Annotated in this window: 46 protein-coding genes and 1 tRNA gene (1 of these 47 running past the window's edge); 17 read left to right on the top strand and 30 right to left on the bottom strand. The window is 35.2% G+C overall.

Going from position 1 to position 57,671, the window contains the following annotated elements; all coding sequences use genetic code 11:
- The 6 genes from carB to D1003_RS08715 form a co-directional block, all read right to left on the bottom strand.
- On the bottom strand, positions 1 to 1,178 hold the start of the coding sequence (gene carB / locus D1003_RS08740; protein WP_004920019.1) for a carbamoyl-phosphate synthase large subunit. It extends 2,005 nt beyond the left edge of the window; the window shows 1,178 of its 3,183 coding nt (coding positions 1-1,178); it begins with the start codon at positions 1,176 to 1,178; its stop codon lies beyond the left edge, outside the window.
- Positions 1,179 to 1,197: 19 nt separating this feature from the next.
- On the bottom strand, positions 1,198 to 1,875 hold the full coding sequence (locus D1003_RS08735) for a DUF6261 family protein (protein WP_153936491.1): 678 nt from the start codon (positions 1,873 to 1,875) through the stop codon (positions 1,198 to 1,200).
- 371 nt (positions 1,876 to 2,246) lie between these two features.
- The gene (yiaA, locus tag D1003_RS08730; protein ID WP_052910711.1) at positions 2,247 to 2,639 is read right to left on the bottom strand and encodes an inner membrane protein YiaA; all 393 of its coding nucleotides are present in this window, start codon (positions 2,637 to 2,639) and stop codon (positions 2,247 to 2,249) included.
- A 53-nt stretch (positions 2,640 to 2,692) separates the two neighbouring features.
- Entirely contained in the window at positions 2,693 to 3,121 is a 429-nt protein-coding gene (locus D1003_RS08725; protein WP_153936490.1) for a hypothetical protein, read from the bottom strand.
- Positions 3,122 to 3,137: 16 nt separating this feature from the next.
- Complete coding sequence (gene carA, locus D1003_RS08720) at positions 3,138 to 4,214, bottom strand: glutamine-hydrolyzing carbamoyl-phosphate synthase small subunit (RefSeq protein ID WP_153936489.1); 1,077 nt, start codon at positions 4,212 to 4,214, stop codon at positions 3,138 to 3,140.
- 57 nt (positions 4,215 to 4,271) lie between these two features.
- Positions 4,272 to 5,168 carry an aspartate carbamoyltransferase catalytic subunit gene (locus tag D1003_RS08715; RefSeq protein ID WP_153936488.1) on the bottom strand — a complete coding sequence of 299 codons (897 nt, stop codon included), beginning with the start codon at positions 5,166 to 5,168 and terminating at the stop codon, positions 4,272 to 4,274.
- Between the two features lie 274 nt (positions 5,169 to 5,442).
- Between D1003_RS08715 and D1003_RS08710 the strand changes: the two genes are divergently transcribed.
- Together D1003_RS08710 and D1003_RS08705 are read left to right on the top strand one after the other, a co-directional pair.
- On the top strand, positions 5,443 to 6,459 hold the full coding sequence (locus D1003_RS08710) for an asparaginase (protein ID WP_052910700.1): 1,017 nt from the start codon (positions 5,443 to 5,445) through the stop codon (positions 6,457 to 6,459).
- A 31-nt stretch (positions 6,460 to 6,490) separates the two neighbouring features.
- Positions 6,491 to 6,577, top strand: a tRNA-Ser gene (locus tag D1003_RS08705).
- A 1,309-nt stretch (positions 6,578 to 7,886) separates the two neighbouring features.
- Here D1003_RS08705 and D1003_RS08700 read toward each other — a convergent pair.
- From D1003_RS08700 to queA, 5 genes are all read right to left on the bottom strand, one after another.
- Positions 7,887 to 8,078, bottom strand: coding sequence for a cold-shock protein (locus tag D1003_RS08700; protein WP_004920047.1), 192 nt, complete (start codon positions 8,076 to 8,078; stop codon positions 7,887 to 7,889).
- Positions 8,079 to 8,111: 33 nt separating this feature from the next.
- Complete coding sequence (locus tag D1003_RS08695; RefSeq protein ID WP_014938464.1) at positions 8,112 to 8,549, bottom strand: cold-shock protein; 438 nt, start codon at positions 8,547 to 8,549, stop codon at positions 8,112 to 8,114.
- A 15-nt stretch (positions 8,550 to 8,564) separates the two neighbouring features.
- Positions 8,565 to 9,680: a DEAD/DEAH box helicase gene (locus D1003_RS08690; RefSeq protein ID WP_153936487.1), complete on the bottom strand. Its 1,116-nt coding sequence runs from the start codon at positions 9,678 to 9,680 to the stop codon at positions 8,565 to 8,567.
- Positions 9,681 to 10,028: 348 nt separating this feature from the next.
- Complete coding sequence (rlmN, locus tag D1003_RS08685; protein WP_004920056.1) at positions 10,029 to 11,066, bottom strand: 23S rRNA (adenine(2503)-C(2))-methyltransferase RlmN; 1,038 nt, start codon at positions 11,064 to 11,066, stop codon at positions 10,029 to 10,031.
- Positions 11,067 to 11,153: 87 nt separating this feature from the next.
- A complete protein-coding gene (gene queA, locus D1003_RS08680) occupies positions 11,154 to 12,203 on the bottom strand; it encodes a tRNA preQ1(34) S-adenosylmethionine ribosyltransferase-isomerase QueA (protein WP_014938461.1) in 1,050 nt (349 codons plus the stop codon).
- Between the two features lie 243 nt (positions 12,204 to 12,446).
- Between queA and D1003_RS08675 the strand changes: the two genes are divergently transcribed.
- The 4 genes from D1003_RS08675 (at position 12,447) to D1003_RS08660 (ending at position 16,110) form a co-directional block, all read left to right on the top strand.
- Positions 12,447 to 13,409 carry a Gfo/Idh/MocA family protein gene (locus D1003_RS08675; RefSeq protein WP_153936486.1) on the top strand — a complete coding sequence of 321 codons (963 nt, stop codon included), beginning with the start codon at positions 12,447 to 12,449 and terminating at the stop codon, positions 13,407 to 13,409.
- 43 nt (positions 13,410 to 13,452) lie between these two features.
- Complete coding sequence (locus D1003_RS08670; protein ID WP_153936485.1) at positions 13,453 to 13,803, top strand: hypothetical protein; 351 nt, start codon at positions 13,453 to 13,455, stop codon at positions 13,801 to 13,803.
- A 978-nt stretch (positions 13,804 to 14,781) separates the two neighbouring features.
- The gene (locus D1003_RS08665; RefSeq protein WP_153936484.1) at positions 14,782 to 15,276 is read left to right on the top strand and encodes a hypothetical protein; all 495 of its coding nucleotides are present in this window, start codon (positions 14,782 to 14,784) and stop codon (positions 15,274 to 15,276) included.
- Positions 15,277 to 15,507: 231 nt separating this feature from the next.
- The gene (locus D1003_RS08660; protein ID WP_153936483.1) at positions 15,508 to 16,110 is read left to right on the top strand and encodes a hypothetical protein; all 603 of its coding nucleotides are present in this window, start codon (positions 15,508 to 15,510) and stop codon (positions 16,108 to 16,110) included.
- A gap of 199 nt (positions 16,111 to 16,309) precedes the next feature.
- Here D1003_RS08660 and rplI read toward each other — a convergent pair whose 3' ends face one another.
- The 8 genes from rplI to dnaK all read right to left on the bottom strand — a co-directional run bounded on the left by rplI (position 16,310) and on the right by dnaK (position 24,644).
- Positions 16,310 to 16,807 (bottom strand): 50S ribosomal protein L9, encoded by a 498-nt coding sequence (rplI, locus tag D1003_RS08655; protein WP_014938456.1) that lies wholly within the window; start codon positions 16,805 to 16,807, stop codon positions 16,310 to 16,312.
- A gap of 118 nt (positions 16,808 to 16,925) precedes the next feature.
- The gene (gene rpsR, locus D1003_RS08650; protein WP_004920080.1) at positions 16,926 to 17,228 is read right to left on the bottom strand and encodes a 30S ribosomal protein S18; all 303 of its coding nucleotides are present in this window, start codon (positions 17,226 to 17,228) and stop codon (positions 16,926 to 16,928) included.
- A gap of 25 nt (positions 17,229 to 17,253) precedes the next feature.
- Positions 17,254 to 17,595, bottom strand: a complete 342-nt coding sequence (rpsF, locus tag D1003_RS08645; protein ID WP_004920082.1) for a 30S ribosomal protein S6 — start codon at positions 17,593 to 17,595, stop codon at positions 17,254 to 17,256.
- Between the two features lie 75 nt (positions 17,596 to 17,670).
- The gene (locus D1003_RS08640; RefSeq protein WP_153936482.1) at positions 17,671 to 19,092 is read right to left on the bottom strand and encodes a chloride channel protein; all 1,422 of its coding nucleotides are present in this window, start codon (positions 19,090 to 19,092) and stop codon (positions 17,671 to 17,673) included.
- 506 nt (positions 19,093 to 19,598) lie between these two features.
- Positions 19,599 to 21,215, bottom strand: a complete 1,617-nt coding sequence (locus D1003_RS08635; RefSeq protein WP_153936481.1) for an HNH endonuclease — start codon at positions 21,213 to 21,215, stop codon at positions 19,599 to 19,601.
- The gene (locus D1003_RS08630; RefSeq protein WP_153936480.1) at positions 21,196 to 22,017 is read right to left on the bottom strand and encodes a hypothetical protein; all 822 of its coding nucleotides are present in this window, start codon (positions 22,015 to 22,017) and stop codon (positions 21,196 to 21,198) included. The genes D1003_RS08635 and D1003_RS08630 overlap by 20 nt, the downstream gene beginning before the upstream one ends.
- Before the next feature lie 2 nt (positions 22,018 to 22,019).
- The gene (locus tag D1003_RS08625; RefSeq protein ID WP_153936479.1) at positions 22,020 to 22,595 is read right to left on the bottom strand and encodes a hypothetical protein; all 576 of its coding nucleotides are present in this window, start codon (positions 22,593 to 22,595) and stop codon (positions 22,020 to 22,022) included.
- Between the two features lie 141 nt (positions 22,596 to 22,736).
- Positions 22,737 to 24,644: a molecular chaperone DnaK gene (dnaK, locus tag D1003_RS08620; protein ID WP_153936478.1), complete on the bottom strand. Its 1,908-nt coding sequence runs from the start codon at positions 24,642 to 24,644 to the stop codon at positions 22,737 to 22,739.
- 227 nt (positions 24,645 to 24,871) lie between these two features.
- On the opposite strand from dnaK, the gene priA reads away from it, so the two are divergent.
- The 4 genes from priA to D1003_RS08600 all read left to right on the top strand — a co-directional run bounded on the left by priA (position 24,872) and on the right by D1003_RS08600 (position 30,601).
- Complete coding sequence (gene priA, locus D1003_RS08615; protein WP_153936530.1) at positions 24,872 to 27,319, top strand: primosomal protein N'; 2,448 nt, start codon at positions 24,872 to 24,874, stop codon at positions 27,317 to 27,319.
- Positions 27,320 to 27,439: 120 nt separating this feature from the next.
- Positions 27,440 to 28,861 (top strand): D-alanyl-D-alanine carboxypeptidase/D-alanyl-D-alanine-endopeptidase, encoded by a 1,422-nt coding sequence (gene dacB, locus D1003_RS08610; protein WP_260393379.1) that lies wholly within the window; start codon positions 27,440 to 27,442, stop codon positions 28,859 to 28,861.
- Positions 28,862 to 28,950: 89 nt separating this feature from the next.
- Entirely contained in the window at positions 28,951 to 30,144 is a 1,194-nt protein-coding gene (gene kbl, locus D1003_RS08605) for a glycine C-acetyltransferase (protein WP_153936476.1), read from the top strand.
- Between the two features lie 43 nt (positions 30,145 to 30,187).
- Entirely contained in the window at positions 30,188 to 30,601 is a 414-nt protein-coding gene (locus D1003_RS08600; protein ID WP_153936475.1) for a hypothetical protein, read from the top strand.
- A gap of 119 nt (positions 30,602 to 30,720) precedes the next feature.
- Here the strand turns inward: D1003_RS08600 and D1003_RS08595 are convergent, their stop codons facing one another.
- A complete protein-coding gene (locus tag D1003_RS08595; RefSeq protein ID WP_153936474.1) occupies positions 30,721 to 31,413 on the bottom strand; it encodes a ZIP family metal transporter in 693 nt (230 codons plus the stop codon).
- Positions 31,414 to 31,605: 192 nt separating this feature from the next.
- Between D1003_RS08595 and D1003_RS08590 the strand changes: the two genes are divergently transcribed.
- The 3 genes from D1003_RS08590 to D1003_RS08580 all read left to right on the top strand — a co-directional run bounded on the left by D1003_RS08590 (position 31,606) and on the right by D1003_RS08580 (position 35,598).
- A complete protein-coding gene (locus D1003_RS08590; protein WP_153936473.1) occupies positions 31,606 to 32,643 on the top strand; it encodes a PLP-dependent cysteine synthase family protein in 1,038 nt (345 codons plus the stop codon).
- 387 nt (positions 32,644 to 33,030) lie between these two features.
- Entirely contained in the window at positions 33,031 to 33,906 is an 876-nt protein-coding gene (locus D1003_RS08585; RefSeq protein ID WP_153936472.1) for a pirin family protein, read from the top strand.
- Between the two features lie 147 nt (positions 33,907 to 34,053).
- A complete protein-coding gene (locus D1003_RS08580) occupies positions 34,054 to 35,598 on the top strand; it encodes a PglZ domain-containing protein (protein ID WP_079207695.1) in 1,545 nt (514 codons plus the stop codon).
- Between the two features lie 19 nt (positions 35,599 to 35,617).
- Here D1003_RS08580 and D1003_RS08575 read toward each other — a convergent pair whose 3' ends face one another.
- The 7 genes from D1003_RS08575 to D1003_RS08545 form a co-directional block, all read right to left on the bottom strand.
- Positions 35,618 to 37,255, bottom strand: a complete 1,638-nt coding sequence (locus tag D1003_RS08575) for an LIC_10190 family membrane protein (protein WP_153936471.1) — start codon at positions 37,253 to 37,255, stop codon at positions 35,618 to 35,620.
- Positions 37,256 to 37,260: 5 nt separating this feature from the next.
- A complete protein-coding gene (ribD, locus tag D1003_RS08570) occupies positions 37,261 to 38,280 on the bottom strand; it encodes a bifunctional diaminohydroxyphosphoribosylaminopyrimidine deaminase/5-amino-6-(5-phosphoribosylamino)uracil reductase RibD (RefSeq protein WP_153936470.1) in 1,020 nt (339 codons plus the stop codon).
- 94 nt (positions 38,281 to 38,374) lie between these two features.
- Complete coding sequence (locus D1003_RS08565) at positions 38,375 to 40,189, bottom strand: DUF349 domain-containing protein (protein ID WP_153936469.1); 1,815 nt, start codon at positions 40,187 to 40,189, stop codon at positions 38,375 to 38,377.
- Positions 40,190 to 40,268: 79 nt separating this feature from the next.
- Entirely contained in the window at positions 40,269 to 40,994 is a 726-nt protein-coding gene (locus D1003_RS08560) for a shikimate dehydrogenase (RefSeq protein ID WP_153936468.1), read from the bottom strand.
- A 51-nt stretch (positions 40,995 to 41,045) separates the two neighbouring features.
- Complete coding sequence (mazG, locus tag D1003_RS08555; protein ID WP_153936467.1) at positions 41,046 to 41,819, bottom strand: nucleoside triphosphate pyrophosphohydrolase; 774 nt, start codon at positions 41,817 to 41,819, stop codon at positions 41,046 to 41,048.
- A 690-nt stretch (positions 41,820 to 42,509) separates the two neighbouring features.
- Positions 42,510 to 42,947 carry a hypothetical protein gene (locus D1003_RS08550; protein WP_153936466.1) on the bottom strand — a complete coding sequence of 146 codons (438 nt, stop codon included), beginning with the start codon at positions 42,945 to 42,947 and terminating at the stop codon, positions 42,510 to 42,512.
- A 139-nt stretch (positions 42,948 to 43,086) separates the two neighbouring features.
- The gene (locus tag D1003_RS08545) at positions 43,087 to 43,914 is read right to left on the bottom strand and encodes a TerC family protein (protein WP_052910200.1); all 828 of its coding nucleotides are present in this window, start codon (positions 43,912 to 43,914) and stop codon (positions 43,087 to 43,089) included.
- A gap of 125 nt (positions 43,915 to 44,039) precedes the next feature.
- On the opposite strand from D1003_RS08545, the gene D1003_RS08540 reads away from it, so the two are divergent.
- From D1003_RS08540 to D1003_RS08525, 4 genes are all read left to right on the top strand, one after another.
- On the top strand, positions 44,040 to 47,174 hold the full coding sequence (locus D1003_RS08540) for an exodeoxyribonuclease V subunit beta (RefSeq protein ID WP_153936465.1): 3,135 nt from the start codon (positions 44,040 to 44,042) through the stop codon (positions 47,172 to 47,174).
- Between the two features lie 108 nt (positions 47,175 to 47,282).
- On the top strand, positions 47,283 to 48,317 hold the full coding sequence (locus D1003_RS08535) for a PASTA domain-containing protein (RefSeq protein WP_153936464.1): 1,035 nt from the start codon (positions 47,283 to 47,285) through the stop codon (positions 48,315 to 48,317).
- Between the two features lie 62 nt (positions 48,318 to 48,379).
- Complete coding sequence (locus D1003_RS08530) at positions 48,380 to 49,438, top strand: RluA family pseudouridine synthase (RefSeq protein ID WP_004919730.1); 1,059 nt, start codon at positions 48,380 to 48,382, stop codon at positions 49,436 to 49,438.
- A 39-nt stretch (positions 49,439 to 49,477) separates the two neighbouring features.
- Positions 49,478 to 50,206, top strand: coding sequence for an energy transducer TonB (locus D1003_RS08525; RefSeq protein ID WP_153936463.1), 729 nt, complete (start codon positions 49,478 to 49,480; stop codon positions 50,204 to 50,206).
- Between the two features lie 65 nt (positions 50,207 to 50,271).
- Here D1003_RS08525 and D1003_RS08520 read toward each other — a convergent pair whose 3' ends face one another.
- The 3 genes from D1003_RS08520 to D1003_RS08510 are packed head-to-tail and all read right to left on the bottom strand — an operon-like array spanning position 50,272 to position 57,275.
- Entirely contained in the window at positions 50,272 to 51,588 is a 1,317-nt protein-coding gene (locus tag D1003_RS08520; RefSeq protein ID WP_153936462.1) for a RagB/SusD family nutrient uptake outer membrane protein, read from the bottom strand.
- A 24-nt stretch (positions 51,589 to 51,612) separates the two neighbouring features.
- Complete coding sequence (locus D1003_RS08515; RefSeq protein WP_153936461.1) at positions 51,613 to 54,684, bottom strand: SusC/RagA family TonB-linked outer membrane protein; 3,072 nt, start codon at positions 54,682 to 54,684, stop codon at positions 51,613 to 51,615.
- Between the two features lie 20 nt (positions 54,685 to 54,704).
- Entirely contained in the window at positions 54,705 to 57,275 is a 2,571-nt protein-coding gene (locus D1003_RS08510) for a zinc-dependent metalloprotease (RefSeq protein ID WP_153936460.1), read from the bottom strand.
- Positions 57,276 to 57,671: the final 396 nt, after the last annotated feature.

Genomic DNA, 57,671 nt, shown 5'->3' with positions numbered 1-57,671 from the left:
TGTAAAGACTCCTCGAAGTTTCGCCCAATCGCCATTACTTCGCCAGTGGCTTTCATTTGAGTGGAAAGGCGGCGGTCGGCCGTTTCAAATTTATCAAATGGAAATCTTGGGATTTTGGTAACCACATAGTCTAACGCTGGTTCAAAACACGCATAAGTTTTGCCCGTAACGGGGTTCATAATTTCGTCTAAGGTAAGCCCCACCGCTATTTTAGCCGCTATCTTGGCAATTGGATAGCCCGTTGCCTTACTCGCCAACGCCGAAGAACGGGATACTCTCGGATTAACCTCAATGATATAATAATTGAACGAATGTGGGTCTAAAGCCAACTGGACATTACAGCCGCCCTCAATCCCCAAAGCTCTAATAATCTTCAGCGAGGCGTTTCTTAACAGTTGATACTCTCTATCCGAAAGCGTCTGCGAAGGGGCTACCACAATAGAATCGCCTGTATGTACTCCCACAGGGTCTATGTTTTCCATATTACATACTACAATGGCGTTATCGTTGGCATCACGCATCACTTCGTACTCTATCTCTTTAAATCCTGCAATGGATTTCTCAATCAAACATTGGGTTACGGGGCTGTATTTAAGCCCATTCGCTACAATTTCTTTAAGCTCTGTTTCATCGGAAGCGATACCGCCCCCCGTTCCGCCCATCGTGAAGGCAGGGCGAACAATCACTGGATAGCCAATCGTATTAGCAAAGTTAAGGGCTTGTTCTACCGTATTCACAATATCCGATTCTGGGACTGGCTCTCCGAGTTCTCGCATCAGTTCACGGAATAAGTCTCGGTCTTCGGCTTGGTTAATCGCTGAAAGTTTAGTTCCTAAAACTTCTACTTTGCATTCTTCTAATATCCCTGATTTTTCTAATTCTACCGCCATATTAAGCCCTGTTTGTCCACCCAGCGTTGGCAACAAGGCATCTGGTCTTTCTTTGCGAATAATCTGGCTGACAAACTCCAAGGAAATAGGCTCTATATAGACTTTATCGGCTATTTCTACATCGGTCATTATGGTGGCAGGATTGGAGTTGATGAGTATCACGCGATAGCCTTCCTCCTTTAGGGAAAGACACGCCTGTGTCCCCGAATAATCAAACTCGGCAGCTTGTCCGATGATGATTGGTCCTGAGCCTATTACCAAAATCGTTTTTAGGTCTGTTCTTTTCATTTTTTTTGCTTTCTTGGGATTATAGTCTGGCTTTTTTTATGGTTTCGTTAAGGTTGTTTGCAAGGTTGGTGTACGGGGTTTCGCCGTGGATAAGCGCAAGGGCATTAATGGTCTTAATAAGGCGGGAAAAGACCTCCTGCATCGCTTGTCTGGTCTGTTTGGATTTACCGATTTCTATCGCTCCACGCTCTTGGTTTCGGCTGTTGTAAAGGGTGGCAAATTTTTGGTTAGACGCCACAAGGGCCGTCGTCCACTCGGTAGCGCCTATGGTTTGCAAAGCCTCTTTGTGAGGGCTTTGGGCAAAGTCGTCCAAAAGATTAGTAATAATCCCCGTCTCCTCTTGCAGTGGTTTGTTGGGTAGGTTTTTGCCGTATTTTTCTATCACGAGCAGAAGGCTTTTTGCGGCTTTGCTCTTCGCCTCGTTAGGAAAATTAAGGAAAGCCCGGCAGTGCATCTGCAATCCTACCAAAAGGGTATCTCGGGTTTCGTCTTCCTTTTGCAGTTCTTCGGTAAAGTTGCTTTTAGCAAGGGGTTTCAGGGCTTCGTCCAAAGCGGAGAGTTTTTCATCAAATTCGGTTTTGAGGGCTTGCAATTGCAGGGTCTGCAAGTTTTCTTGCTCAAGTAAGCTCTTTATATTGCTCATTACTTGGTAGAACGCCATCAGTCTTACTTTGCTTAAACTTAATTCTTTTATCATTTTTACTTTTTTTATAGATTAAAATTATATTTTTTCTATCTTCTACCCCTGCGAGAGGCTGTTTTATTCATTTTTCACCCCGTCGCATTACGAATGGGTTACTTTCGGTTGTTTTTTGAGGCTTTCGCCATCTGCGAAAGGGCTTTTTTTCTTTTTTTGCTCCTACCGCCTTTTGCGAAAGAGGCTAAAACTAAATTCTTAGCACCGCCGCAATGGGCTACAAGGCGATGCAAAAGTGGGGGAAATTGTAAACCGTTTGCGACTTGCTCCTTACACCTTTTAGTATGCCACCGAAGAGTGCCTCCTCCTCGCTTGCCTCTTTCCCCATTCTAAACTCCAGATACCCCCACCTTCTTAAGGTGATTTTTGATTTATTTCGTTGCATTTAAGTTATCCCGTGTATTCTTTTGTACGGCTATCGCTCCAAAGAGAGCCAACAAAAAAGCAAACGCATAAAAGCCTTTTTCGCTTGGCAGCAGAGTGGCATTCCAAAGCCCAACCACCAAAAGTACAATAGACAAAATGGTGCTGAACCAGCAAATGCCGTAGTAAATATCGGTAATTTTGATGCCCTCTAATTTGTCCCTTACACTTTTTTGAAGGGAAACTACCGAGAAAAGACCAAACATTAAAACCGTAAAGTAGTAGCCTTTTTCGTTTAGTTCCATTTCGGCCCTCCATAGACCTATTAAATAACCTAAGATGCCTGCCCCTAAAGCCACCCAAGAAGCGCCGACAAATGCTGCTGATGTTTTCTGTACCATAATTGATTGTTTTATTTTTATCAGAATTTAAAGATAGTTAAAATTTACAGACACTAACAATCATGATTTTCGTAATTCAAGTTTTCTAACTTTTGTTCATAAACTTCCTTTTCTTTAGGCTGAAGTTTCTCTTGAACCAACTCCACTTTTAATTGCTTTTTGGTATCTGGGCTTATCCACAAACCACTAAAACCTTTTTTTGTTTTTTGTAACATCAGTACCCCAGTGAGCCCTTCCTCCACCAAAACAAACTGATTTCTATCATTGTTGTTTATATCCAGTTGTATCCATCTATCACTACCATAGCTGTACATTCCCATATAATAAAGGTCTCCTGTACATCCGTTATCTTCTGATTGCAGATACATAGTTATTGGAGTTTTACGGTCCATCATTCCCTTATACAAATAGGAATGCTTTTTTTGCCCAAAAACTTGAAAAGAAGTTCCTAAAAGGAATACTAATGCTATTATTATTCTCATTTTTGTTTATTTATAACTATTGTTTTTTCCATTCTTTCATCATCTCCACAAACTCATCAAACAGATAGTTGGCATCTTCTGGTCCCGGACTGGCTTCGGGGTGATACTGCACCGAGAAACAAGGGTATTTTTTATGACGCACGCCTTCGTTGGTTCTATCATTAAGAGCGATATGGGTTTCTTCTAAATCGGTATTTTTAAGGCTTTCTTGGTCAATAGCGTAGCCGTGATTTTGGGAAGTTATCGCCACCTTATTGGTTCTCAAGTCTAAAACAGGGTGGTTGCCTCCCCTATGCCCAAATTTCAGTTTGAACGTTTTAGCCCCACAAGCCAAACCTACCACCTGATGCCCCATACATATCCCGAAAATAGGCACTTTACCCAAAAGTTTTCGCACCGTTTCGTGAGCGTGAGGCACATCTTGCGGGTCGCCCGGACCATTGGAAAGCATAATGCCATCTGGTGCCATTAGTAGGATTTCTTCCGCCGTAGTATCGTGAGAAACCACCGTAATATCGCAGTTTCTTTGGGACAGTTCTCTAATAATTCCCAACTTGGCTCCGAAGTCGATTAGTACTACTTTAAACCCTCGCCCCGGTGCAGAAAAAGGTGTTTTGGTGGATACCGTTTCGATTTGGTTGGTCGGAAGCGATTGGGCTTTTAATTCGGCTATTATTTGGTTTTCGTCGGCCTCCATATCAACAATTCTGCCTTTGAGCACCCCGTGATTGCGGATAATTCGGGTCAGTTTTCGGGTATCAATCCCCGAAATACCTGCAATGCCTTTTTTACTGAAAAACTCCTCTAAAGCCATTTGAGAACGAAAGTTGGAAGGCAAATCACACACCTCCTTCACAATAAGCCCTTTAATGGAAGGCTCTATGCACTCGTAGTCATCACGATTGATGCCGTAATTCCCAATAAGCGGATAGGTCATACACACTATTTGTCCGCAATAAGACGGGTCGGAAATTAGCTCCTGATAGCCCGTCATTCCTGTATTGAAAACCACTTCGCCCTCGGTGTTAAGGTTTGCACCAAATCCCCAGCCGTGAAGCACTTCCCCTGATTCTAAAATTAGTTTCTTTTTCATTTTCAACTTTTAGATTTATATAGTTTCAAAAACCAATTCCATTAGTTTTTAGATTGATTATATTGTTTTAAACATCACTCCTTTGTCTTCCAAAGCCTGTTTTAGGATCGCCATTCGGGCGTAAACGCCGTTTTCCATTTGCTTAAATATTCTGGACTGAGGGCTTTCCACCAAATCCGTCTCTATTTCCACCCCTCTATTGATAGGAGCCGGATGCATAATGATAGTAGTTGGTTTCATTTGAGCGGCTCTTTCTTTGGTAAGACCGTATTTTTGATGGTATTTGTCTAAAGACAATTTCATTTTCTCTCCGTGTCTTTCGTGCTGAATGCGAAGAAGCATCACCACATCAACCTCTTTTACAAGCGTATCTATAGGCAGATAAGTCCCATTGATAAATTCGGCTTCATCAAACCAATCTTCCGGCCCAGAAAAATAGACTTTAGCTCCAAGTCGTCTTAGTGCCTCCGCATTAGAATTAGCCACTCTACTGTGCTTAACATCGCCTACAATCCCCACTTTTAATCCTTCGAACTTTTTAAATTCTTGATAAATCGTCATCAAATCCAACAAAGATTGCGAAGGGTGGTTACCTGTGCCATCTCCTCCGTTAATTATAGGAATGTTAATAGTCTCCAACTCCCTAAAATAAAAGTCTTGACTATGGCGAATGACCACTAAATCAACTCCAATACTTTCCAAAGTTTTTACCGTATCGTAAAGCGTTTCGCCTTTGTTTACCGAACTGGTAGAGACATCAAAAGGCACCACATTGAGTCCTAATTTCCTTTCGGCTACATCAAAACTTGTTTTGGTTCTCGTACTGTTTTCAAAGAAAAGATTAGACACATAAACTTCTTGTTGGCATTTAACTATTCTACCATTGGCAAACCCTTGCGCCTCTTCTAAAAGAGATCTAATTTTCTCTGTGGATAAATCTGAAATTGTAAGCATAACTTAAAAAAATTATAAAAAAAAACGAAGCCAATGGCTTCGTTCTAATAATAACAATATCTTTGTGAAGGACCTTGCCCTTCGGTTTTTAAATTAAATATGTTCTCTAAGTGACACATTAAACGCAAATATATAATATTTTTTCTATTCTCCAAATAGAGGAAAAGAAGAAAAACTTTATATATCTGATAAACAAAACTATAATAATTATCCACATCTAAGATATTGGTTTAAAATTTATCTAATTATATTTGCACGAGCGTTTTAATTAGTTATGAGAAGAAAAATATCACTCATCTATACTGGAGGGACAATAGGTATGGAAAAAAATTATACCACTGGTAGCCTCCATCCCTTTAATTTTAATCATATTTTTGACAAAATTCCTGAAATTAATTTATTGGAATGTGAGGTGTTTGTAACTTCTTTCGATACTCCAGTAGATTCTTCTGATATGGGTATAAAAGAATGGAAAACTATCGCTAAATATATAGAAAAACAGTATTCTGAATTTGATGGTTTTTTGATTCTACACGGTACAGATACTATGTCTTACACAGCGTCTGCCCTTAGTTTTATGCTTAAAAATCTTGACAAACCTGTTATTTTAACTGGTTCACAACTGCCCATAGGAGACCTTAGAACAGATGCCAAAGAAAACTTACTAACTAGCCTCTACTACGCTAGTTTGTACGAAAATGACAAAGCGGTAATACAAGAAGTAGCTATCTATTTTGAATACAAACTCCTACGAGGCAATAGAACCCTTAAATATTCCGCCGAATACTTTGATGCTTACCATAGCCCTAATTATCCAATACTTGGACAGTCTGGCGTACATCTTAATGTGGATAAAGAAGTGCTTTTAAGACCGAAATCTGAAATTTTTAGTGTAGATTATCATCTATCAGAAGAGGTGTTTTTCCTTAGGATTTTCCCTGGTATGAACTGGAACTATCTGCCCAATTTAGATAATGTTAAAGTGCTTATTCTCCAAGTTTTTGGCTCTGGAACTATCTTCAATAATAAACAAACGATAGAGACTCTCAAAAGAATTAGAAATAATAATACCGAAATCGTGATTATTAGCCAGTGTATTTCGGGTGAAATCTCCTTTGGTAAGTACGAAAATAGTAATATCTTTAGTGAAATAGGGGCCATTAGTGGTAAGGATATGACCGCTGAAGCTGCAATTACTAAAGCAATGCATATTGTAGGTAATCCTATGTATTCTAATGAAAGTTTTAGCAATGTTTTTTCTAAAAATATTTGTGGAGAAATGGCGGAATAGATTATTTTTTCTATATTTGCAACTCAATTTTAGAGAGGTGTCCGAGTGGTTGAAGGAGCTACCCTGGAAAGGTAGTATACGGGTAACTGTATCGAGGGTTCGAATCCCTTCCTCTCTGCAGAGTGATTTATTTGTAGTCTAAGAAAGGGAGTTCTGAACAGCTCCCTTTTTTTGTATTTATAAGGATAGTAGCTCTACTCGGTAAGACTAATACATTGCTATTTCTATAACAAAGGCGACTTTATATTACCCCAATAGTCTGTGTAATGATATGCATAATGCTTATCTCAATAAGCATTATGCTCTTCGGCTATTGGAAGAATTTGCCACTTTGGCAGTCTTTTTTTATTGCGTATCGCTCCGTCATCGCTCCGTCGTGTCTCCGTCGTAGGTTCGACAAAACTCCGAAACTTATTTTTACTTTTTATGACAGTTTGACAGTATATTTTTAATTCGTTTTAGTATCATTATTTGATACACAATTTTTCTATTAGTTTCTTAAAATATGGTATCTGTCCCAAAACTAAGGGACTTATGAAAGTTGCTATACATGTTACATAAAACATTGTTCCCTCTGGTAGCAACGGAATATTTTTACCCCAAATAACTCTTGTTAAAATTGATAAATCAACATAAACAAATAGGTTAAATAGAGAGAATGATAATGGTTTGTATATGTTAATATTCCTAATATGCTTAAATAATAGAAAATACAGTATTATAAATGGAACCCCATAAAATAATACTCTCCAAACATTCCATAAAATAGTAACACTAAAACTTCCTTTCAAATTAAATTCTTCAAAACTGCAATAAAAAAAAACTAAAAAAAAACTACTCGTTATCTCAACTATAAAAAGACTTATATATAAAATCAGAACTTTATTCATTGTAAACATATTTGTATTACTATAATTGTAAAGGCTTCTATAAAAATGTTCTTTGCAACAACACAGAAGATATAAAATAATGGATAACATTTTTTTTCATAATTCATTTTTTCAATTTCATTTAAAATTTTAGGGATTTTTTTATCCAAATACTAAACTAAATTCTTCTGTTACATTTTGGCTAGCTACGACTGCCAATTTATCTAGTTTTTCTCTTGATAAAGTGTCTGTAATAATTCAAACGCAACTAAAAAACACTTTTAATTTTAGCTGTTCTCTATTTTTTTAACTATTTTCTAATAGTTCTATAAATTTGATATATAACTGGAACAAGGCTAATAGCTACTAAAAATAAAATAACGTAACCTAAACACGAGATATTTATATCAATAGATACTTCTCCAAAGGAATTCATAATCTACTATTTTTTGTACTAAAATAAAAAAACCATCTCAAAAAATGAAACGGTTCTCACTAGCTATATTTTATTTAATCCTGTTTGTGTTGCTATTTTTTCAGGATAAAAAGAAGATGGTACTATGCTAATTTTACATTAACAGCGTTAATCCCTTTTTTACCTTGTTGTAATTCGTAAACTACTTTATCATTTTCATGAACTTTAGTTTTTAAACCACTTGTGTGTACAAACACATCTTCTCCTCCGTTAGATGGAGTAATAAATCCGAAACCTTTTGTTTCGTTGAAAAATTTTACGGTACCTTCTTGCATTGTAATTGAATTTAAGTTAATTATATTATTTTTTTATTTTATCTTGATAACATTGATGGCAATGTAGCCTTTTGGTCCTTTTTCTTTTTCGTAGCTTACTTTATCGTCTTTCTTTAAGACTTCGGATAGTTGGTTAGCGTGTACGAAAATACTTTCTTTGGAGCGGTGGTCGTTGATAAATCCATAGCCTTTTTCTTCGTTATAGAAAGTTACCGTACCTTTGTTGAAGGTTTCATCTACATCGTGAGGGGCTGCTCCTAGCTGAATATCTTCTAACGAAATTTCTACTTTTTCTGATAAATCTGGTGGTGTATTTGTAATTTGCCCGTTGGCATCTACATATACTAGCATATCATCTAGGCTTTTACCTTTATTGTTATTATGTTTTCTTTCTTCTCTTCTAAGTGCTTTCTCTTTAAGCTTCTGAAGTTTTTTCTTATCGTTCTCTTTTTTAGAATAAGTATCTCCCATAGTTTTATTTTTTTATTAGATTGCAGGTGCGGTGGTCATAGTGAAACCTATTAGCCTTTGTATATTTTTCAAATCTTTTCTTTCTTCTGCTCCACAAAACGAAATGGCGTTTCCTGAAGTTCCTGCTCTACCTGTTCTACCTATTCTATGCACATAAGTTTCTGTCACATTGGGAAGCTCGTAGTTAATTACCTGTGGTAGCTCATCTATATCTATCCCTCTGGCAGCGATGTCTGTAGCGATTAAGACACTGATACGGTTATCTTTAAAATCTTTAAGTGCTTTTTGACGGGCGTTTTGAGATTTGTTGCCGTGTATTGCTGCTGCAAAAATTCCTGTTCTACCTAATTGTTTTACTAATCTATCTGCCCCGTGTTTGGTTCTTGTAAAAATAAGCGACCTTAGCTCTGATGTATCTTTTAAAATATTTATCAGTAAGTTGGTTTTATCATTTTTTTCTACAAAATAAACGGATTGTTCTATTGTTTTAGCCGTAGAAGATACTGGAGTTACTGTAACTTCAGCAGGGTTATCTAAGATAGTTTCTGCAAATTGTCTTATAGAATTAGGCATCGTAGCCGAGAAAAATAAGGTTTGTCTTTTCTTAGGCACTTTGGTAAGGATTTTTTTAACATCGTTTACAAATCCCATATCTAGCATACGGTCGGCTTCGTCTAAAACTAAAATTTCTATTTGAGATAGGCTAAGCAATCCTTGTTGCATTAGGTCTAATAACCGCCCTGGAGTTGCTATTAAAATATCTACGCCTTGGTTCAAGGCTCTTTCTTGTTTCCCTTGAGGTACCCCTCCAAAAATTGACAGATGTTTTATATTCAAAAACTTGCTATACTGTTCTATATTTTCTTGAATTTGAATAGCCAGTTCTCTTGTTGGTGTTAAAATCAACGCTCTAATAGATTTGCCTTTTTTAGGTGTTTCTGACAATATTTGCAATAATGGAATTGAGAAAGCAGCTGTTTTACCAGTTCCCGTTTGAGCACACCCTATAAGGTCTCTACCTTCTAAAATGGTTGGAATTGCTTTTTCTTGAATTGCAGTAGGGGTTGTATAACCAGCGTCAGATATCGCCTTTAAAATAGGGCTTGATAATGATAATTGTGTAAAATTCATAAATAATTTTGCCAAAGAACTATTGGCGTAAAGTAAACACTACCTTCGCATAATAATAAGGTTGTGTTAAATGTTTTTTTAGATTGTTATTTGTTTTAATATGCTATTATTTATTACTGATAATGGCAACTAAAAACACAAAAACTGAGGGAGTATTAAGAATAATTCTTCTAAAAAACTTTAATCAGAAAGTGGCATAAGGAGCCGTTTTCATTAAATGATGGTACAAAGGTAAAGCAAATAATATAGAATATACCATAATTTGGCAAATAAAAAAAATAATCACCTTAAACTACTGGTTATTAAGGTGATTATTTTTATTAAATATTTTTATTAAATATTTTTCTACTACTCCTGTGTGGACTTATTAGCTAATTGCCCACAAGCGGCATCTATATCTCCTCCTCTGCTTCTTCTAATCATAACCGTGATGCCGTGTCGTTCTAATTGTTCTACATAGTTTTGAGTGGCTTTAGGATTACTCCTATCATATTTGCCATCGCCTATTGAGTTGTATTCTATCAGATTAACCTTGGTAGGTACTTTTTTACAGAATTTTATAAGTGCTTTTATATCTTCATCGGTATCGTTAATCCCTTTCCAAATACAGTATTCTAAGGTAATGATAGAGCCTGTTTTTTCGTACCAATACTGTAAAGATTCCATAATATCCGTCAGTGGAAATTTGGTGGAAAAAGGCATTATTTCGTTTCGTTTAGATTCTATTGCTGAATGTAGAGAAAGGGCTAGTTTAACCTTAAGATTCTCATCTGCCAACATTTTTATCATCTTGGGTATCCCAGAGGTAGATACCGTAATTCTTCGTGGCGACATACCCAAACCTTCAGGCTCTGTAATTTTTCTGATGGCTTCCACTACATTTTTATAGTTCATCATAGGCTCTCCCATCCCCATAAACACAATGTTAGACAGCGGTCTATCAAAATACGCCTTACTCTGCTGGTCTATAAGTGCCACCTGATCTACAATCTCTGCAACTTCTAAATTTCGCATTCGTTTTAGCCTTGCTGTGGCACAAAACTCACAATTAAGCGAACACCCTACTTGGGACGAAACACAAGCTGTGGTACGTGTATCGGTAGGGATAAGCACACTCTCTACCATAAGCCCATCGTGTAATTTAACGCCGTTTTTTATGGTTCCGTCTTTACTTTTCTGGAGCAAATCTACTTTTACGGGTTTAATTACAAAGTCTTGAGCTATCCTTTCTCTAAGGTTTTTGGAAAGGTTTGTCATTTCCTCAATAGAATGCCCGTTTTTACTCCACAACCAATCATAAACCTGTTTGGCACGAAACGGCTTCTCACCAATGGAAATAAAATAATCTTTAAGCTCGTCTAAGCTAAGGGTACGAATGTCTTTCATCAATCAGAAATGAATGGTAATAAAAAAGTAACAAGCCTCTATAAAAGGCTCATTACCTTATTTTAAGTTAATTATATTTATATATTTTTAAAGGATTAGCATCGCATCTCCATAGGAGTAGAACTTATACTTTTCTTTAACTGCTTCTTCGTAGGCGTGCATTACAAAATCTTTACCTGCAAATGCAGCAATCATCATAATAAGGGTAGATTTGGGTGTGTGGAAATTGGTAATCATAGAATCTGCTACCGCAAAATCGTACGGAGGATAAATAAACTTGTTCGTCCAACCGTGATAAGCACTTAGCTTTCTATTAGATGAAACCGAAGTTTCTATAGTTCTCATCGTAGTAGTTCCGACTGCACAGATGCGTCTATCTTCATCTATAGCTTTGTTGATAATATCGGCATTCTTTTGGTCGATAAACGCTTCTTCACACTCCATCTTATGCTTTGACAAATCTTCTACCTCTATTGGGTTAAAAGTCCCTAAGCCCACATGCAGTGTTACTTCAGCAAAGTTAATCCCTTTTATTTCTAACCTTTTCATAAGATGTTTAGAGAAATGAAGCCCTGCAGTAGGTGCTGCTACCGCACCCTCATTTTTAGCATAGATTGTTTGGTATCTTTCTGCATCTTCTGGCTCTACTTCTCTTTTGATATATTTCGGTAGAGGTGTTTCTCCTAGTTCCTTCAATTTAGCACGAAACTCCTCGTAACTTCCATCATATAAGAATCTTAATGTTCTCCCTCTAGAAGTTGTATTATCTATAACCTCGGCTACTAAAGACTCATCTTCGTCAAAGAATAATTTATTCCCAATTCTTATTTTTCTAGCAGGATCTACCAATACGTCCCAAACACGAGTATCCTTATCTAGCTCTCTCAAAAGAAAAACTTCTATTTTAGCACCTGTTTTTTCCTTATTGCCAAATAATCTCGCTGGAAAAACTTTAGTATTGTTAAAGATAAATAAATCATTTTCATCAAAATAATCTATAACATCTTTAAAAAGTTTATGCTCTATGGTTTGATTTTTTCTATTAAGAACCATAAGTCTTGCCTCGTCTCTGTGCTCCGAAGGGTGTTCCGCAAGAAGCTCTGGTGGTAGATTGAAATTAAAATCAGAAGTTTTCATTTATATAAATATGTTTAAATTTTGAATACAAAAACGGAAAATGATTTTCCGTTTGGTTGCAAATATACAACTTAGGCAACCCCTTTGTCAAGTTAATCAGACCACCTCAAACATAAACAACTAAATTACAGAACTTTAAATATCAATTATTTTTAACAACTCACTAATGATGATAAAAACTGTAATTATTCTTTTTACTATAAATAAATAGATTAGTATCTTTGGAGTACTTAAATTTTGGTTATGATAAACGCTGGATTAGTGGGTGCAGGACACCTTGGGAAGATACATCTAAGATTATTACAACAGTCAGAAAAGTATAATTTGGTAGGGTTTTACGATGCTGATACAGAAAATGGTAAACGACTAGAAGCCGAATTTGGCTATAAATACTATCCGAATTTTGAGGATTTACTCAACGATATTGAGATGTTGGACATTGTAACGCCTACTCTATTTCATTACGATTATGCCCAAAAAGCAATAGACCACGGCAAGCATTTTTTTATAGAGAAACCCGTAACTCAAACTTTAGAACAAGCCGAAGACATTATTCGTAGATGTACCGAAAAAGGTATTAAAGCACAGGTAGGGCACGTGGAACGCTACAACCCTGCCTTTATTGCTACCAAACCCTACATACAAAACCCTATGTTTATAGAGATACATAGGTTGGCAGAGTTTAATCCTAGAGGTACCGATGTTTCCGTTGTGTTAGACTTGATGATTCACGACTTGGACATTCTCTTAAGTCTTGTAAAATCTAAGGTTAAAAATATCCACGCTAGCGGTGTTTGCGTTGTAAGTAAAACGCCAGATATTACCAACGCTAGAATAGAGTTTGAAAATGGTTGCGTTGCTAATTTAACCACCTCCAGAATCTCTATGAAAGCGATGAGAAAAAGCAGATTTTTCCAAAAAGATGCCTATATTTCCGTGGATTTTCTAGAGAAAAAAGCCGAAGTCATTAGAATGAAAGACGCTCCTGAAAATCCTTCTGACTTTGATATGATTATTGAAAATGCCGAAGGCGAAAAATCCCAAATTATTTTTGAATATCCTAACATACAGCCTAACAATGCCATCTTAGACGAACTAGAAAGTTTTGCAGAAGCCATCACCAATAACAAAGAGGTGGAAGTCTCTCTACAAGACGGTACAGAAGCCCTCAGAGTTGCTTTGGAGATTATGAGGCTTATAAGCTAAATATTCTTTATTGGTATATTCGACATTTTAAAACCATATTACCGTGAAATCAAAAAGAATTTTGAACATTTTAGTAATTCTGATTGGATTATTTATAACTTTTAGATTGATAAACCCTAGTTTATCAAAAAATATCCAAATTTTAGATTGTAAAACTGAATATAAAATGTCTATTTTTGAGCGTGAATATGAAGATTTCAGATATCATAATGCTAAAATGGAAATAGCCAAATGTTTATGTGAAAAATATATTCAAACTAAAAATAACACCTACAAAAATGAGACTGAAAAAATAATTAATGAATTTGAACTTCACGAATCCGTAAGACATAAGACTATTGAAGAAATTTGTATAAAACGAAATGAAATTTTCTCTGATTGGTATTACGAATAAAAGGAACTATATCTTTAAAATAGCAAAAAAGTCGTCTGATATAGTATTTTGGCGGTCTTGAATTGAAAGACAGAGATATTTTATCTATATATGCTTTTCATTTACACAATTTTTATCATCAAATAATTCGCTAAAATGATAAGAGTTTACTCAAATAAAATATTTAATTGGATAATTTTAATCATTAGTGTTTTAAAATTAATTGACATTTTTTTTCCATTAACTCAAGAATTTGAATTTTTAAACGTTCTAATTTTAAGAATAATTCTTTTCATTATTTCAATCCTTTCAGTTTTATCTTTTTTCTTAAAAAAAATCAACAAAGAATTTTATACAAGATTATTCCTATTAGCAAATTTCATACTTCCCCAAATTGCTGTTTATTTCCAGTTTTTAGTTGAGCAATTATTTTATTCTTTTACAAAGACCGATTTGATATCAAGACCAATAATTCACCTAAATTTTTTAATTGGTTTAATTCTATTTTTTCTCTCTTTAAAATTTTCTAAGCAATCGAAAATTCAAAGAAAAAATGAATATGGACTAATGATAATATTCTATGGCTTTTTTCTTTTGATACTAAATTTCACCAGAATTTTTGATTATGACTCTTCAGAATTTTCGGTAATTACATTCTGCACAAAAATTCTTTTAAGCATTTCTATAATTTCCGTTGGAAATAAATTTCGAATAGAAAAAATGAAATTCAAAACAACAATAATTATCTTGCTGATTCTTGCTATAATAAGTGGAATGTTATAATAGATACTATTACATTGGTTTTGCGACAGCGGGGTTGAAGTTACAATAAGACTATTTGTTAATATAATCCGCAAAACCCTATTTTATTTTTAAATTTTTTGTAAGTTTACAAGAATTACTTAGGTTGGTTTTAACATAACTATTTGATTATTGAAGTACCACTTTCGCAGAAACATTTCCTATTATCTACAATATTTAACCATCATTGTATTTAAAATGAAAAGAGTCCAAATTTTAGTTTTAGTTTTTATTTTGACATTTATTAAATCTCAATCATTGAATGGATTTATAAAAGATTCAATAAATACGAAAAATAAAGTTTTTAATCTCAAACTAAAAAATATTGAAACTGAGAAAGAGTATTTTTCACACACTGGAATTGACGGAAAATATGAATTTCAAAATATTAGTAATGGAAAATATATATTGTCTGTAATTTATAATAATCATTATCTTAACAATGAGTTTAGCATAGATATAAATGGAAATACGACTCATAATTTCCACTTAACAAAATACTGTAAATTTAGTGAAAATACAGACGGAATTTGCCCAATTTGTAAATCAAATCAAAACGTTCTACCTATTTTTTATGGTTTGACAACTACTAAGTTTATTAAAAAAAATAAAAATAAGTATCATTTTAGAGGTTGTGAAATTTCTAGTTGCGATCCAAAATGGTATTGCAAGAAGGATAATTTAGAGTTTTAAAAACGCTGTTGCTAACATAGTATTTGGTAGAGTTGAGGGAATGATAGAAAATTTATAATATTTTCATCACATATGCTTTTCAATTCAACTTTTTTTAATAATTTAGTTCCATTGAAAAAGCATATGCTCTGGTTGGTCAAAATTGAATTTGAGACTCGCTTCACGCAAATATTTAACCCTTTGTATGCAGTTTTACAAAAACATATCATAGAATAAAACCAAAGAAAATAAATGAAAAATTTACTTTTAGTCTTCTTTATATTTTTATCAATAAATATATTTTCACAAAAAAGTGAAGAATACAAGCAATTTATCCAACAACTTAAAAATGATACCAAAACAGATAAAAACGACAAATCCGTCCTGAAACTTCTAAATGATTTTTATGAACAAGCATTACAATCCGAAAAGGGAGAGTTGAATCCTGACATTTTGGACAGAATTCAAAAAATTTATGCAGATAAAAATTCAAAAAATTTACAAATTCTTAATATGTTTCTTATGTATCAAGATCACATCACTAAAACTGCAGCGGTTGGAAAGCAGCCAGATTCAAAATTCCAAGTAGATTTGATGGATGATTTAGAAGCAGAAATTAAAAGTGTTTATGGCGAATGTCCAGTAATAATAGACATATATAAGGCAGAAGCATTAAATTCAAATGGACAAGCAAAAGAATCTGCCGAGATAATTTCAAAAAGCCTTGAAAAGTTTCCTAATTCTGTTCCTCTAAAAGTTTACAAATATTTGGATACTAAAGACGAAAAAATAAAACAAGACTTAATTAGAAATCACTCAAGACATTGGATGGTTCAGCAATTTGAAATTAAATAAAAACTGCGTACCACATTGTATTTGCAAAAGATGGATTTTAGGGAATATTATGATATTTTTCTTAAATTACTCTTCATACTTGTTTCAACATCATAAATGAATTTAAGTAAGTTTTATATTTGATTATTATAATGATACCAAAAACGGTTGTATCCAAAATGATACAACCGTTTTTCTATTATGAAAAAAACTTTATTAATTAAGCCTCTTCAGTTTTAGTTTCTTTAGCTTTAGGAGCTTCTACTACAGGAGCATCAGATACTACTTCAAATTCATAATCGTACTCTACCTCTCTGTGAAGTCTTACTTTAGCAGTAAATTTACCTAATCTCTTAATAGTATTTCCAGGGATTTTGATGTATTTTTTATCTACCTCAACACCTGCTTTTGCCAATTCTTCAGCTAGGTTAGCATTGTTGATAGAACCGAATAATTTATCACCAGAACCTACTTTAGCAGCGATAGAAACAGAAGTCTTTTTAAGTTGCTCTACAATCTTGTTAGCAGCAGCTACTAATTTAGCTTCTTCTTCTTTTCTAGCTTCTAATACTTCAGCTAAAACCGCTCTATTTTTAGGTGTTGCTAAAACTGCATATCCTTGAGGGATTAAGAAGTTTCTAGCGTATCCTGGCTTTACATCTACTGTATCAAACTCTAACCCTAAGTTTTCTACATCTTTTTTAAGAATAATTTCCATTGTTTGTTGTTGTCTTGTTTAGGTTTTAGAAGTTTAGAATCCAAACTCAATAGTTGACTTTCCAAATATCCTAAAACAGTTAGAATTTTTAATTTTACTAATTCAGCAACTTATATAATTACTTCAATAAGTCTGCTACATACGGCATAAGTGCCAAATGTCTTGCTCTTTTAATAGCAGCAGATACTTTTCTTTGGTATTTTAAAGAAGTTCCTGTGTATCTTCTTGGTAAAATTTTACCTTGCTCGTTAACGAACTGAAGAAGGAAATCTGCATCTTTATAATCTACATATTTGATACCGTATTTTTTAAATCTACAGTATTTTTTTTCAGATTTAGTATTGATATCTAGTGGTGTAAGGAATTTTACTTCAGACTCCCCACCTTGTGCGGCTTGTTGTGCCATTTCATCTATTGCCATAGTTTCTTTTTTTAGGGGTTAAAAATTAAGCTTTTTTAGATTTTAGTTTTGCTCTTCTCTTTTCAGCATACTCTACAGCGTGCTTGTCTAACTTTGTAGTTAAGTAACGGATAACTCTCTCGTCTCTTTTGAAAGCAAGTTCTAAATCTGCCACGATAGTTCCTTCACCTTTGAATTCTATCAAAGTATAGAAACCATTTTTCTTCAATTGAATAGGGTATGCTAACTTTTTTAGTCCCCAATTTTCTTTGGCTACGATTTCGCAATTTTGATCTTTTAAAAGATCTTCAAATTTTTTCACTGCTTCCTCCACCTGAGCGTCAGACAGAACGGGAGTTAAAATGAAAACAGTTTCGTAATGATTCATAATGTTAATATTATATGTTAAAATTCAAGGTGCAAAGCTAATATTTTTTTTTCACATACACAAACACTATATCGTTCAATCTGATAAAGTATTCTTTTTACCTAAATCGGACATTTGGATTTTTTGTTTTTGATTAGAAACAGGGGTTCCAAATTTAGTTTCTAATTCGTCTAAGTAATTCTCTTTAAGCTCGTCATAAAGAGAATTTCTACTCACGAGCAAAGCCGATATTGAGGAAATCATTCCCGAAAGCATTAGATAAAAAATGAGCGAATGCCTATCCGTCATTTCCAACACCAATATTGCAGAAGTAAACGGAGCTCTCGTAATGCCTGTAAGAAATGAAACCATTCCTGCCAAAATAATTACATTAGTTTCATTAGCTGTTAAATTTAAAAATGAAGAGAGAAATGCACCACAACTCGCTCCCGCACTAAGAGCTGGAGCAAATATTCCACCTGCACCACCACTGGTAAATGCAATGGCTGGACCTAACATTCTAAATAAAGGGATATACCACAGTTCTGTTTTATCATTGCTGAAAAGCAATCGTTCTATAATACCTTTCCCAGAACCTAAGATTTCTCTATTTACAAAATAGGCACAAGAGGCTATCAATAAAGCACTTAAAATTAAAAATAATATTTGTTGTCTTGTATTTTTGAATTTAGCTCTAAACTTACTCAATGCTAACATAAAACGAGAAAATTTACTGCTTAAAATTCCACAAACAAAAGAAACCAAAATTACAGGAAATATAATCCCTAAACCTACGCCACTCGTCTTAGGATACCCTAAATAAAGGTAAGAACCTGCCAGAGTTTGAGCCGTTAAACCCGCAATAATAACCGCCGTAAAAAGAGCTGTTTTAAAGTGATTAATATGAGTTTTGGCTAATTCTTCCACCGCAAAAACCACTCCTCCTAACGGAGTATTAAATGCTGCCGAAAGCCCTGCGGCTGCTCCCGTCATTATCATATTTTTAATAGATAACTTAGGCCACCATTTGGGTAATACCTGATTAACAAACCTAAAGACGGAGCCTGCTATCTGTATCGTAGGTCCTTCTCTACCAATAGCACCACCTCCCAACACCAAAATAATACTTGATAATATTTTAATAATGATGATTTTATAGCTTAGTAAATACTTTATTTTTCGTCTTTGTCTTGGTGTGGCTAGTGATACAGAAGCCATCACTTGAGGTATCCCGCTACCTTTGGAATACGGAGCGTATCTCTGAACTAACCACCACGAAAGAACAAAACCAACTGGAGCGAGTATAAATATAAGCCAACTTTGCCAAGCTAACAAAGAGAACAACAAATGCTCACTCCACTCAAACAATTTAGCATACATTACCGCCAGACCTCCCGTAAGCAAAGAGGCTATCCAAAAGGGAATTGCCTGCAACAAATTATATTTAAGACGCTCATTCTGAATATTATCAAAAGAATGTTTGAGACGCTTACGAATGTATTCTAATATAGATTTCATTATCACGAGGACACAAGACAGATTTTAGATTAGCGATATTATGCAAAGTTAAAACTTCTATATATCATATAAAACAAAAACCGCCGTGAAAATTATATTTCACAGCGGCTTATTATTAATTGTTAGTAATCAACTATTATTTTACTTCTTATTAAAATAAAAACTGCTGTAAGATGTTCGTATCGTCATAAACCAAATAATGGACTTTTCCTATTTTTTGATAGTGGATTTATCAAAATTAATTCAATATTTTTCAAATCCTTAGTTTTCTTCTTAGATACGATACACCATATTTTGCACATGAAAAATATTTGATTATTTTTTTATTTTATAATCGCTAATTATCCTATTCATAAGACTTGGCAACAAAGTTAATCATTGTTTCCTAGTCTTAAGCTTTAGTAAAAGTAAAAACACAATAGTACCTTTTCACTTATAACTATTATGTTTATTTCTAAAATTAAGTTATATAATTTCAAAACGGTAACACATTAAATAGAGTATATCTATTTAGTGGAAGCCCTATGTGTCGCCATTCCCCCAGAATGAGGAATAATATCATGGAGTATTGAAGGTACTCTAACTAATTTTGTAGTATATTCTATATGATGCCAAGTATAGCCAGTTTCATTTATTCCCCCATTTTTTAAATATAAAGAGTTTGCATTTGCAATATCTTTTTTACTATCACCAGTTAATTTTACAACATCAATAGTCACTAATTGATTTCCGTTTTTATCTTTCAAACTTGAAAAATCAGGATATCCTCTTTCATTCCATTTTACACCATTTGGATATAGCTCATCTAATTCTTTCAATATATCTAAATCCACTTTCCTAGAACCATGACCTTTTAACCCAACATTGCCCTCTATTTTTAATTTTGCAGCAAGGCTAGGATTGTACAACGGATCGAAATAATATATATTTCCTGCATAAATCCTTCCATTTACTGGATATCTTCCATTTATATTATCTAATAGGTGTTTATTTACTGGATTATGAGAATTAAGATAACGTTCAATATTTTTTTCTGGGTTTTGATGAATAGATTTAGCAAGTTCATCATTGTAGTCCATTTCTTGTAAAAGCTTTATTCTTTTATCGGTAGTAAGTTTCTTAAATTTGGAAGAGTACCTTTTTAGTAAAGCTTCATTTGTCTTCCATTCATAAATAATGTTCTTTGCAATGCGATTAGGATATGTGGAATTTATTATTGTTCTTTTTTTTGTTCTTCCTTCTATTTTTATCCTATCAGCAATGGGAGAGGAATCTGGATAAGAAAAATGATATTTAAAATGTACAAAACCATCTGTTGTACTTTGTTTCAATTTTTGAAATTCAATATTCCAACTTGGGTCAAGTTTCACACTAGTATTTTTATGAAGAATTTCCATCATGTTTTCTGGCGAAGTAAAACTTCCATCTATTCTTTTGACTCTACCTAAATGATCAACCTCCCATAGAACAGATACTCCCATTTTTCCTTTTACTTTATAAATACTATTAGGAAGCAATTCTTCATTTAATAAGGGGTTGTCAAGTATCTTATTATCATTCGTAATATTTGTAAGTTCTACAACATTATTACCTCTATATCTTGCCAAGATATTATTATTTTCTCCAATAAAGTTTATAATACCATTATTTTCCCTTAAACTTACTCTTTTGAACAAACTTGGTTGAAATAAATTATCAGACTTTTTTATAGATTTAGCATACCACTTTAGAAACGAAATATTATTTTGTAATTTAGGCAAATTTTTAGTGAATAATTGATATTCCTGAATTAGATTTTTATTATTCAAAAAAACTTTCCTAAAGGAAATATCTTCATCAAAAGCATTTTTTATTGAATTTTGAAAAGATTTATCTAAGGAAGTAAAACTCTTATGTAGGTTGATATTTATAGGTTCAATAAATTTTGTAAAATCTTTTAAGTTCATTTTTTTGATAGAAGAAATACCTTCTTCAGTAACTGCTTCCTTTAAAACTTTTTGTGCTGAATTCTCAAAAACACCTGAATAGACTTCTTTAATACTTTTTTTACAAGAAATTATTGAACTTAATAAACAAACTAAAAAGTATATTTTTATATTTTTCTTATTTACTATTCTCATCATAAAATTTGCTTGTATTTGCCTCAAGTTTTTTTTTAATAGAAGTATAATCTATTGAAATTTCCGATTTCTTTTGTTCTCTTAACTTATCCAGTAGCTTATTATCATTGTAAATTGATAAGGCTATAGAAATTATAAAGGTAATAATAAATGATATAATAGGAATGACAGGACCTGTAGTAACACTACCAACTATAGAAACTATAATCCATCCAATGAATAGCCCAAAAAGCAATTCTAATACACCTTCTCCAAACTCTATTATTAAATTATTTCGCGAATGTTCCCGTATTACATTTAAGGTAACTAATTCGTTAGGAATATCTAATTTTTGAAACCGCTCCAGTTTTCCAACATTTTTATTTTTAACTAAAAACTGATTTCTTAAATTCCCAACATCATTTCTGTATTCATTATACAAAAGATTTATCTCCTGTTCTGTACTAATATTATTAAAATACTTATCACTTTTTACTCTTAACTTATCTTCCCAAGTTTGTTTACTACTGAATATATAACTAAACATATAACCATAACTGGCGAAAACACCTAGCTCTTCTTTTTCAAAATACTCTAATTGTTTCTCAAAACCACCATCTACAATACGCTTCAAATCCTCAATATATTTTTCATTGATTTGTTTTTCTATCTCTTTATTTACTTGTAAAGTATTCACAGTAGTTGCTACACCTTTAGGAGTTGTAACAACAATTTCTTGTTTCAATTTATTTTTTAAAGATTTCCCAGCCTCATCTTTACTACAACTGCTAAGAGTAAGCAAAAATATAAAAATAAAATATTTCATTATTAAATAACTTGCTCAACAGCTGGATTAATAGTTTTAATATATTTATCATATTTAACATCCTTTGATGGAGAAAATATTAATAAGCAAATATACGCTACTAAAAAAATCAAAATCTCTATTAATAAAGGCCAAATAAAAATTACAGTTAAAAAGGCTAATAATAAAATCAAAACGATATTAATACCCCAAAACCAAAAAGGATTATGACTAGGAAAATCCAAAATAATTTCATACCAAGCATATTCATCATCCAATACTGATCGTAGTTTTGAAAAAGATTGATCATTCTGGACATAATAAATTGAAACTTCTTTAATTCTTTCTTCAAACTTACTAGTTGGCACTGTATCTCCTTTTCTAATTCTATTAATTGAAGAGGGCGAAGCATTCAATATTCTACCTAAAGATGCTATATCTCCATCTGCTCCAATATATAAATCATCAAGAAGAGTTTGTGCATCTTTTTTCTCGACAATTTGAGCATATTCACTTATTTTTTCTAGATCACTTTTAGAGCAAGAGGTAACCATAAATAATAAACAAAAAATAAATTTAAATAATTGCCTAACTTTCATTCTTATTATTTTTTGCAAATTTATTACTTTACATTCACTCTAAAAAATATTTCTTTGACTTAAACTATATACATGAAAAAACCGCCGTGAAATATAATTTTCACAGCGGATTATTATTAATTGTTAGTAATCAACCAACTATTATTTTACTTCTTCAAAGTCTGCATCTTGTACATCATCTGCAGCATTACCTGTATTAGCTTGTGCTTGTTCTGCACCTCCTTGAGCTTCAGCTTGTGCTTTATACAACTCTTCTGATGCTGCCATCCAAGCTGCATCTAAAGCCTCAGATTTAGTTTTAATATTTGCCATATCTTTAGCTTCATAAGCTGTTTTTAGTTCAGCTAAAGCTGTTTCTATCGCTGATTTTTTATCTGCAGAAATCTTATCTCCAAATTCTTTTATTTGCTTTTCAGTTTGGAAGATTTGTCCATCTGCTTTGTTGATAAGGTCAGCTTCTTCTTTTTTCTTAGCATCTGCTGCTGAGTTTTCTTCAGCTTCTCTCTTCATTCTTTCAATTTCTTCATCGGAAAGACCAGACGATGCTTGAATTTTGATAGATTGCTCTTTACCTGTACCTTTATCTTTTGCAGAAACGCTCAAAATACCGTTAGCATCTATATCAAAAGTTACCTCAATTTGTGGCACACCTCTAGGTGCTGGTGGAATATCTGTAAGCTCAAATCTACCGATTTCTTTGTTATCGTTAAACATTGGTCTTTCCCCTTGTCCTACTCTGATGGTAACCGCAGGCTGATTATCTACCGCAGTAGAGAACACTTCTGATTTTTTAGTAGGAATGGTGGTATTAGCCTCTATCAACTTAGTGAATACAGAACCCATTGTTTCTATACCTAAAGAAAGAGGTGTAACATCTAATAACAATACATCTTTAACATCTCCTGTAAGAACTCCCCCTTGGATAGCCGCACCTATAGCCACTACCTCATCTGGGTTTACCCCTTTAGATGGAGCTTTACCAAAGAATTTCTCTACCGCTTCTTGTATCGCAGGGATTCTTGTAGAACCACCTACTAGGATAATCTCATCAATATCAGAAATGCTCATACCTGCATTTTTAAGAGCAGACTTACAAGGCTCGATAGTTCTTTGAATTAAATCTCCTGCTAACTGCTCAAACTTAGCTCTCGTTAATGTTTTAACCAAGTGTTTTGGACCTGAAGCTGTAGCTGTGATATATGGTAAATTGATTTCCGTCTGAGTAGAAGAAGATAATTCAACTTTTGCTTTTTCCGCTGCTTCTTTCAATCTTTGAAGAGCAATAGCATCAGATTTTAAATCCACACCTTCTTCTGCTTGGAATTCAGCTGCCATCCAGTCAATAATCACATTATCAAAGTCGTCTCCTCCTAAGTGTGTATCACCATCGGTAGCCTTTACTTCGAAAGATGCGTTACCATCTACCTCATACATTTCTAGTACAGAAACGTCGTGAGTACCACCACCACAGTCGAACACCACTACATTCATATCCTTCTTACCTACCTTATCTAGACCATAAGCTAAAGCTGCTGCCGTAGGCTCATTGATAATTCTTTCTACCTTAAGCCCTGCAATTTCTCCAGCTTCTTTAGTCGCTTGTCTTTGTGCATCGTTAAAATAAGCAGGTACAGTAATTACCGCACGAGAAACTTCTTGACCTAAATAGTCTTCAGCTGTTTTCTTCATTTTTTGAAGAATCATTGCAGAAATTTCTTGAGGCGTGTATTCTCTATCTCCAATTTTAACTTTAACAGTATCGTTAGAACCTTCTACCACTTGATACGGAACTCTAGACACCTCGTTAGCATCTGTTTTAAAGTTAGCTCCGATAAATCTCTTGATAGAATAAACTGTATTTTTAGGGTTTGTAACCGCTTGTCTTTTAGCAGGGTCTCCTACTTTTCTCTCACCATCTTCAGTGAAAGCTACAATAGAAGGCGTTGTTCTTTTTCCTTCTGCATTAGGGATTACCACAGGGTCTTTACCCTCCATTACTGCCACACAAGAGTTAGTAGTACCTAAGTCGATTCCTATAATTTTACTCATTTTAATTATGTATTTTTTTGTTAATATTCATTTTTAGTACACCTCCAATTTTACCAAGAATATGCCACTCCCTTTTTTATGACAAATTGACAGTATCAAGCATCATCATTTGCCTAGATATGTTTTTTTCAGTCAGTAGCATTGCACTTTTTACATAAAGACAATTGTTAAAAATTAACTCTTCATTAAATACTTTTAATAAAAATCGCTTATTTTTGTTCCCCTCTATGCTTTACGCTCAAGTCATACTGCCACTCAATCTAAAAGGAACTTTCACTTACAAAGTTCCCATTGATTTACAGGATAAAATAGCGTTGGGTATGCGCGTTCTCATTCCGTTTAGAGGAAAAAAAATCTATACTGGAATCATCTCAGACCTACACCAAAACACTCCCGAAGAGTTTTCTCCAAAGGAAATTTACAGCATTTTAGACGACACCCCTATTTTACCTCTTCCGCAGCTTGAGTTTTGGCAATGGCTATCTTCTTACTATCTGTGTAATTTGGGTGAGATTTACCGCTTGGCATTTCCTTCATCATTAAAGTTGGAAAGCGAAACTTATCTAAAACTCAAACCAAATGCTAACATAGATTATGAACTTTTAGATGCCAACGAAATACTTTTAATACAAGCGTTGGAAGTTCAACAATTGGTCAGTCTTTTTGAAATGGAAGCCTTTATTCCAAAGAAAAATTTAATTAAAACCATCAACGCTCTTATAGATATGCACTATATAGAGATAGATGAAAAAGTGGCAGAAAAGTACAAAGTAAAGGAGGTAGCTTATGTAAAAATCAAAGAGGAATTATTAGACAATCAGTCTTTAGCTGAGGTCATTTCTAACCTTAATAGAGCAGAAAAACAAAAAGAACTTTTCCTCCTCATTTTATCTAAACAAACGGCTTCGCCTGAAATTCCTATTAAAAAATCTATTTTGTTTGAGGAAGGTAATTTCGCCCACGCTCAAATGAAAGGTCTTATAGATAAAGGTCTAGTAGATGAATATTACCTCCAGCAAGACCGACTAGAGGCTTATAGTGGCGATATAGAAAATATTGAACCTCTTACTGAAACTCAAAATAACACATTTAAAGCAATAGAACAGTCTTTTGCTCAAAATCAGAAAGTATTATTACACGGCGTAACTTCTTCAGGGAAAACCCACATCTATATCCACTTGATAGAGCAACTCATCAAAGAGAATAAAAACACATTATTATTACTACCAGAAATTGCATTAACCAAGCAAATTATCCGTAGGCTAGAAAAGAAATACGGCGATTTAATTGGCTTTTATCATCAAAAACTCACCGATTTTGAACGAGTGGAAGTTTGGCGAAAAGTAAAGCTCAACAAGATTAAAGTCCTTATTGGAACTAGAAACGCATTGTTTCTGCCCTACCAAAATTTAGATTTAGTAATTGTAGATGAAGAACACGATTCTGCCTACAAACCTAGAGAAGCTAGCCCTTACTTTAATGCTAAAGATGCAGCTCAAATTTTAGCTTATCATTATAAAGCTCATCTACTGCTCGGCTCTGCCACGCCATCTTTAGAATCTTATTACGCTGCCCAAAAAGGAAAACTTAAGTACCTTTATTTAGGCGAACGATACGGCAATGTAGATTTACCAGATTTTGAAATCATCAATATTAAAGAAGAACAAGAGACTAAAACTATAAATGGGAATTTTTCGGCAGTGTTAATTCAAAAAATTCAGGAAAATTTAGAGAAGAACAAACAAATTATTATCCTCCATAACAGAAGAGGCTATGCCAATGTAGTAGAATGTGAGGCTTGCGGGCATGTAACCTACTGCTCTAACTGCGATGTGGTAATGACCTATCACAAATCTTCTAACGAATTGAAGTGCCATTATTGCGGACAAAGAGCTTCTAAACCTAACCAATGCCCTAAGTGCCAGTCTCAACAACTCAATACCAAAGGCATCGGAGTAGAACAAGTGGCGGAGGAAGTCAAAAGATTGTTTCCAGAGGCAGAAGTGGACAGAATGGACATAGACTCTATGAGAAAAAAATTCGCCTATGAAAAACTCTACGAAAAAATAGAAAACAGAGAAACCAACATCATTGTTGGCACACAGATGATTTCCAAAGGTTTAGACTTTGACCATATAGACCTAGTGGCAATTCCCAAGGCTGATGCACTCCTATATGTACAAGATTTCCGAGCGGAAGAAAAAGCCTACCAGCTCATCACTCAAGTATCTGGGAGAGCAGGGAGAACTTCAGGAAAAGGTAAGATTATTATACAAACTTATAACCCAACACACCCTTTGTTTAGCTTGATTAAGCACAATAGCACTCAAGAAATCTATGAGCATTTTCTAAATGATAGAAAAAAATTCCTCTATCCACCATTTACCAAAGTAGTACTTTTAGAAATTAAACATTCCAAAGAAGGCAAGGCAGATAGAGCTTCACAATTTTTAGGTTCTATCCTTAGGAAATACCTTCCTTTAGACTGTGTTTTAGGTCCAGAAAAGGCTCCTATCACAAAGCTGAAAAACAAATATCAATACCAAATATTACTCAAACTGCCTAGAAATAATAAATACTTCACTTTCAAAGAGTACATTTCACAATCATTGGACGAGTTCAGAGAAATCTCCGCTTATCAATCTGTGAAAATAGAGTTATTTGTAGATTTTTAACTCTTTTTAACATAATTTAAGTCTATTTACCAACTCTGCATAGGTCTAGACTTACAATATTTTTTACCTTTGTTTCGTTGTTTTCTAATGGAAAGCCTCAATGTAACAAAATTTCAAAGTATGAATTTAACCAAAAAAGGGCTTTTAATAGCCTGTATATCTATATTTTTCGTTTCATTTGCTCAATACTCTAGTTCGTATCCCACCTACGAAACACCAACTGCTGAAAAAGTAACTCTTTCGGCTAAAGAGGAATTAGATATTGCTATCAATCAGTTAGCAAGCGACCCAATGGTGAGAAACGGACAATGGGGATTTGTAGTGTACGACCCAAAAAGTAAACAAATCATAAGTTCTTATAATGAGGCTACTCCATTAGTTCCTGCATCTACCACAAAACTACTGACCACAGATGCCGCAATGAGCATTATGGGGTCTAAATTCAAATATAATACACAGCTAGAATACTCTGGTAAAATATCTGACGATGGAGTTCTAGAAGGCAATCTATATATTGTAAGTAGTGGCGACCCTACTTTAGGCACAGGGACAGCAGGGTCTTCTAGCTATGGTAGTATCTCCTCCGATTTTATCTATGCCATAAAAAACTTAGGAATTACCAAAATCAATGGTAGCATTTTCATACAAACTGCTGTTTTTAAAGGCAATAATGATAGCCTCCCTGCCAACATCGTTTGGTTAGAAAGAGAAAATTATTACCTTCCCGTAGGCAGAACTGCCAATATAGACCCTACCAAAGAACGAAAAGTAATTAAGCGTAGATTTAAAGCCGATGAAAAAAGGTTTTTCTATGTTTCTCCGTACACCAATCAAATCGCTTATACAGACTCTTTTGAGAGCAATACAGTAATAGGCAAAATACCTTCTGCACCTTATTCTCTTGCCAATACATTACGAACTTCTTTACTTAAAAATGGAGTATCTGTAGTGGGTAAAGTGGAAGGCAAAACCATTGATATAGAACCCGAAAACAGAACTTTTATCACTAAATACCAATCACCTAGCCTAGAGGAGATTGTGTATTTCGTTAATCAAACAAGTAATAATAGATTTGCAGAAGCCTTACTTCGTTCAGTAGGATTTTACAAAAACGGAGACGAATCCCTAGAAACAGGCAGACAAACAATCGTAGAACATCTAAATGCTAACGGCTATGATTTCAACGGTTTAAACCTAATGGATGGTAGTGGTTTATCTAGAAATAATCTGGTAACGCCTATTTCACAAGTTAAATTTTTAGCGGGTCTTATGAAAGAGAAATATTACAAATCCTACTTCGATTCGTTACCTATTGCAGGGCAAACAGGTACATTAAAGAAAATGTTTCTCTACAACAAAGGCTACGGACAAATCTTCGCTAAAACAGGTACTCTAAGAGCTGTAAAATGTCTAGCAGGTTATATCAATACCAAATCTGGAAGAACCCTTACCTTCTCATTGTTAATCAATAATTACACAGGTTCTGTACATCAGATTAAAGCTAAAATGGAAAAACTACTAGAGCCGGCACTCAATCTCTAATATTTATAAAATAATCTATAAAGTCTTCCAACAGTGAAGGCTTTTTTTATTAAATTAGCCAACGATTTTATAACCAAAATAAACTAAATATGATTTCTAAAAATTATCTAGAGTATTTACAAACCGAACTTCAAAACATCAAGAACGAAGGTCTTTATAAAAACGAACGCATCATTACCTCTCAACAATCGGCTGAAATTGTAGCCAATGGTAAAAAACTACTTAACTTCTGTGCCAATAACTACCTCGGGCTATCCAACCACCCCGAAGTTATGAAAGCCTCACAAGACGCTATTGCTTCTCACGGTTACGGTATGTCTTCGGTGCGTTTTATATGTGGTACACAAGACATTCATAAAAATCTAGAGGCTAAAATATCTGAGTTTTTGGGTATGGAAGACACCATTCTCTATGCCGCTTGTTTTGATGCCAACGGTGGGGTTTTTGAACCACTATTTACAGCAGAAGATGCCATCATTTCTGATGAACTTAACCACGCTTCTATTATTGATGGAGTAAGACTTTGCAAAGCGGCAAGGTATCGCTACAAAAACAATGATATGGCAGATTTGGAAGCACAGCTTATTAAAGCAAGTAAACACAACCACAGATTTAAAATCATTGTTACCGATGGAGTGTTCTCTATGGACGGTATCGTAGCCGACTTAAAAGGTGTTTGTGATTTAGCTGAAAAATACGATGCCCTAGTAATGGTGGACGACTCCCACGCCACAGGTTTTATTGGCAAAACAGGAAGAGGTACTCACGAAGCAAACGAGGTTATGGGAAGAGTGGACATCATTACTTCTACACTAGGGAAAGCACTAGGTGGAGCGTTGGGTGGCTTTACTTCCGGTAAAAAAGAAATTATAGATATGTTAAGACAGCGTTCTAGACCTTATCTGTTTTCTAACTCTCTAGCTCCTGGCATTATAGGTGCAGCAACCAAAGTTCTAGAAATGATTTCCGAAGATACCAGCCTAAGAGATAAGGTAATGGATAACGCCCAATATTTTAGAACCCAAATGAAAGCCAAAGGCTTTGACATTCCTGATGGAGATGCCGCTATTGTACCTGTAATGCTTTATGACGCCCCACTATCACAAAAAATGGCAGAAAAACTAATGGACGAAGACATCTATGTTATCGGGTTTTTCTACCCTGTGGTTCCTAAAGGTAAGGCTAGAATTAGAGTCCAATTATCAGCCGCACACACAAGAGAACATTTAGATAAGGCTATAGCTGCTTTTGAAAAAGTAGGAAAAGAATTAGGGGTTATCTAACCAATGCTTCTATAAGATAATTAGTAATCGTAAAAATTTATAAATGAAAAAAATACATTTTGATCAATTAAACTTTAGAGATAGTAAAGCACAATTTATCTTGTTGGTTCTTGCTTTATTTTTGGTAATTATAAATACTTTTGAGTTTTGGACTTTTAAAAATACAAATTACCTAAAGCTAATAACCATTGTAATTTTCTTATTTATTGCTGTTATTCATTCTCAATTTCTTTGGTATAAAAACTTTGTCCAATGGAATAAAAAAAGAATTGTAATTAAACTTAATGAGTTATTTTTGGGAAAGACTTTTAAATTTGATGAAATAAGTAACTTTGACTTTGCAAATAACCAACTCACAATCTCTAAATTTGATGGTGAAAGAAAAATATTTGATTTAAGTAATATAGAATTAGAAAGTATAGAAAAACTCAAAAATATATTAAAATCAAATACATAAAATGATAGTAGATAGGTAATATCTAATATTCACAAAAAACAGATTCGTGGGAATGATAGAGAGCTTTATTATTTCCACGAATTCTTTTTAATTTTAATAGCGTTAAAATGTTTAAACCTTTAATGATGATGAAATAAATGCCCTAGCAAAGCAATCAGAATTCCTGACACTACAAGCAGGAGCTTCGTCCAATCCATTTTGTGGTTTTTGTTGCTTTCAAATATAATTACAGCGGAGATATGCAGAAATATCCCTCCCACTATAGCTAGAAAATAAGACTGCCACTCCATTGGGATATATTTTCCCAAAAGCACTCCAAGAGGAGAAGCCAAAGCAAAAATGCTAATAATACTCCACGAATAACGCTTTGATGACCCTTTACCAAACAAATACGCTCCCAAAACAAAGGAAATAGGAAGATTATGAAACAGGATACCTGTGAGATAAGGCGACAAAACCTCTGTTTCGTTAGCTAAAGGGATACCTTCTATAAAAGCATGAAAAAACAAACCCACCATAAGTGCCACAGGCAATATATTTTTAGTTTCGCTATGATGGTGGATATGCCCATGCTCAAAGCCTTTGGTAAGGCTTTCTAAAACCATCTGTAATAGCACTCCTAATACAATCCAAATCCCTATGTTATGATTTTGTTCGTGGTAGACTTGAGGAAAGACTTCGTTAAGACAAATCGTAATAAGAAACCCCGCACTTAGAATAAGTAAATTCTTTGCTAGTTTCTCTTTAGCCCCAAAAAACTTGCCTAACAATACACCTACTATTACACTTAGAATGAGAAGAACAATAATCATAGAATTAAAAATAGAACCGCAAAAATATTAAAAAACCTTGGGAGTACAGCTATAAATATGGAAGCCTTAAAATAAAAAAGCAAATCAACTGTAACTAATAATATAAAACACCACCAAAACTAAACAGATATTTAAGTCTTATATTCCTTATTTTTTTATTAACTTTGCACCCAGTTTTTGAGAAAATGTAATATGGCGACTAATGTTTATGATAATATTCTCGGTTTAATAGGAAATACTCCTCTTGTTAGATTAAATAAAATTACCGAAAATATAGCGGCTACAGTCTATGCGAAGATAGAGTCTTCTAATCCAGGACACTCTACTAAGGATAGGATAGCTCTACATATTATAGAACAAGCAGAAAAAAAAGGATTACTAAAACCTGGTGCTACTATTGTAGAGACTACCTCTGGTAACACAGGGTTTTCTATTGCGATGGTAAGCATTATCAAAGGGTACAAGTGCATCTTATCTGTAAGCGATAAAACTAAGCCTGAAAAAATAGCTTATCTAAAAGCATTAGGTGCTACCGTATATGTTTGCCCTGCAAATGTACCTGCAAACGACCCTCGCTCTTATTACGAAGTTGCTAAAAGAATTGCCAAAGAAACACCTAACTCTATCTATATCAACCAATATTTTAACGAGCTAAATATAGACGCCCACTACTCCTCTACTGGTCCTGAAATATGGGAACAGACCCAAGGAAAAATCACACACCTAATCGCGTGTACTGGTACTGGTGGAACACTTTCTGGCTCTGCTAAATATCTTAAAGAGCAGAACCCTGACATCAAAATCATTGGAGTAGATGCAGATGGTTCTATACTTAAAACTTACCACGAAACAGGGGCTATCAATAAAGAGGACATTCATCCTTACCAAATAGAAGGATTAGGTAAAAACTTAATCCCAACTGCACTTAGGTTTGATTTAATAGACGAATTTGTAAGAGTAAACGATGAACAAAGTGCTTACCGCACAAGAGAAATCGCTATAAAGGAAGGCATTATGGGAGGCTACACTACAGGAGCCGTGACCCAAGCTCTTATGCAGTATGCAGAGGAGAATCCGTTTAAAGAAGATGATTTAGTGGTGCTTATCTATCCAGACCACGGTTCTAGATACATCAGCAAAGTCTATAATGATGAGTGGATGGAATCTCAAGGTTTTACCAATAACGAACTTCATAACTACGACAAGCTCTTTAAAACAGAGCATATATAAACTAAAATTATAGGTAAAAACTGTTTCTACAACAGATGTAGAAACAGTTTTTTATTTTACAGCAACTCATCAAAACCCTTTTTTATACCATTAAGATGAATTGGATTATTTTAATCATTGCAGGACTCTTTGAAGCCTTTGTATCTTGAACTAGATTTACTAAAATTTTCGTGTTATTTTCTCTCCCCCCCCCACCAACTATGATATTTTATTCTAAAATTCTGTTTAATTTTTTTCAACCTACAGGGATATAGAAGATGATTTGTATCTCTAAAAGGCAAAAGTACCACAAAAAAATACTTATAAACTAATGACCAATTTTTATCCTAGGTCAATGCTTTAAGGTAAAGGTTTAAGGTATCTTTGCTTAAGTAAAAAATATTCAAAATGAACACTAAAAAAATAGAGCTTATCGCAGCTCCTAGACCTGCACATTTTGTAGGAGATGGTTTTAGAGTACACAATTTTATCCCTAGCGGATTTAGATTAGATATGAAAAGAATGGATCCTTTCATTATGATGGATTACAATTCTAAGTTTTATTTTGAACCTTCCCAAACTCCTAGAGGCGTAGGCGTACACCCTCATCGTGGCTTTGAAACCGTAACCATAGCTTATCAAGGTAAAGTAGAGCATCACGATAGTGCAGGTGGCGGTGGCATTATACAAGAAGGCGATGTACAGTGGATGACAGCTGGTAGCGGTGTACTCCATAAAGAATATCACGAAACTGAATGGAGTAAAAAAGGTGGCATTTTCCAAATGGTGCAACTGTGGGTAAATCTCCCTGCTCGCTATAAAATGAGTCCTCCAAAATACCAATCTATACAACACGCAGAGTTTCCTAAAGTTTCTGTTGGCGAAAACAGTTGGGTAGAAGTAATTGCAGGAGAGTACAATGGTAGCAAAGGTGTCGCAAGTACCTTCAGCCCAATACATATGATGAATGCAAGACTGAAAAAAGGTGCTAGAGCTTCATTTAGTTTCCCTGCTCATTTTAATACCGTCGCTTTAGTTATAGAGGGCAACATTATTGTAAACGAAGAGGAAGAAGCTCCTACAGATCATCTAGTTTTGTTTGAAAATAGTGGCGAAGATTTCAACATAGAAGCCCTAGATGATGCTGTTGTACTTATCCTTAGTGGAGAACCACTTAACGAACCTATAGCCGCTCACGGTCCGTTTGTAATGAACACTAGAGCAGAGATTATTCAGGCTTTTGATGACTTTAAAAACAACAAATTCGGAGTCTTAGAAGATTAACGAAAAGCAGGCTAAAAACCTGCTTTTTTATTTAACTCAAATTTAACTTTTTTTATAAATGCTTTGGCTAGATATTGGTGGGGTTAGCTGTATCTTTGGAAAACTAAAGAAGAGTGTTACAAACACCCTTATAAATAAAGAATAGTTATGGCTAAAAAAATATTATGGATAGATGACGAGGTAGATTTATTAAAACCTCATATCGTATTCTTAGAAAACAAAGGTTATCAGGTAACGCCCATCAATAATGTTAATGAAGCCTTAGAAATATTAGACGAAGAAAGTTTTTCATTAGTTCTTTTGGACGAAAATATGCCTGGTATTTCTGGGCTAGATGCCATACCATTACTAAAAGAAAAAAATTCAGCAATGAAAATTGTAATGGTAACTAAAAGCGAAGAAGAACACATTATGGAGCAAGCCATAGGTTCTCAAATTGCCGATTATATCTTAAAACCTGTAAATCCTAACCAAGTTCTGCTCTCTTTGAAAAAAAATCTACAAAGCGACGACCTTGTAGAACAACAAACCAAGCAAGAATATCAGCAAGAGTTCAGAAACATAAGTATGGAGTTAAGTTATCTTAACACTTATGAGGATTGGAGTAATTATTATAAAAAAATATTGGGTTGGGAAATTAAGTTTGATAAAGTATTTGATAACGAATTTGCCGACTTGCTACAATCTCAAAAAGAGGAAGCCAACATACAGTTTGCCAAGTTCATAGAAAGAAACTACGAAAATTGGCTTAATTCAAACGAAAAGCCTCTTATGAGCCATACGCTTTTTAAAGAAAAGGTAAAACCAGAAATGCAGAATGACAAAGTTCTGCTACTTATGATAGATAATCTAAGGTACGACCAATGGAAAGTCATCGAACCACTGTTTCTTAAATTCTATAACAAAACTCTAGAAACCCCATATTACAGCATCTTACCCACGGCTACCCAATATGCAAGAAATGCTTTTTTTGCTGGATTGATGCCTTCCGAAATAGAAAAAAGATTTCCTGACCAATGGCTGAACGACAACGAAGAAGGCAATAAAAACGATGCCGAACAAGATTTCCTAAAAGACCAAATGAAGCGTCTAGGATTATCTTCTAAGACAATGAAATACATTAAAGTCTTAAACTCTGATTTTGAACAAAAGGTTTTAGAAGATTTTCATCAACATCAAAATAAAGATTTAGTGGTAGTCGTCTATAATTTTATAGATATTTTATCCCACGCCAAAACGGATAACTCTATCGTTAATCAGTTGATTAGAGATGATAAAACCTTCCGTTCTCTTACCTTAAATTGGTTTGAAAACGCTCCTATTATGAGACTGATTAAACAAGCTGCGGAGTCTGGTTTTAAACTCATCATCACTACAGACCACGGCACTATCTATGTTAAAAAGCCAAGTAAAGTTGTAGGCGACCGAGAAACCTCCACTAATATCCGCTACAAAACAGGGAAAAGCCTTTCTTATGAAGATTCTGATGTATGGGCTATTAGCCAACCCGAAAAGCTATTCCTCCCCAAAGGGAATCTAAGTAGTAAGTATGTATTTGCTAAGAATAACACCTTTTTAGCATATCCAAAAAACTACAATCACTTTGTTAATTATTATAAAGAAACCTACCAGCACGGTGGCATTTCTTTGGAGGAATGCATTATTCCATTTTGCGTTCTAGAACCCAAATAAAAAGATAGAGATAATATCTCTATCTTTTTTCATTTATATAAAATCCATTAACAATCTGTTGTAATTGCTCTCTATCTTTGTTGGATAATTTTTTCCAAACAAAACCTTCTTTTAAGTTCGAACCTATTTTTTGAGGAAAAATCCCTGCCTCTAAATAAAGCTCCAAAAAACTAGGAGAAATAGCTGGAAGTGGTGTATCAAAACTAAAAGGATAATTGTCCACTACATTAAAGGTCAGATTACCTATTGTAAAAGTTTTATACCGTTGATATTTGTAAGTCGCTGGTTTTACAACTTGGGAAAATTCTATATTTTTAATAAATCCACCCAGCCTGAAGCTAGGAATATATTTCACAATTAAAGATGGAGCAAACAAAAATACAGACATACCCAAAGTACCTATAATACTCACTAAAGCCACTTTCTTAGCGGAAAACCAATCTCTAAAAACTAAAAGAACAACCACAAAAAACACTTCTAAGAAAAATCGGTATTGTGCTGAAAATAGCAACACCAAAACGCTTTTAATAAAAATTGATATTACAATCAGCCAAATCAAACGGCTTTTACTTTTAATAGCATATAATAGTAATGCCAACAAGCTCAAAACAAAAGCTATATTGATAACTCCTTTTATGCCTTTCAGAAATATCCAATTTTTAACACTTTCCCAAACCGAAAATTGCTTTATTACCTCGTAAGAATATTGAAAATCGTAAGTTTTAAGGATAGCAGTTTCGGCAGAATTTTTAAGCAAAAATTCATTAGGCTTCCAACTCAAATCTAAATCCAAAACTTGTACTGGAAAAACGGGAAATCCAAAGCAATACCAATTTTTAATCACAAAAACAGACACCACACCTACGCCTACGATTATCAACCGATAAGAAAATTTTCGTATTAAAAAAGCATATAAAAAGACCATCAACGGGAGCCATATTATGGTAGGTTTTATGCTGAAAATCCAAACCGAAAACCCAAACAATGCTGATACATTACGGTTTTTATTCAAAACTTCATTCAAAATTATTAAAGAGCCTACAATAACTGGTAAATCTGTACTTGGCGATTGTAAAAACAATAACAAAATAGGCAAAAAGATAAAATGAACCCACACCTTTTTCTCTATAATATAAATGATATATCCTAAAAGTAATACTACATTCAATCGCAGAAAAACATCAGAAGTATTAGAAAATCCCGCCTGTAAAATATGCCAAAGGGACATTTGCCCTAATATTAAATCTAAGTTCCCAATTCCCTTTACTAGACCTACCTCTGCAATCCATTTAATACTAGGCACATAGTAACCAAAGTGGTCTAAAATAAACGGATACCCACTCCCAAAAAGCAACACAATAAAAAGCAACGGAGCAAAAATCAAATAGTTTCTAGTAATAAAAGTTCCTAAAACGCGATATATTTTAAAATAAACAAAGGCACTTAGTCCTAAAACCAAGCTAGAGACTTCTACTACTCTATTGATAGGCACTGCAAATGCTAAAACCGCCCATACCAAACTCAATCCCATACACCCTGCAAAAAAAGCAGAGGATAGTTTTTCTTCCCACAACTTTCCTAATAGTTTTTCAAATAGCATTCCCACACCTAGCAAACTAGGAAAAATAACGCCTACGGAAAGTAACAGATAAAGCATAAAAACTATTTTTTATAAAAATTTAAAACATTATCTTTCATTTGTTTTTGTCGGTAAGGTTTTTCATTGAATGTAGGAGCTTTAGTCCCATTATTCAAAGTTAGATTAGACGCTTTAATTACCACCGCCTCATCCCAAAGTTGAGCTTCAATAAAGGCATTTAACATCTTGCTTCCGCCTTCTATAATGATAGATTGTATCTGCTGTTCATACAAATGACACATCAGTTCTTCTAGAAAATTTTCTCTATCAATTTTTATCCATTTCAAATGGTCTTGCTCACAGTTTTTATAAAGGTTAAAAATAATGGTAGGAGCATTAGTATTGAAAATATTAAAACTTCGAGGAACTTTAAGCTCCAAATCTATTAAAACTCTGATAGGATTTCTACCGTCAAGATGCCTTACATCTAAAGTTGGATTATCATTAAGTGCCGTTTGTGTCCCAACCAAAATAGCGTGTTCTTCTGCTCTCATCTTATGCACATATTGAGATGCCAAAACGTTGGAGATAGGCATTGGAGCGAAATTTCGGTCTATAAAACCATCGTTAGACTCTGCCCATTTCAGGATAATGTATGGTCTTTTTTTCTCGTGGAAAGTAAAAAACCTTCTGTTAAGCCATCGGCATTGTTCCTCCAACACTTTATCAACCACTTCTATTCCTGCTTCTTCTATCATTTTTTTTCCTTTGCCACTCACTTTTTCATTAGAATCAGCGGAGCCTATAACCACTTTTTTGAAACCAATTTCTGTGATTTTAAGAGCGCAAGGTGGCGTTCTCCCGAAGTGGGAACAAGGCTCTAATGAAACATAAATCGTAGATTCTTTTAAAAGCTCTTTATTATCCACCGAATTGATAGCGTTAATTTCTGCATGAGGCTCTCCTGCCTTGTGATGATAGCCTTCCCCTATGATGATGCCATTGTGTACAATTACCGCTCCTACCAAAGGATTAGGGTAAGTGTTACCTCTAGCCTTCTCTGCCAAAGCAATACACCGACTTATATATTTTTCGTGAGACATACGGAGCGTTTATTTTTGACATTAACTAAAAAACTTTGTTGAAATCAATCTAATCCCAACAAAGTTTTTGTTTCTATTTTCGTTTAACCTTTTATTATTCTCCAGAAATCATTTGATGTAATGTAATTCTAAGGCTCTCTAATTGAGCTCTCTTATCATCAATTTTTTCAAAAGTATCTTTTAACAACGGATTCTCTCTCGTTGGATTGTTAAAGAAAGAAAGATTGTTTTCCAGCTTAACCACTTCAGCCTCAAGGTCGATAATTTGGTTTTTAAGCTTACGAGCTCTATCAGTAATTTGAGATTCGGATAAGCCTTCCTCCTTAATATCAAACTCATTAAGGTTATTAAGTTTCAGCTTTTGCTTTAGAGTTTTATTAAACTCCGAATTGATGCCCAACTTATCCTTAGGCACTTTGCCTACGGCATTCCATTTATTTTTAATTTCCTCTATTACTTCTAGAGAGTTCTCTCCTTTCTCTATTTTTTTTAGTTCTTCTAGGAGACCTTTCTTCTGCTTAAAGTTTTCGTTCCAATCGTCTCCAGCCGCTTCGCTTTTGGTTCTGTATTGGTCAAAGAAAAAGTTGCACGCTTCACGGAACGCGTCCCATACTTTATTTGCCTGACTTCTAGGCACGTGTCCTATCGTTTGCCAATCTTTCTGAAGTTTCTTGAATAGCGGCACCATAGTCTCCCAATCTTCGGAGTTTTTGTTATCTTGAGCCACTTTTATCAACTTATATTTTTCTTCTAAGTTGTTTATTTGAGCTTGTTTAAGACCTTTATAAAACTCGTTTTTAGCCGAATTAAAGGCTCTTACGCTTTGCTTAAAATCAGTCCAATTTTGGGTAGAAAGCTTTCTAGGAACGCTACCTAACTTTATAAATTCTTCTCTTAGCTCTTCCATTTTCTTAATGGATTTCTGCCAATAATTATGGTTAGGTTTTTCTGGCGACCCTAAAGCCTTGATTTGAGCAATAATGGTGTTTTTCTTCTCTAGATTTTCTTTTTGTTCCGCTTCTCTCGCTGCGAAGAGTTCAGTTTTTCTATCGTGTATTTGGTTAGAAAGTTCCTTAAACTCCTCCCAAGTGCTGTCCCTAAACTCTTCTGCCACAGGCTCTGCCTCCTCTCTCCAAAGTTTGTGGAGATACTGCAATTCGTTAAGTGCTTTTTGTATCAGTGGCTCTACCAATAGCTCCTTAGCACGAGCGATGATGTGCTGTCTCTTTTCCAAATTATGGGCATACTCTTGCTCACGGTATTCTTTGTTGAGGTCTAGCATTTGGTAGAACCCATTGAGGTGATGATAGTAGTTATTGTTCAGATTTTTGAACTCCGACTTTGCTACTTTACCCGCATTAGCCCACTCCTCTTTTATTTCCCTTATGGCTCTGAATAGGTCTGTCCCTGGTTCTGTATTAGTGTAAAGATTTTTAAGTTTTTCTACAATTTCTAGCCTTACCTCTAGATTTTTTTGGTGTTCTTCTTCTTGCTTTTGAATAAAGAGGTCTCTCTTTTCTTTAAAAATATTGACGAGTGCAGAAAACTTTGCTTGTAAAGGGTGTTCGTAGCTGAAAACCTCCAAAGGGTCATTATCTGCTGCTTCGAACTCCTGTTTTTTGTTTTCTGTTATTTCGTCTATTTGCTCGGAAATAGATTTTCTAAGCGCATTGAATTTCTGAATCTCCTCTCCTGCATTCTCTAGATTGATGAGCCTCTCCAGCTTATCTACCAACTCTTTCAAAGATAACTTTTCGTTCTCTTCGTGGTCGTCGTCATCGTGGTCTTCTTCTTCAACTTCCGACTCCTGATAAGACGAAGGTTCTAAAACAGTATTTTCCTTTATTTCTTGGTTGGGTTGAGGTGTGTTTGGTTCTTCTTGTCTAGAGTTCAGAGTTTCTTTGTTCATAGCAGTATATTTTTAAAGTATTAAATTCTAATTGGGTTCTAAGCCCCAATTTTTCCATCGGCACTAAATTAAAGGTTTTTTATACTAAATTCCAAATTTCCCACGCTTTTTCTGCCTGTTGTTCTAGCATAAACAGTCCATTAGCTGTTTTAGCCCCTCTTTTTTGAGCTTCTTTGATGAGTTTAGTTCGTTCGGGATTATAGATAAGGTCTAATACCAAATGTTCGTCCGAAAGCCCATCAAACGGGAATAGGACACAGTCTTCCACATTAGGATAAGTGCCTACGGGAGTACATTGTATGATGATTTGATATTCGGACAGATGCTCTTCGGTAAGTTGTTCAAATTTGATTGCCCCTCGCCTAGAGACCACAAGATACGGAATACCTTTACGCTCTAACACAAATTTAACGGCTTTAGCCGCCCCACCATCGCCTAGTACAAGTGCCTTCTGATGAGTAGGTTTAAGATGGAGGTCTAAGGTTCGTTCAAAACCATAGGCATCTGTATTGTAACCTATCCTCTTGCCGTCTTTAATGCTTACTGTATTTACCGCCCCTATGGCTTGGGTTTCTTCGCTAAGCTCATCTAGGTAGTTTATAATTTCTACTTTGTACGGAATGGTAACATTAAAGCCCACCAATCTTGGATTAGACCATAATGCTGTAACGCTCTCTATACTGGGCAAATCTAAAATATGGTAGGAAATATCTTTGATAAATAACTTCTTAAACTTGGCTTCAAAATATTTTTGAGAGAAGGAGTATGAAATGTTTCTCCCTATAAGCCCCAACTGTTTTCCCATAAACTTGTTTATAATAACTATTAAAGGTAATGATTACCGAACATTTTTCATTTATTCTCGTTCTTGTTTTTTAGCTTCTTCCCAAAGGCAGTCCATCTCTTCCAGAGAGAGGCTGTCTAGGTTGAGATTTTTCTGCGAAGCTAAAGCCTCCATCGTTTGAAAGCGGCTAATGAATTTGTGATTGGTACGCTCTAAGGCAGTATCAGGATTGATGCCCGAAAGCCGAGCATAATTAACCAAAGAAAACAACACATCGCCAAACTCTTGTTCCTTCTGCTGCGAGTCTTGGGTATGATGAAACTCTTGAAGTTCTTCTTCTACCTTGCTCCACGCCGCTTCGGCATTTGGAAACTCAAAACCGATGCCCCGCACCTTGTCTTGGATACGATATGCCTTTACCAAAGACGGCAGCCCTCTAGGTACGCCTGATAGAATGGAACGATTGCCCTCTTTGAGCTTGAGTTTCTCCCAATTTTGCTTCACTTCTTCCTCGTCTTTCACCTCTGTATTGCCGTAGATATGAGGGTGCCTGAAAATGAGTTTTTCGTTGAGTGATTTTAGGGCATCTCCTATATCAAAGTGCTGCTGCTCCGAGCCTATTTTGGCATAAAATACCAAATGTAAAAGGACATCTCCCAATTCTTTCTTAATCTCGTCTAGGTCTTCGTTCAGAAGGGCATCGGATAGCTCATAGACTTCCTCTAGGGTGAGGTGTCTTAGACTTTGCAAGGTTTGTTTTCTATCCCAAGGGCATTGCGCTCTTAGGGTATCCATAATCTCCAGTAATTCTCCAAAGGCGTTTAGTTGTTGCTCTCTCGTGGTCATATATTAAATCTATTAAGGTGGTTTTGCAAATATTCTATTAGTTTCTAAAGACATTTTGGTGCCATATCATTAGCACTATATAAAGTGTAAAGCCCCACATTAGCACTTTAGCATCGCAAAGTTATACTTTTAGAAGCTAATTTTGCGTCTGTAAAGGGTAATTTGCTTATAAATTATGTTTTTTATTAAATCAACCCCAAATACTCCCAATTTAACCTAGTGGACTTGGTCTAGAACCTAGAACTCTTGGTTCAGAACGTCATTTATTTCCTAACGAACCTAGACAACTTGGTTTAAAATATAGACGACTTGGTCTTTAGCTTAAAGCACTTCCTATTTAACCTAGACAACTTAGCCTGGGACCCAAAACACTTCCAACTTAACCTAAACGACTTTATATCTAACGCCAACCTCTTCCCAACGAACCTAGGCGACTTAGCCTAGAACCCCAAATTCCCTCCTCGCTCTATTAAACAAAAAACTTTGCTAAGAGATTCAGCAAAGTTTTTGTGATAGTGGTTATTTTTCTGTTTCTTTCGGGCTAGGGCTTTGCGTTCGGGCGGATTTCGGAGCAACAAAGTTCCAATTTATTACTAAAGTTTAATAGAAGTGCAAAACTCCAAGTTCGCACGTCAGCCCGCCTGACTCAAAACCTGTGTTAGTGAGAGTGTTTTTTTAACATTCCCTTCGTTAAAGTTTTTCTTGTCCATTCAGCCAATTTTTATGCAGAATGAATTTGTCCCATGTGAGCTGTCCAGACTCGAAGTTTATAATCCATTCAATGTATTGTTCATAGTTTGTCATAGTTATAACCATTGAAAATTCGTTGATATTGTCAATGCACTCATTTGTCATAATTAACCAATTGTCTTCACATAAAGAATTGGGAAAATCAATTTGAATTGAGTTATCATTAGTGATTTTTTTAAATGTCTGTGATTTAATGCCACTAAAATATAATTCCGCTTCGTCAAACACTATCGCTTCTCTGATTTTTTCCTCTTCAAAGTTTTCTAGAAATCCCCAATCAATGTTTATAGCAATGCTGTCCTTGTCGAATGAAATATTTGAAAAATGGGAATCGTGCAGTCCGATGCGGCTAAATTTATCTGTAATTTGATATTTCATTTCCTTAGTGTTCTTAAGTCTATTTTGTGTCTGTATACATTGCCACTAACAAAACTATCTAGGTATTATTATGACGACTGCTGAAGACCGACCTAACGAAGAAACTAAACCTAGACAAAGGATACACCCACATAAAAAATTACAATTGGTCTATTTTTTCGGAGTTGTGCAGTTCCACTGGTTTACCTTTTTTACGAAGCTTCATATTGATGAATTCTACCGCCAACGAGAAGAAAATCGCAAAGTATAAATATCCTTTAGGAATTACGCCCACCTCTTGGTCAAACAAAGAGAAATGCCCTAAATGAGAGGCTTCAGCGAGTAACATTACCCCTATCAAAATAAGGAACGAAAGCCCCAAAATCTGAATGGTTGGGTGCTGATTAACAAAATTACTTACTGGTCCTGCAAACGCCATCATAATCACCACAGAAATCACCACCGCCAAAATCATAATCGCCAATGCTCCTGCCTCTCCGTACTGATTAAAACTTACCAAACCTACCGCCGTAAGGATACTATCGAAAGAGAATACCAGGTTGAGTGCAGCTATCTGTGCAATAGCAGAACCTAAAGATGTTTTCTTAGAATTGGACACTTTAAGCTCTTCCTCCCCTTCTAGTTTATGGTGAATTTCGGAAACGGATTTGTAAAGCAAAAACAACCCTCCAATAAATATAATTAAACTCTGCCCCGTAACGCTACCGTGAAACCAAGATAGATGCACTCCAAACAACTCATTATTAAGACTCACTACCCATTTGATACCGAATAACAATACTACCCTAAATACCATTGCCAAAAGCAACCCTATATTTCTTGCTTTTTTCTGGTCTTTGGGCTCTATTTTATTGGACACTATGGAGATGAAAACAATGTTATCTATCCCCAATACTATTTCTAAAAAGGTCAGCGTTAAGAGAGCTATCCAAGCATCGGCTGATGAAAATACTTCTAAAAATTCCATTATTTATTTCATTTGAATTGAAGGCGTAAAATTAGGAAAGTTTTTGAGACCAAAGAAAAAAATTTCATTATAGAAAAATTATTGTTTAAATTGCGATTCATACAAGAAATACAATATACAAATATATGCATCCATACAACGCTATAAGTGCTTCGGCAGGTTCGGGAAAAACCTATACCCTCGTTATCAGAATACTATCTCTGTGCCTTAGAACACCAGACGAAAAAGCCATACGCTACATTCTCGCTCTTACCTTTACCAACAAAGCCGCCAACGAAATGAAAGAGCGTATCTTGCAATGGCTAGAAGCGTTTACCAAAGAGGATTATTTACAAAACAACGAGCTAAAGGCAATACAATCTTACCTAGAGACACAAGGGATAAAACTCACCATTGAAGACCTTCACTACCGTTCTAAAAAGGTTTTGGATTATATTCTGCATCACTATTCTATTTTAAACATTGGGACAATAGATAAATTTAATGCAAAACTGGTAAGGAGTTTTTCCTACGAATTGGGATTGGCACAGAATTTCAACCTAGAAATCAATAACGAGCCCTACCTCATAGAAGCAGTTGACCAACTATTAGATAAAATAGGAGAAGACCCAAAAGTTTCGGAAGCGTTTATGGATTTCGTTAATTACAACCTAGAAAATGAGGAACGAATCAATGTAAATAAAACACTGTACGACCGAGCCAAAACCTTCGTAAATGATGTACACTACGAAGAATTACAAAAAAATGAAACCTTTGATTGGGAAGCGTATGACAATCTGAAACTAAAACTTAGAACGCAACTCACACAACACCACAACGAGGCTTTGCAATATGCCAAAAAGGCTTTAGCACTCATTAGCGAAAATAATTTAGAAATTAAAGATTTCCAAGGTGGAGCGAGTTCTGGGCTAGGAAAGTTTTTTGAAGAAGCTCTAAAGTTTTATACTGGGCAGAGAGATAAATTCCCCTTTCCGTCTGATGAAGAAAAAGCTTTAGAACGCTTCCGAAAAGGTACAGCATCTAAGGACAACACCATTATAAATGCTATATTTTCCATTTTAGATACCCTTATAGAATGGAGAGCAATCATCATCACAAACTATGTAACTTCGGAAAAGAAAGCCAAAATTCTTAAAGAATTGCTACCACTCAAAATCAATAAAGAAATCCGTGAGCAATTGGAAATCATAGAAAACGAAGACGATTTAGTACTTCTTTCCAAATTTAATATTCTAATCAAAGAAAATTTACGAGAGGAGCCTTCGGCTTTTATTTATGAGAAAATAGGCACTAGATATCAGCATTATTTTTTTGATGAATTCCAAGACACTTCCAAACTACAATGGGAAAATATTATCCCACTTAGAGACCACACCATCAGCTCCGAAGACCACAGCTTTACCCTCGTAGGCGACCCTAAACAAAGTATCTACAGATTTAGAGGTGGTGATGCAGAGCAGATGCTAGACATCATCAATGGTAAAGAAGCGACGGGTGTAAACATCAACCTTGAAAATCTTGAAAATAACTGGAGAAGTGCCCAAAATATTGTTCGTTTTAATAATGAACTTTATGCCTTTATGGCAAAAGATTTGGAACAGGAAGAACACAGACACCTTTTTGCAGAACAAGGGCAACAAATAGCTAAAAGAGAAGGTCTACTAGGGCGAGTAAGAGTAAATCTAGTAGAATACGACCGAAAAGATGAAGTTTTCTTTGACGAGGTAGCCAACCAAATGTTTGAAGATATTAAAACTTGCCTAAACAACGGTTTCCAATTCTCGGACATTTGTATTATGTGCCGAACAAAAGGAGAAATAAAACAGCTATCTCAAAGACTAGGATTACTAAAAGTCAATTATAAAAATACTGAAACCTACATTAAAACCATTTCCGAAAAAGGCTTAAGTTTAGATTTATCCAAAACCCTTTTGGCAACCATAGAATACCTGAAATGGGAAAACGATACTTCTAATTACGACAGCCTTATGAGAGCTTTGTATCACCTCAATAGTTTAGGAAGAATTAACATAAATTTGTTCTCCGAAGAAATGACAAACCTTCTTGAACTCAAAACTTCCGATACGATTTTGGAAGAATTAAATAAACGATACGGCATTAAACTTAATCATCAGCACTACCTACATCTCAATCTTTATAATAGGATAGAGTATTTGGTAAAACAATTTGCTGTACCTCAACAAGAGACCGATTTCATACTAAACTTCTTAGAGGAAGTCTATGCCTTTACCCAAAATCCAGGAAAAACTTTAAAAGATTTTATTAAATACTGGGACGAAGAAGCCTCGGAAAAATCCATACAATCCTCCGAAAACATAGATGCCATCAAAATGATGACCATACACGCTACCAAAGGTTTAGAGTACCCTGTGGTATTCCTCCCAATGAAAAACAGCCATAAAGATAGTTCTTTTAATGATTGGCTATCGGTAGATTTAGAAAATTTAAAATCGGTTAATCTTAGTCAGTTTAAAAAGGAACTTTTGGTGTATGACGATACTTTGAAATCATTTTCAGACGAAAACACCTATAAAAATAAAATCGACCGCTATTGCGTGCAATATGTTGCCACGACCAGACCTGTGGAGCAACTTTTCCTATATCTCCAAAAGCCTAGTCAGTCAGGAGAAAACAAACTAGAAATATTGGACTTTGTACAGCAGTTTAACGCTTCCGAGCAGCAGTTTGACCTTTATCCAGAAGAAAACAATTCTTATCAAAAACAAAATCGTAAGAAAAAACCAACCGAAATCAACAAACAAAGTGTAGAAATTATACCTAACACTTGTATTTCTAGCAATATCCAAATCGCAACGCCTTCTAAAACCTATCAAGAACGAAACGAAAAGGTGCGTACAGGGATTTTCACTCACGAAATTCTGTCCAAAATCAAGACTAAAAACGACATTACACCCGTCCTATCCAGCTATCTGATAGACGGCATTATAACCAAACAAGAAAAAGCAGAGATAGAAAAAACCATTCTTTCGGTAGTGGAGCATCACTCCTATTCCTTTTATTTTGAAGATATTGAAGAAGTTTACAACGAAAGAGATTTTATGCTAAATGGAGATATTTTTCGCCCAGATAGAGTGGTAAAGAAAAACGGTGGCTATTACATTTTAGATTTTAAAACAGGAGCTCCTAACGATAAACATCAAAACCAAATATTAGCATACAAAATAGCTTTGGAACAATTAGACTTTAATGTATTAGGAACTGAGATTATTTACATCTAACCTCTAAACCTAAATATAAGCATAACTCAACCACGAAAATAACCTTGTTTTTTAGCCGTTGTTGATGAGAAAATATTATCTTTGCTCAAAAGTTTTAATTATAGAATTATGTTTAAATCACTTTTCCATTGGAAAGTAGGTCTTAATGCTGTTGCAGCAATAGGCGTGTTGGTAGGGTTAGTATGGCTTACCTTCCGTTGGCTAGAACTACACACCAATCACGGTAAAGAAATCCCTGTACCCAATGTCGTAAATATGAGTATGCACGAAGCCATAAAAGCACTAGATGATGCAGGACTTGAATACGAAATAGACAGCGGAAAATACGACCCAAAATACAAATCTTTTCAGGTATTACAAATCTACCCTTCCCCAGGTTCTAGAGTGAAGGAAAGTAGAGCTATTCGGCTAAGAGTAAATCCTAGAACTTGGGCTAAAGTAACTGTACCTGATGTTCTTAACCGATACAAAAACACCGTATTCACTCAATTAGAAAGAATCGGACTAAAAGTAGGAGATACCATCTACGAACCTAGCATTCAGCCAGATGCTGTTATAGGAATGAGATACAACGGTACCACCTTAGCTCCAGGTACTTTATTGCCTAGATTTTCTACAATTGATTTAATCATTGGTAGTGGTCCTAGAAGAAATATCGCCATACCCAATGTAGTGGGAATGACGGTAAAACAAGCTAAAATGATTATAGAGCAAAATTATTTTACTCTAGGATTAGCAGAATATGAAGACGGAAAAAGCGACGACAGCGATATTGTCTATTACCAAGACCCTGCACCGGGAAGCCTTAGAGACCAAGGTATGCAAATAGACATTTGGGCAAGTAAGAAAACTTTAGCCGAAATGCAAAGTAAAATCAACGCTTTAGACCAAATGTATAGAGTAAGGATAGCTCCTGTAACCACACCTGATTTTGGGGAAGATATTACCTACGAGCCTGAGCCTGTAAGACCAGAGCCTACTCCTCAGCCCAAACCAAAACCCGAGGTAAAAACAGAAGTAAAACCTACTCCAAAACCTGAAACGGCTAAACCAAAACCAACGGAACAAAAAAAGCCAGAGCCTAAACCTACTCCCAAACCAGTAGAGGAGAAACCAAAGGTTAAAAAAGTAGTGATAGAATAACTTTACAATAAAAACACAAAAGGCTTTGGCAATATGCTAAAGCCTTCGTTTATGATATGATAATGGAAGACTATACAGATTTTGAAGAAGAACATCTACAAAAGCCTCAACAAGATATAGATGAGACCGAAGAACTCTACGAACATCTCAACTTAGTAGTAGATAAGAACCAAGAGCCTTTAAGGATTGATAAGTATTTACTCATATTTAGACAAAATTCATCAAGAAACAAAATCTCTCAAACTTGTAGAGCCGGAAATGTAGTTGTAAATGGTACTCCTGTAAAGCAAAATTATAGAGTAAAACCTGGTGATAAAGTCTCGGTACTCCTTACCCACCCTCCTAGAGAAAATGTAATTGTACCTCAAGATATTCCTATCAACATCGTTTACGAAGATGATGACTTATTAGTTGTGGATAAAGAGGCAGGAATGGTAGTACACCCTGGTTTCGGAAATTGGGACGGCACATTGGTAAATGCCTTAGCCTATCACTTTGAGAAAAACGGTCTCAAAACCGATTTAGACCGTGTAGGTTTAGTTCATCGTATTGATAAAGACACTTCTGGACTTTTAGTAATTGCTAAAAATGAGTATGCGATGAGTTTTCTCGCCAAACAATTCTTTGAGAGGACTACCAAAAGGCTTTACTGGGCGTTTGTATGGGGCAATTTAGCGGAAGACACTGGCACTATTAAGGGACACATCGGTCGTGATTTAAAGAACAGAATGCAAATGGCTGTTTATGAAGACGGCAGTCTAGGAAAACACGCCGTTACCCACTACAAAGTTTTAGAACGCTTTAGATATATGACTTGGGTGGAATGCAAACTAGAAACAGGCAGAACCCACCAAATAAGGGCTCATTTCAGGCATATTGGGCATACTTTGTTTAATGATGAACGCTACGAGGGGCATCAAATTTTGAGAGGGATTAACCTACCAAAATACAAACAGTTTGTAAAAAATGTGTTTGAAGTTTTGCCTAGACACGCCTTACACGCTCATACCTTAGGTTTTACCCACCCTACCACAAAAAAAGAAATGTATTTTGAAAGCCCAATGCCACAAGATATGCAACAGGCGGTAGAGAAATGGAGAAATTACTTAAGTGCTAATTAAATTACTAAAAACAACATCACTATTTGATTTAAAAGCATTATGAAAACAAAAAATTTACTTACCATTGTTGCTCTGTTAAGTTATCTATTCGTACGAAGCCAAATAGTAGTATATGAAGAATATCCTAATGGACAAAATTTTTATGTTGGAGGAGAAAAGGAATTTTATAAAGATTTCCATAGCATTCTACTAGAACATAAATTATCACCTTGTGAAAATAAAAAGGAGTTTTACACAATGAAACTTGTAATTTATCCAGACAGAAGCATTAAGTATATAAAACCTGAAAATCTAGATGATGTAGAAGCAAATAAATGTACCTTTCAACTCACAAAAGAAGTTTTAAAATATATGGATAAATGGAAACCTGCTATTGTGGATAATAAAGAAGTAGCTGCAGTTGCTTACATCACTATCATTCCTGATAATTTATTTGATAAATATACTGATGGATATACCATAGATTCTGTTTTTAAAAGGGCAGAATATGAAGGAGGAATTAATCTATTTAGAAAAAAAATATTCCAAAGTATTGATATATCAGGGTTCCATTTTAATGGTTCTGTAGAATTACTTGTAAAATTTATGGTGGAAAAAGATGGCAGTTTATCCAATATTAGAATAGAAAACTCCTCTGGTTCTGAGGAATTTGATAAAAGAATCATAGATGGTGTTACTAGGGTTAAAAACAAATGGAAACCCGGAACTTTAAACGGAGAGCCCATAAGAGTAGGATTTAATCTACCTATAAAAATACAAGCTAATTAATTTTAATAAAAACAGGTCATCTTTTTTGGACGACCTGTTTTATTTTTGACTTTTATACTATGATATTACAATTCTGGATTTTTCAACCTTGCTTCCTTAGGGAAAGGAACGGTATATCTCGCATCGCCTTGCTCTAATTTAAAGGTTTCGCCACCAAAAATATGTGTAATTTCAGGTTGATTGGTTCGTCTTAAATCTTGCCAACGCAAACCTTCAAACGAAAGCTCTCTCGCTCTTTCATTAAGTAATTCCGTGTAATAATCGGTATCAGACAAACCGTTTATTTTGTTTTTAAAATTAGCCAACCCCACAGCGTTGTATCTTTTTTCAGCTAATGAAATAAGCGTTGCTTTAGACTCGGGTACTTTATCTAGCATCGCCTGTGCTTCTGCCTTTATCAAAAGAACTTCTGCCACACGGAATGTACATTTATACGCACTAGAACCTGCATTATATTTTAAAGTTTGCCAATTGCTTCCGTTTTGTTTAAAATACTTAGAAAAACGAAGGTCATTAGTTTTATCAAATAAAGCAATATGCTCATCACTCGCTCTGGAGAAAGAGTAGGTACTCGGCACTACTGGCAAATCAAGGTTCATAATAGATTCCGTAGAGGTATAACTGCTAGGTAAAACGCTGAAATTATTAAAATCCTCCAAGTTAGAATTCAAAGCCAGTGCTTGGTTTGCTTCCTTTAAAGCATTAGCCCAATCTTTTCTGTACTGATACACTCTAGCTTTAAATGCGTGTAAAGCCGTAGTTGTGAATCTGTAATTAAGCCCAGCAGAAAACTTATCTTGATTTAATAACTGTTCCGAAGTGGCTATATCCGAAAATATTTGATTATAAACCGCATCTAAAGTAGCTTTAGGAAAACTGCCTTCCAAATTAACTTCCGTTACCAAAGGAACGGCTAATGTAGAACCATTGCTTCCGTTATAAGCTGGAGCATAAATCCCAATGAGTTCAAAGTAAACATAAGCTCTCAAAGCATAAGCCTCTCCTAATATTTGGTTGGTATTTTCATTTTTACCAACATATTTATAAGCATTTTCTATAATATAATTGGTGTAGAAAATAGTTTCGTACAAAGATGCGTAAGGCACTTCGGTAGAACCTGGTGTTGCATTCGCTTCTCCCCAAGTGAATATCGCTTTTAAATATTCGGAAGAGTTGGCTGCCTTTACCTCATCAGATTTAAGATTGAGTAATGCCTTGTGTTGAGGGTAAATTTGATACGCTCTCGTAAGCAAAGCTCTAAAATCTTCCTCCGTCTGTGGTACTACTTTCCCCGTAGGTACTATATCTAAATATCTTTCGCAAGAAACTACACCCAAAGATAGTGAGGTTGCGATGAATAAAGTTTTTATTGTTGATTTCATTTTTTATTAAATTATTAAGTTAAATTAAAACCCTACATTAAGACCAAACACGAGGGCTTTCTGTATAGGTTGTGCATAGATGTTACCGTAGGTTTCTGGGTCAAAGAAATTTTTGTGCCCATTACTGAAGACCAATAAATTTCTTCCTTCCAAAGATAATCTCATAGATTTTATCCCTGCACTTTTCAATAAGTCCGCTGGTAGGTTGTACCCTAATCTTATATTATTGATTCTGATGAAGCTCATCTCTTTAGCCCATAAATCAAAATAGCTGTAAGAATTTGTTGGGTCCCAATTAGCAAACCAACCATAAACCACCTCTTGTCCAGGTACAGTATCCGCCCCTATAATTCTTGGCAAAGTAGATGAAGTGTTGTTAGGCGTCCAAGCATTTAGAATATCCGCAGAAGCATTAAGCCCTCTATCTATAGCCGTAAAGTTGTACGGAGCTCTACCCAATACCGTTTGCTTGATGTTGAAAGATGCCGCAATATTTAAATCCCAATTACCTATATTGAAAGTATTGGTAATCCCTCCAAAGTATTTAGGGTCTCTGTCTCCTAGATAACTAAACCAATTTTTCATTTGGTCTTGAGAATATTCGCTCGTCACATAGCCTATTCCCCAAGGGTCTGATATTTTGTAGAAGTCCACAGCAGACACTACATTTCCGCTCTTATCATAGAATAACGGAAGTCCATTAGCATCAAGACCTGCCGTTTTAATACCGAAAACTGCATTTACAGGATAGCCTTTCCCCGAAGGTAAGAAAGTATATCTACCATCATTTACCTCATCAATATTACTTCTATTCGCGGAAATATTGAAGGTAGTTGTCCATTTGAATTTATCGGTATTGATGTTATTAGTTATGAGTGAAAATTCAAAACCTCTATTCGTTAGACTTGCCCAATTGACATTAGACAAAGAGAAACCTGTTTCTAACGGAAGTTCTTTAACTCCCATAATATCAGTCCCCTTTCTCTCATATAAATCTAAAGTGAAATTAACTCGGTTGTTCCACAATCCAAAGTCTAATCCCACATCTTTAGTGGCTGTTCTTTCCCATCTTAAAAGTGGGTTTGGAGCTCCATCGTGTACTATGGTAGTTTCCGCAGTATTTAAAATTCTAGTGTTACCATAAGTACCTCTGAAATAAGGCGAAGTACCTCTATCAATATTTCCTTGAAGACCATACGACCCTCTTAGCTTAAACATACTAATGGTAGCGTTGTCTTTTAGGAAGTTTTCATTCTTAACATTCCACGCCACCGAAGCTGCCCAGATAGGGTTCCATCTCTTGTTGGTTTCTGCACCAAAGAAGTTAGTCCCGTCATATCTCACACTACCAAAGAAAGTATATTTTTTAGCATAAGTGTATGATAAAGTCCCAAAGAAAGAGGCGAAAGAGTTTTCTACTTCGGTATCTCTATTAGGAATATAGATTGGCGAAGTAGCTTGGCTATCTGGTAAATTTACAGGAACCGATGTTTTAGTCCTTGGATTGTAGCCATACATTTGGCTCATCATATCGTAGTATCTGGTTCTTCTGATTTCAGACCCTGCCAATACATTCAAATCGTGATTGCCAAATCTAGGGCTGTATTCTAGTATATTTCTGAAATTATATTCAAAATCATTAGAGTTGGTTCTTTGGAAATAATCTCCATTTGGTAAAAACGAAGTATTGGTAGACGACTGGATACTTTCCGCTATTCGTCTTCTCATAAGGTAAGTTTCTGCCGAAGCGTAGCGTTCAGTTTCGCCTGTACCTATCAATAATCCAAATTGAGAGCGGTATTCTAAACCTTTAATGATTTTATAATTAACATCTAAAATGGTTCTTAACGATTTATTCGCTAATGAATATCTGGTATTCTCTCTTTCCTCTATATAGTTGTACGGAATTCTGGTATCATTACCCGAAAAGCTTTCCACATAGTTTATATCTCGATCGTAGATATAATTTCCGTTAGCATCTCTAGGTGCTAAGTAAGGATTAGCGGTTCTGGAGTAATAAGTAGGCGTGGTGTAGCTCCCCGAATCCGACAAAAACGAAGTCTGTTTAGTGGAAGTTCCGAATATAGATAAGCCTAAATTAAGCTTATCGCTTACCTTATAATTATTTTTTAGGGTAAGGTTAAATCTATTAAATCCTGAACCTATCACGGTAGATTTTTCGTCGTAATATCCAAAAGAAGCATAGTAGCTGTAATTATCTAAACCACCTGTGATACTCACGGCTTGTTGCTGATTAACCACATTTCTGTAAAGCAAGTTGCCCCAATTGGTATTGGTATTTCTAAGCTCATTGATTTGCTTTTGCGAAAGAGGACTAAGTGCCGAGAAGCCTCCATTTCTAAAAGACACCCAGTCGTTATTAGCCGTTAAAATTCTAGACACCGCTCCATTATCTTTTCTATAATTGTCTAGGTCGGCTCTTTCTGCCATCATCAATTCCATATCTACTTTTTGAGAGGCATTCATCAGATTAAGTCTAGAGAAATCTGGTCTTAAGCTCACAAAAGTATTTGATGAAAAATTGATGCTCATTCTTCCTTTTTTACCACTTTTAGTAGTTACCAAAATAACCCCATTGGCTGCCCTAGCACCATAAATAGCGGTTGCTGATGCATCTTTAAGCACCGTAATATCTTCTATATCTTCTGGGTTGAACCCTGCGATAGAATAGTTTTTAAGCTCATTGATGTCTTGTCCCACATTGTAGGCAGGAGCTTGGTTTCCTTCTAAAGGCATTCCGTCCACCACCCAAAGTGGGTCTGTAGAACCCGAAAGCGATGCCGTACCTCTCACACGCACAGGAGCTATCTGCCCAGGTGCTCCAGAGGCTGGTGTAATCATTACCCCTGCTACTTTACCTTGTAGCATTTGATCCACAGAGGCGGTGGCTTTTTGTTCAATAGCCTTCATTTTTACTACACCTACAGAAGAGGTTAGTTTACTTTTTTCAATCTTTTGAAAACCTGTTAAAACCACTTCTTCTATCTTTCTCTCTTTATTTTGAACCGTATCGGTTATGGTATTCTGTGCGAAGAACACCCCTGGCAAAAGAGTTAATAGTAATTTTGTTTTCATATCTCTTGTTTTTATCAATTTCAGTTATTACCCAATGCTTTATTTAGCCTTACCATCATATCTTGATAATGACTTTGCGTATCATTATCGGCTTTGTTCATTGCCTTTGAGATGATTGCTCGTACTTTTATCAGCTCCGCTCTTTTAGCAGAACCCACTTCCGACAATCGCTTCATTCCATCAAAATAAAACTCTAGATGTTGCTCACCTGCTTTATCCAAATGAGTATGACTACAAGCATAATCGCACATCATTGGCATTGGGCTAAAGATTCCCTTTTCAGTTTTCTCGTACATTCTCTGCGTATCTATAATGAGAGCATCTATGTAATTTTTTTGTGTCATTCTTTCAGCGATGTTCAAAGGCTGTTTTTTAATTGATTTACTAAAAATAAATTCTCTTAAATCGTTGAACAATTCAGCTACCGTCATCACTTTTTGATGATTAAGAAACTCAAATTCTAATATTCTTAGGAATTTATTATCATTCATAAGCCCGTACAAAATAGCGGCTTGTTTCTCTCTAAATACATTGTACGGCGACTGATCCACCAGTCCTTTAGGTGTGTTTTTGGCTGGACGGATTTTTTGATTCAATGGAGATAAAAATAACCATTCTGGCAAAGTCAGTATGTGTTTTTTTATAAACGCCAAAGCCTCTTTTTGTGTTTCATATGGCACAGGTATATAAGAATTCTGCTGGTCTCCCTTAACGGTAGGATTAAGGTAAATCCCCCCAATATTAGCCAACACATGATTGTTATAAACATACCATTGGTTAATCACTTGGTTGTAAAAAGACTTCGCTTCGTTGTAGTTTTCTCCATTTTTGGTACTCCATTCTATGAGGTTTGGTAGCGTTTTCTTTAGATTGATGATGCCATACTCCCCTGCTTTCATCGCATTATCGCCCAAATCTTCTGCTTGCGAGCGAGGGTCTACCGTCTCCTCTTGCTGTGCTCCGTAGAAGTAGAGTGGGTCTCCTTGATGTTTCTCTATCCATTTTTGCGTGATTGGCAATTCTTCTTGAGGCGTCTTTTTACCCGTCCAACGGTAACCCCAGTTAATGGCAAACTCATCATAAACTCCTATTTTCGGAGTGATTTGTTTCACACCATCACCCTCTTGTGCTACATAGTTAAATCTAGCATAGTCCATAATAGAAGGGGCTGTACCTCCCATTTTCTCCGTAAATTCAGGCGAACGCAAAGACTCCACTGGGAACGCAAACGAAGCCCCCATATTATGTTTAAGCCCAAAGGTATGCCCTACCTCGTGAGAGGACACGAACCGAATAGCATTCGCCATTTTATCATCTGGGAATTTATTTTCTCTTACCTGTGGGTCTATAATTCCTGTTTGAACTCTCATCCAAGACTGGAGCAAAGTCATCACATTGTGCCACCATATAATATCAGACTCCAATATTTCCCCCGTTCTAGGGTCTACTACCGATGGTCCCATAGCATTCGCCATAGAAGAAGCTGCATAAGTGATTACGGAGTAGCGAACATCATCTACATCAAACTCTGTATCGTTAGGGTCTGGCAATTTCGCTGAAATTACATTTTTGAACCCAGCCTTTTCAAATGCTTTATTCCAATCGTGCACTCCATCTATAATGGCTTGTTGCCATTGTTTCGGTGTAGCTGGGTCTATGTAATAGACAATCGGTTTTTTAGGTTCTACCAGCTCGCCTCTAAGGTATTTTGCTTCGTCTTCCGCTTTAGGTTCTAGTCGCCATCTGGTAATGAGTTCTCTCTGTTCTACCTTCTGCTGACTGTCCGTAAAGTACATCTTGGGGGTCGTAAAATACCCTACTCTATCGTCCGAAAAACGCCCTACCATAGGCTCTGGCAATAGCACAATATTAGTGGTAGTCCCCACCGTTAAATCTGCTTTTTCGGCAGAAGTTTTCCCCTCTGAAATTTGGGTACTGAAATAAGACTTTACCACCACATTATTAGGAAAAGCCTTTACCTCGTCTATGTAAGAATCTTTGGTTCTTACGCTTCCCCCCATACCTATATTATCAAACAGATTGTTAAAACTTTTGGCGTTTCCGTCAAAGACATTATTTACCTGAATTACCGCTGTGGAGTCTTTTCCTAGAGTTTTAATTTCAAAACCTTCCACTATGGATTCTCCGTAATTGTCCTTTACCGAAGCCGAGATATTATCTTGTGAATTAACGGTAATTTGTGGGTCAAAAGTTTTTACCCACACCTTTTTATTGGTAGTATCTTTATAAAATCTGATGATTTTATTCTCATAGTTCATACCCTTGTTAATCCCAGCATTATTGATGGGAGCGGGTACAGACGATATTTTATTTACGATGAGTAGGTCTTTCCCTAGCACCTCGTTAGGTATTTCAAAATAAATCTTATCCTTTACTCTATGTATTTTGAGTAGCCCTTGTTTTGTTTCCGCTCCTTTCAATAGCTTTTCGTAAGGCTCAAAGCCCTCTTTTTTCTTGGTCTCCTCTTTCTCTGTTTTCACAGAATCTTTTGGAGAGGCTTTACTCTGAGCAAAAGCCATATTTGAAGATAGAAACAACCACGCAGAACAACCTAAAATCTTTAAATCCATAAACCAATATCTATTTTTCGTTAAAAAAGGGGGACAAAGTTAGCTTTTTATACCTTATTTAAGGTAAACTTTAACCAATAGATATTGAAAAAATGGGTAAAAATCATACTAAATTCTCTATTTATAAAGGAATATCTACTTGTAAAAACGCTCTCCTAGCTCCGAAATAAGCCCCTTTGATATAGCAAGACCATTGCTCTTGTAACACCTTTATAAATAGAAGAATTGCAAATCTTGCTTTTGTTTTTATAAAAACCTGCCGTAGTTTTACCCAAAACATCACTAGGTTTTGGACAAAACATAAGCCTCTTTTGGGTCAAGCTAAAAGTAATTAGTTCTTTTGTCTTGAAACAAACCTAGCGGAGTGGTTCGGCGAAGCCAAAAGAACCAAAAGTT

Source organism: Riemerella anatipestifer (assembly GCF_009663465.1).
In the GTDB taxonomy this organism is placed as follows: Bacteria; Bacteroidota; Bacteroidia; order Flavobacteriales; family Weeksellaceae; genus Riemerella; species Riemerella anatipestifer_C.
Note: the sequence above shows the minus strand (reverse complement) of the source record. Positions and strands in the feature narration are given on the sequence as shown.

Bases quoted from the DNA above. Each gene is read 5' to 3' on its own strand.
- D1003_RS08735 (WP_153936491.1), bottom strand. From the start codon at position 1,875: ATGATAAAAGAATTAAGTTTAAGCAAAGTAAGACTGATGGCGTTCTAC.
- yiaA (WP_052910711.1), bottom strand. From the start codon at position 2,639: ATGGTACAGAAAACATCAGCAGCATTTGTCGGCGCTTCTTGGGTGGCT.
- D1003_RS08725 (WP_153936490.1), bottom strand. From the start codon at position 3,121: ATGAGAATAATAATAGCATTAGTATTCCTTTTAGGAACTTCTTTTCAA.
- carA (WP_153936489.1), bottom strand. From the start codon at position 4,214: ATGAAAAAGAAACTAATTTTAGAATCAGGGGAAGTGCTTCACGGCTGG.
- D1003_RS08715 (WP_153936488.1), bottom strand. From the start codon at position 5,168: ATGCTTACAATTTCAGATTTATCCACAGAGAAAATTAGATCTCTTTTA.
- D1003_RS08710 (WP_052910700.1), top strand. From the start codon at position 5,443: ATGAGAAGAAAAATATCACTCATCTATACTGGAGGGACAATAGGTATG.
- D1003_RS08700 (WP_004920047.1), bottom strand. From the start codon at position 8,078: ATGCAAGAAGGTACCGTAAAATTTTTCAACGAAACAAAAGGTTTCGGA.
- D1003_RS08695 (WP_014938464.1), bottom strand. From the start codon at position 8,549: ATGGGAGATACTTATTCTAAAAAAGAGAACGATAAGAAAAAACTTCAG.
- D1003_RS08690 (WP_153936487.1), bottom strand. From the start codon at position 9,680: ATGAATTTTACACAATTATCATTATCAAGCCCTATTTTAAAGGCGATA.
- rlmN (WP_004920056.1), bottom strand. From the start codon at position 11,066: ATGAAAGACATTCGTACCCTTAGCTTAGACGAGCTTAAAGATTATTTT.
- queA (WP_014938461.1), bottom strand. From the start codon at position 12,203: ATGAAAACTTCTGATTTTAATTTCAATCTACCACCAGAGCTTCTTGCG.
- D1003_RS08675 (WP_153936486.1), top strand. From the start codon at position 12,447: ATGATAAACGCTGGATTAGTGGGTGCAGGACACCTTGGGAAGATACAT.
- D1003_RS08665 (WP_153936484.1), top strand. From the start codon at position 14,782: ATGAAAAGAGTCCAAATTTTAGTTTTAGTTTTTATTTTGACATTTATT.
- D1003_RS08660 (WP_153936483.1), top strand. From the start codon at position 15,508: ATGAAAAATTTACTTTTAGTCTTCTTTATATTTTTATCAATAAATATA.
- rplI (WP_014938456.1), bottom strand. From the start codon at position 16,807: ATGGAAATTATTCTTAAAAAAGATGTAGAAAACTTAGGGTTAGAGTTT.
- rpsR (WP_004920080.1), bottom strand. From the start codon at position 17,228: ATGGCAATAGATGAAATGGCACAACAAGCCGCACAAGGTGGGGAGTCT.
- rpsF (WP_004920082.1), bottom strand. From the start codon at position 17,595: ATGAATCATTACGAAACTGTTTTCATTTTAACTCCCGTTCTGTCTGAC.
- D1003_RS08640 (WP_153936482.1), bottom strand. From the start codon at position 19,092: ATGAAATCTATATTAGAATACATTCGTAAGCGTCTCAAACATTCTTTT.
- D1003_RS08635 (WP_153936481.1), bottom strand. From the start codon at position 21,215: ATGATGAGAATAGTAAATAAGAAAAATATAAAAATATACTTTTTAGTT.
- D1003_RS08630 (WP_153936480.1), bottom strand. From the start codon at position 22,017: ATGAAATATTTTATTTTTATATTTTTGCTTACTCTTAGCAGTTGTAGT.
- D1003_RS08625 (WP_153936479.1), bottom strand. From the start codon at position 22,595: ATGAAAGTTAGGCAATTATTTAAATTTATTTTTTGTTTATTATTTATG.
- dnaK (WP_153936478.1), bottom strand. From the start codon at position 24,644: ATGAGTAAAATTATAGGAATCGACTTAGGTACTACTAACTCTTGTGTG.
- priA (WP_153936530.1), top strand. From the start codon at position 24,872: ATGCTTTACGCTCAAGTCATACTGCCACTCAATCTAAAAGGAACTTTC.
- dacB (WP_260393379.1), top strand. From the start codon at position 27,440: ATGAATTTAACCAAAAAAGGGCTTTTAATAGCCTGTATATCTATATTT.
- kbl (WP_153936476.1), top strand. From the start codon at position 28,951: ATGATTTCTAAAAATTATCTAGAGTATTTACAAACCGAACTTCAAAAC.
- D1003_RS08600 (WP_153936475.1), top strand. From the start codon at position 30,188: ATGAAAAAAATACATTTTGATCAATTAAACTTTAGAGATAGTAAAGCA.
- D1003_RS08595 (WP_153936474.1), bottom strand. From the start codon at position 31,413: ATGATTATTGTTCTTCTCATTCTAAGTGTAATAGTAGGTGTATTGTTA.
- D1003_RS08590 (WP_153936473.1), top strand. From the start codon at position 31,606: ATGGCGACTAATGTTTATGATAATATTCTCGGTTTAATAGGAAATACT.
- D1003_RS08585 (WP_153936472.1), top strand. From the start codon at position 33,031: ATGAACACTAAAAAAATAGAGCTTATCGCAGCTCCTAGACCTGCACAT.
- D1003_RS08580 (WP_079207695.1), top strand. From the start codon at position 34,054: ATGGCTAAAAAAATATTATGGATAGATGACGAGGTAGATTTATTAAAA.
- D1003_RS08575 (WP_153936471.1), bottom strand. From the start codon at position 37,255: ATGCTTTATCTGTTACTTTCCGTAGGCGTTATTTTTCCTAGTTTGCTA.
- ribD (WP_153936470.1), bottom strand. From the start codon at position 38,280: ATGTCTCACGAAAAATATATAAGTCGGTGTATTGCTTTGGCAGAGAAG.
- D1003_RS08565 (WP_153936469.1), bottom strand. From the start codon at position 40,189: ATGAACAAAGAAACTCTGAACTCTAGACAAGAAGAACCAAACACACCT.
- D1003_RS08560 (WP_153936468.1), bottom strand. From the start codon at position 40,994: ATGGGAAAACAGTTGGGGCTTATAGGGAGAAACATTTCATACTCCTTC.
- mazG (WP_153936467.1), bottom strand. From the start codon at position 41,819: ATGACCACGAGAGAGCAACAACTAAACGCCTTTGGAGAATTACTGGAG.
- D1003_RS08550 (WP_153936466.1), bottom strand. From the start codon at position 42,947: ATGAAATATCAAATTACAGATAAATTTAGCCGCATCGGACTGCACGAT.
- D1003_RS08545 (WP_052910200.1), bottom strand. From the start codon at position 43,914: ATGGAATTTTTAGAAGTATTTTCATCAGCCGATGCTTGGATAGCTCTC.
- D1003_RS08540 (WP_153936465.1), top strand. From the start codon at position 44,040: ATGCATCCATACAACGCTATAAGTGCTTCGGCAGGTTCGGGAAAAACC.
- D1003_RS08535 (WP_153936464.1), top strand. From the start codon at position 47,283: ATGTTTAAATCACTTTTCCATTGGAAAGTAGGTCTTAATGCTGTTGCA.
- D1003_RS08530 (WP_004919730.1), top strand. From the start codon at position 48,380: ATGGAAGACTATACAGATTTTGAAGAAGAACATCTACAAAAGCCTCAA.
- D1003_RS08525 (WP_153936463.1), top strand. From the start codon at position 49,478: ATGAAAACAAAAAATTTACTTACCATTGTTGCTCTGTTAAGTTATCTA.
- D1003_RS08520 (WP_153936462.1), bottom strand. From the start codon at position 51,588: ATGAAATCAACAATAAAAACTTTATTCATCGCAACCTCACTATCTTTG.
- D1003_RS08515 (WP_153936461.1), bottom strand. From the start codon at position 54,684: ATGAAAACAAAATTACTATTAACTCTTTTGCCAGGGGTGTTCTTCGCA.
- D1003_RS08510 (WP_153936460.1), bottom strand. From the start codon at position 57,275: ATGGATTTAAAGATTTTAGGTTGTTCTGCGTGGTTGTTTCTATCTTCA.